The sequence below is a fragment of the Streptomyces sp. NPDC057287 genome (assembly GCF_042667905.1).
GTDB lineage: Bacteria > Actinomycetota > Actinomycetes > Streptomycetales > Streptomycetaceae > Streptomyces.
Window position 1 is genome coordinate 71,711 of the sequence record NZ_JBHUYV010000017.1, and the last position, 53,171, is coordinate 124,881.

Annotated in this window: 49 protein-coding genes and 1 pseudogene; 31 read left to right on the forward strand and 19 right to left on the reverse strand. The window is 71.4% G+C overall.

Annotated features, from left to right (window positions below; translation table 11 throughout):
- Positions 1-188: 188 nt before the first annotated feature.
- The 3 genes from ACFUNE_RS28500 to ACFUNE_RS28510 form a co-directional block, all read right to left on the reverse strand.
- A complete protein-coding gene (locus ACFUNE_RS28500) occupies positions 189-1,166 on the reverse strand; it encodes an acyl-ACP desaturase (RefSeq protein ID WP_383573944.1) in 978 nt (325 codons plus the stop codon).
- Between the two features lie 155 nt (positions 1,167-1,321).
- The gene (locus tag ACFUNE_RS28505) at positions 1,322-2,968 is read right to left on the reverse strand and encodes an ABC-F family ATP-binding cassette domain-containing protein (protein ID WP_383573946.1); all 1,647 of its coding nucleotides are present in this window, start codon (positions 2,966-2,968) and stop codon (positions 1,322-1,324) included.
- 218 nt (positions 2,969-3,186) lie between these two features.
- Entirely contained in the window at positions 3,187-3,603 is a 417-nt protein-coding gene (locus ACFUNE_RS28510) for an SsgA family sporulation/cell division regulator (RefSeq protein ID WP_383573948.1), read from the reverse strand.
- Between the two features lie 212 nt (positions 3,604-3,815).
- Here ACFUNE_RS28510 and ACFUNE_RS28515 point away from each other — a divergent pair, with 212 nt between their 5' ends.
- From ACFUNE_RS28515 to ACFUNE_RS28525, 3 genes are all read left to right on the forward strand, one after another.
- Positions 3,816-4,907 (forward strand): WD40/YVTN/BNR-like repeat-containing protein, encoded by a 1,092-nt coding sequence (locus ACFUNE_RS28515; protein WP_383573950.1) that lies wholly within the window; start codon positions 3,816-3,818, stop codon positions 4,905-4,907.
- A 62-nt stretch (positions 4,908-4,969) separates the two neighbouring features.
- The gene (locus ACFUNE_RS28520) at positions 4,970-5,590 is read left to right on the forward strand and encodes a sugar O-acetyltransferase (RefSeq protein WP_383573952.1); all 621 of its coding nucleotides are present in this window, start codon (positions 4,970-4,972) and stop codon (positions 5,588-5,590) included.
- Between the two features lie 53 nt (positions 5,591-5,643).
- Positions 5,644-5,931, forward strand: a complete 288-nt coding sequence (locus ACFUNE_RS28525; RefSeq protein WP_383573953.1) for a hypothetical protein — start codon at positions 5,644-5,646, stop codon at positions 5,929-5,931.
- A gap of 17 nt (positions 5,932-5,948) precedes the next feature.
- Here the strand turns inward: ACFUNE_RS28525 and ACFUNE_RS28530 are convergent, their stop codons facing one another.
- Positions 5,949-6,248 carry a YciI family protein gene (locus tag ACFUNE_RS28530; protein ID WP_383573955.1) on the reverse strand — a complete coding sequence of 100 codons (300 nt, stop codon included), beginning with the start codon at positions 6,246-6,248 and terminating at the stop codon, positions 5,949-5,951.
- Positions 6,249-6,284: 36 nt separating this feature from the next.
- Here ACFUNE_RS28530 and ACFUNE_RS28535 point away from each other — a divergent pair, with 36 nt between their 5' ends.
- Both ACFUNE_RS28535 and mmpA read left to right on the forward strand, forming a co-directional pair.
- Positions 6,285-6,962: an endonuclease V gene (locus ACFUNE_RS28535; protein ID WP_383573957.1), complete on the forward strand. Its 678-nt coding sequence runs from the start codon at positions 6,285-6,287 to the stop codon at positions 6,960-6,962.
- Between the two features lie 83 nt (positions 6,963-7,045).
- Complete coding sequence (gene mmpA / locus ACFUNE_RS28540) at positions 7,046-7,192, forward strand: morphogenic membrane protein MmpA (protein WP_383573959.1); 147 nt, start codon at positions 7,046-7,048, stop codon at positions 7,190-7,192.
- A 57-nt stretch (positions 7,193-7,249) separates the two neighbouring features.
- Here mmpA and ACFUNE_RS28545 read toward each other — a convergent pair whose 3' ends face one another.
- The gene (locus ACFUNE_RS28545; RefSeq protein ID WP_383573961.1) at positions 7,250-8,440 is read right to left on the reverse strand and encodes a saccharopine dehydrogenase family protein; all 1,191 of its coding nucleotides are present in this window, start codon (positions 8,438-8,440) and stop codon (positions 7,250-7,252) included.
- Positions 8,441-8,645: 205 nt separating this feature from the next.
- Here ACFUNE_RS28545 and ACFUNE_RS28550 point away from each other — a divergent pair, with 205 nt between their 5' ends.
- The 5 genes from ACFUNE_RS28550 to ACFUNE_RS28570 are packed head-to-tail and all read left to right on the forward strand — an operon-like array spanning position 8,646 to position 15,437.
- Complete coding sequence (locus tag ACFUNE_RS28550) at positions 8,646-9,797, forward strand: CaiB/BaiF CoA transferase family protein (RefSeq protein WP_383573963.1); 1,152 nt, start codon at positions 8,646-8,648, stop codon at positions 9,795-9,797.
- Positions 9,797-10,831 carry an LLM class F420-dependent oxidoreductase gene (locus ACFUNE_RS28555; RefSeq protein ID WP_383573965.1) on the forward strand — a complete coding sequence of 345 codons (1,035 nt, stop codon included), beginning with the start codon at positions 9,797-9,799 and terminating at the stop codon, positions 10,829-10,831. The genes ACFUNE_RS28550 and ACFUNE_RS28555 overlap by 1 nt, the downstream gene beginning before the upstream one ends.
- A 1-nt stretch (position 10,832) precedes the next feature.
- A complete protein-coding gene (locus ACFUNE_RS28560; protein ID WP_383573967.1) occupies positions 10,833-11,975 on the forward strand; it encodes an acyl-CoA dehydrogenase family protein in 1,143 nt (380 codons plus the stop codon).
- A 37-nt stretch (positions 11,976-12,012) separates the two neighbouring features.
- Positions 12,013-13,227 carry an acetyl-CoA C-acetyltransferase gene (locus tag ACFUNE_RS28565; RefSeq protein WP_383573968.1) on the forward strand — a complete coding sequence of 405 codons (1,215 nt, stop codon included), beginning with the start codon at positions 12,013-12,015 and terminating at the stop codon, positions 13,225-13,227.
- A 38-nt stretch (positions 13,228-13,265) separates the two neighbouring features.
- On the forward strand, positions 13,266-15,437 hold the full coding sequence (locus ACFUNE_RS28570) for a 3-hydroxyacyl-CoA dehydrogenase NAD-binding domain-containing protein (protein WP_383573970.1): 2,172 nt from the start codon (positions 13,266-13,268) through the stop codon (positions 15,435-15,437).
- Between the two features lie 21 nt (positions 15,438-15,458).
- Here ACFUNE_RS28570 and ACFUNE_RS28575 read toward each other — a convergent pair whose 3' ends face one another.
- Both ACFUNE_RS28575 and ACFUNE_RS28580 read right to left on the reverse strand, forming a co-directional pair.
- A complete protein-coding gene (locus tag ACFUNE_RS28575; protein WP_383573972.1) occupies positions 15,459-16,199 on the reverse strand; it encodes a MerR family transcriptional regulator in 741 nt (246 codons plus the stop codon).
- A 243-nt stretch (positions 16,200-16,442) separates the two neighbouring features.
- Positions 16,443-17,204 carry a hypothetical protein gene (locus tag ACFUNE_RS28580; RefSeq protein WP_383573974.1) on the reverse strand — a complete coding sequence of 254 codons (762 nt, stop codon included), beginning with the start codon at positions 17,202-17,204 and terminating at the stop codon, positions 16,443-16,445.
- Positions 17,205-17,302: 98 nt separating this feature from the next.
- On the opposite strand from ACFUNE_RS28580, the gene ACFUNE_RS28585 reads away from it, so the two are divergent.
- Together ACFUNE_RS28585 and ACFUNE_RS28590 are read left to right on the forward strand one after the other, a co-directional pair.
- Positions 17,303-17,779, forward strand: coding sequence for a macro domain-containing protein (locus tag ACFUNE_RS28585; protein ID WP_383573976.1), 477 nt, complete (start codon positions 17,303-17,305; stop codon positions 17,777-17,779).
- A gap of 132 nt (positions 17,780-17,911) precedes the next feature.
- On the forward strand, positions 17,912-18,544 hold the full coding sequence (locus tag ACFUNE_RS28590) for a TetR/AcrR family transcriptional regulator (protein ID WP_383573978.1): 633 nt from the start codon (positions 17,912-17,914) through the stop codon (positions 18,542-18,544).
- 79 nt (positions 18,545-18,623) lie between these two features.
- On the opposite strand, the gene ACFUNE_RS28595 is transcribed toward ACFUNE_RS28590, so the two are convergent.
- Positions 18,624-19,502 (reverse strand): oxygenase MpaB family protein, encoded by an 879-nt coding sequence (locus ACFUNE_RS28595; RefSeq protein ID WP_383573980.1) that lies wholly within the window; start codon positions 19,500-19,502, stop codon positions 18,624-18,626.
- Positions 19,503-19,872: 370 nt separating this feature from the next.
- Between ACFUNE_RS28595 and ACFUNE_RS28600 the strand changes: the two genes are divergently transcribed.
- Both ACFUNE_RS28600 and ACFUNE_RS28605 read left to right on the forward strand, forming a co-directional pair.
- Positions 19,873-20,277 (forward strand): hypothetical protein, encoded by a 405-nt coding sequence (locus ACFUNE_RS28600; protein WP_383573982.1) that lies wholly within the window; start codon positions 19,873-19,875, stop codon positions 20,275-20,277.
- 124 nt (positions 20,278-20,401) lie between these two features.
- On the forward strand, positions 20,402-21,289 hold the full coding sequence (locus ACFUNE_RS28605) for an oxygenase MpaB family protein (RefSeq protein ID WP_383573984.1): 888 nt from the start codon (positions 20,402-20,404) through the stop codon (positions 21,287-21,289).
- Positions 21,290-21,349: 60 nt separating this feature from the next.
- On the opposite strand, the gene ACFUNE_RS28610 is transcribed toward ACFUNE_RS28605, so the two are convergent.
- A complete protein-coding gene (locus ACFUNE_RS28610; protein ID WP_383573986.1) occupies positions 21,350-22,402 on the reverse strand; it encodes a LacI family DNA-binding transcriptional regulator in 1,053 nt (350 codons plus the stop codon).
- Between the two features lie 261 nt (positions 22,403-22,663).
- On the opposite strand from ACFUNE_RS28610, the gene ACFUNE_RS28615 reads away from it, so the two are divergent.
- Positions 22,664-24,403, forward strand: coding sequence for a BCCT family transporter (locus tag ACFUNE_RS28615; protein WP_383573988.1), 1,740 nt, complete (start codon positions 22,664-22,666; stop codon positions 24,401-24,403).
- Positions 24,404-24,452: 49 nt separating this feature from the next.
- On the opposite strand, the gene ACFUNE_RS28620 is transcribed toward ACFUNE_RS28615, so the two are convergent.
- A complete protein-coding gene (locus tag ACFUNE_RS28620) occupies positions 24,453-25,385 on the reverse strand; it encodes an FAD-dependent oxidoreductase (RefSeq protein WP_383574140.1) in 933 nt (310 codons plus the stop codon).
- 109 nt (positions 25,386-25,494) lie between these two features.
- On the opposite strand from ACFUNE_RS28620, the gene ACFUNE_RS28625 reads away from it, so the two are divergent.
- Positions 25,495-27,135 (forward strand): ABC-F family ATP-binding cassette domain-containing protein, encoded by a 1,641-nt coding sequence (locus tag ACFUNE_RS28625; protein WP_383573990.1) that lies wholly within the window; start codon positions 25,495-25,497, stop codon positions 27,133-27,135.
- A gap of 58 nt (positions 27,136-27,193) precedes the next feature.
- Here ACFUNE_RS28625 and ACFUNE_RS28630 read toward each other — a convergent pair whose 3' ends face one another.
- From ACFUNE_RS28630 to ACFUNE_RS28650, 5 genes and pseudogenes are all read right to left on the reverse strand, one after another.
- Complete coding sequence (locus tag ACFUNE_RS28630; protein ID WP_383574142.1) at positions 27,194-27,991, reverse strand: pectate lyase; 798 nt, start codon at positions 27,989-27,991, stop codon at positions 27,194-27,196.
- Positions 27,965-28,507 (reverse strand): annotated as a pseudogene (locus ACFUNE_RS28635) (RICIN domain-containing protein); the annotation flags it as partial. The pseudogene ACFUNE_RS28635 and the gene ACFUNE_RS28630, both read right to left, overlap by 27 nt.
- Before the next feature lie 212 nt (positions 28,508-28,719).
- The gene (locus tag ACFUNE_RS28640) at positions 28,720-29,712 is read right to left on the reverse strand and encodes a LacI family DNA-binding transcriptional regulator (protein WP_383573992.1); all 993 of its coding nucleotides are present in this window, start codon (positions 29,710-29,712) and stop codon (positions 28,720-28,722) included.
- A 534-nt stretch (positions 29,713-30,246) separates the two neighbouring features.
- Positions 30,247-32,700 carry a Tex family protein gene (locus tag ACFUNE_RS28645; protein WP_383573994.1) on the reverse strand — a complete coding sequence of 818 codons (2,454 nt, stop codon included), beginning with the start codon at positions 32,698-32,700 and terminating at the stop codon, positions 30,247-30,249.
- Between the two features lie 225 nt (positions 32,701-32,925).
- The gene (locus ACFUNE_RS28650; protein ID WP_383573996.1) at positions 32,926-33,789 is read right to left on the reverse strand and encodes a hypothetical protein; all 864 of its coding nucleotides are present in this window, start codon (positions 33,787-33,789) and stop codon (positions 32,926-32,928) included.
- A 135-nt stretch (positions 33,790-33,924) separates the two neighbouring features.
- Between ACFUNE_RS28650 and ACFUNE_RS28655 the strand changes: the two genes are divergently transcribed.
- Together ACFUNE_RS28655 and ACFUNE_RS28660 are read left to right on the forward strand one after the other, a co-directional pair.
- Complete coding sequence (locus ACFUNE_RS28655) at positions 33,925-34,887, forward strand: GlxA family transcriptional regulator (RefSeq protein WP_383573998.1); 963 nt, start codon at positions 33,925-33,927, stop codon at positions 34,885-34,887.
- 26 nt (positions 34,888-34,913) lie between these two features.
- On the forward strand, positions 34,914-35,549 hold the full coding sequence (locus ACFUNE_RS28660) for a DJ-1/PfpI family protein (RefSeq protein ID WP_383574000.1): 636 nt from the start codon (positions 34,914-34,916) through the stop codon (positions 35,547-35,549).
- Here ACFUNE_RS28660 and ACFUNE_RS28665 read toward each other — a convergent pair.
- The gene (locus ACFUNE_RS28665; RefSeq protein ID WP_383574002.1) at positions 35,536-36,336 is read right to left on the reverse strand and encodes an enoyl-CoA hydratase/isomerase family protein; all 801 of its coding nucleotides are present in this window, start codon (positions 36,334-36,336) and stop codon (positions 35,536-35,538) included. The two genes, ACFUNE_RS28660 and ACFUNE_RS28665, sit on opposite strands and share 14 nt — an antisense overlap.
- Positions 36,337-36,416: 80 nt before the next feature.
- Here ACFUNE_RS28665 and ACFUNE_RS28670 point away from each other — a divergent pair, with 80 nt between their 5' ends.
- Complete coding sequence (locus tag ACFUNE_RS28670; RefSeq protein WP_383574004.1) at positions 36,417-37,079, forward strand: HdeD family acid-resistance protein; 663 nt, start codon at positions 36,417-36,419, stop codon at positions 37,077-37,079.
- A gap of 148 nt (positions 37,080-37,227) precedes the next feature.
- On the forward strand, positions 37,228-37,683 hold the full coding sequence (locus ACFUNE_RS28675; RefSeq protein WP_383574006.1) for an ATP-binding protein: 456 nt from the start codon (positions 37,228-37,230) through the stop codon (positions 37,681-37,683).
- Between the two features lie 21 nt (positions 37,684-37,704).
- On the opposite strand, the gene idi is transcribed toward ACFUNE_RS28675, so the two are convergent.
- The 3 genes from idi to galE all read right to left on the reverse strand — a co-directional run bounded on the left by idi (position 37,705) and on the right by galE (position 40,838).
- Positions 37,705-38,298, reverse strand: coding sequence for an isopentenyl-diphosphate Delta-isomerase (idi, locus tag ACFUNE_RS28680; RefSeq protein WP_383574008.1), 594 nt, complete (start codon positions 38,296-38,298; stop codon positions 37,705-37,707).
- Between the two features lie 401 nt (positions 38,299-38,699).
- Positions 38,700-39,644 (reverse strand): cation diffusion facilitator family transporter, encoded by a 945-nt coding sequence (locus ACFUNE_RS28685; RefSeq protein ID WP_383574010.1) that lies wholly within the window; start codon positions 39,642-39,644, stop codon positions 38,700-38,702.
- Between the two features lie 198 nt (positions 39,645-39,842).
- Positions 39,843-40,838 carry a UDP-glucose 4-epimerase GalE gene (galE, locus tag ACFUNE_RS28690; protein WP_383574012.1) on the reverse strand — a complete coding sequence of 332 codons (996 nt, stop codon included), beginning with the start codon at positions 40,836-40,838 and terminating at the stop codon, positions 39,843-39,845.
- 285 nt (positions 40,839-41,123) lie between these two features.
- Here galE and ACFUNE_RS28695 point away from each other — a divergent pair, with 285 nt between their 5' ends.
- The 11 genes from ACFUNE_RS28695 to ACFUNE_RS28745 all read left to right on the forward strand — a co-directional run bounded on the left by ACFUNE_RS28695 (position 41,124) and on the right by ACFUNE_RS28745 (position 53,026).
- Positions 41,124-42,899: a DUF5941 domain-containing protein gene (locus ACFUNE_RS28695; protein WP_383574144.1), complete on the forward strand. Its 1,776-nt coding sequence runs from the start codon at positions 41,124-41,126 to the stop codon at positions 42,897-42,899.
- Positions 42,896-43,633, forward strand: a complete 738-nt coding sequence (locus tag ACFUNE_RS28700) for a sugar phosphate nucleotidyltransferase (RefSeq protein WP_383574014.1) — start codon at positions 42,896-42,898, stop codon at positions 43,631-43,633. Before ACFUNE_RS28695 ends, ACFUNE_RS28700 begins: the two co-directional genes overlap by 4 nt.
- The gene (locus ACFUNE_RS28705; protein ID WP_383574016.1) at positions 43,621-44,682 is read left to right on the forward strand and encodes an iron-containing alcohol dehydrogenase family protein; all 1,062 of its coding nucleotides are present in this window, start codon (positions 43,621-43,623) and stop codon (positions 44,680-44,682) included. Before ACFUNE_RS28700 ends, ACFUNE_RS28705 begins: the two co-directional genes overlap by 13 nt.
- The gene (locus ACFUNE_RS28710) at positions 44,660-45,439 is read left to right on the forward strand and encodes a CDP-alcohol phosphatidyltransferase family protein (protein WP_383574017.1); all 780 of its coding nucleotides are present in this window, start codon (positions 44,660-44,662) and stop codon (positions 45,437-45,439) included. The genes ACFUNE_RS28705 and ACFUNE_RS28710 overlap by 23 nt, the downstream gene beginning before the upstream one ends.
- Before the next feature lie 8 nt (positions 45,440-45,447).
- On the forward strand, positions 45,448-46,320 hold the full coding sequence (locus ACFUNE_RS28715; RefSeq protein WP_383574019.1) for a glycosyltransferase family 2 protein: 873 nt from the start codon (positions 45,448-45,450) through the stop codon (positions 46,318-46,320).
- A gap of 108 nt (positions 46,321-46,428) precedes the next feature.
- On the forward strand, positions 46,429-47,358 hold the full coding sequence (locus tag ACFUNE_RS28720; protein WP_383574020.1) for an ABC transporter permease: 930 nt from the start codon (positions 46,429-46,431) through the stop codon (positions 47,356-47,358).
- Entirely contained in the window at positions 47,351-48,136 is a 786-nt protein-coding gene (locus ACFUNE_RS28725; protein ID WP_376374976.1) for an ABC transporter ATP-binding protein, read from the forward strand. Before ACFUNE_RS28720 ends, ACFUNE_RS28725 begins: the two co-directional genes overlap by 8 nt.
- Before the next feature lie 418 nt (positions 48,137-48,554).
- A complete protein-coding gene (hpnC, locus tag ACFUNE_RS28730; protein ID WP_383574023.1) occupies positions 48,555-49,472 on the forward strand; it encodes a squalene synthase HpnC in 918 nt (305 codons plus the stop codon).
- Between the two features lie 29 nt (positions 49,473-49,501).
- Positions 49,502-50,422 (forward strand): presqualene diphosphate synthase HpnD, encoded by a 921-nt coding sequence (hpnD, locus tag ACFUNE_RS28735; RefSeq protein WP_383574025.1) that lies wholly within the window; start codon positions 49,502-49,504, stop codon positions 50,420-50,422.
- 115 nt (positions 50,423-50,537) lie between these two features.
- Positions 50,538-51,926 carry a hydroxysqualene dehydroxylase HpnE gene (hpnE, locus tag ACFUNE_RS28740; protein WP_383574027.1) on the forward strand — a complete coding sequence of 463 codons (1,389 nt, stop codon included), beginning with the start codon at positions 50,538-50,540 and terminating at the stop codon, positions 51,924-51,926.
- Positions 51,923-53,026, forward strand: coding sequence for a polyprenyl synthetase family protein (locus tag ACFUNE_RS28745; protein ID WP_329235898.1), 1,104 nt, complete (start codon positions 51,923-51,925; stop codon positions 53,024-53,026). The genes hpnE and ACFUNE_RS28745 overlap by 4 nt, the downstream gene beginning before the upstream one ends.
- The last annotated feature ends 145 nt before the right edge of the window (positions 53,027-53,171 follow it).

The window sequence follows — 53,171 nt, forward strand, 5'->3', positions numbered from 1 at the left end:
CCCGCCAAACCTCTTGCCATTTTGGGGGGGGGGGTTGTTTTTTTTTAAAACCCCCCCGCCGGGGCGGCCGGCGTGGGGGGGGGGGCGGCCATGGCGGGGGGGGCCCCCCCCGCGCCCGGGGCCCCCCGCCACTGTCCGGTGGGCCAGGGGAGCGGATCCCGAGCCCGGCCGGACGTGTGCCGATTTGATCAGGCCTGGGCGGCCCGGGCCGCCAGGCGGGCCTTGCGCGCCGCCAGCTTCTCGTCGAATTTGGACGCCTCGCTGTCCAGGCCGCTCATGTACAGTCCGAGCTCCTCCTGCGCCTTGAGGCCCTCCGGGCCGAGCCCGTCGATGTCGAGGACCTTCAGGAAGCGCAGGACGGGCTGGATCACGTCGTCGTGGTGGATCCGCATGTTGTAGATCTCGCCGATCGCCATCTGCGCGGCGGCCCGCTCGAAGCCGGGCATGCCGTGTCCGGGCATCCGGAAGTTGACGACGACGTCCCGCACGGACTGCATCGTGAGGTCCGGGGCGAGGTCGAAGGCCGCGCCCAGCAGATTGCGGTAGAAGACCATGTGCAGGTTCTCGTCGGTCGCGATGCGGGCCAGCATCCGGTCGCAGACGGGGTCGCCCGACTGGTGGCCGGTGTTGCGGTGCGAGACGCGGGTCGCGAGCTCCTGGAACGCCACATACGCCACGGAGTGGAGCATGGAGTGGCGGTTGTCGGACTCGAAGCCCTCCGCCATGTGCGCCATGCGGAACTGCTCCAGCTTGTCCGGGTCCACGGCGCGTGAGGTGAGCAGGTAGTCACGCATCACGATGCCGTGCCTGCCCTCCTCCGCGGTCCAGCGGTGCACCCAGGTCCCCCAGGCGCCGTCGCGGCCGAAGAGGGAGGCGATCTCGTGGTGGTAGCTGGGGAGGTTGTCCTCGGTCAGAAGGTTCACGACGAGGGCGATGCGTCCGATGTCGGTGACCTTGGACTGGCTGGTCTCCCACGCCTCCCCGTCCTCGAAGATTCCGGGGAAGTTGCGGCCGTCGGAGAACGGTACGTACTCGTGGGGCATCCAGTCCTTGGCGACCTTGAGATGGCGGTTGAGTTCCTTCTCCACCACCTCTTCCAGCGCGTACAGCAGCTGGGCGTCTGTCCACGCCTTCGAACTGCCCAGGTGGGGAGAGGTGATCGTCACGGGGGGCTCCTGGGGACGGGAGAATTACCTACGGCTTCGTAGGTTACGTGACCGTAGGTTAAGGCGGCGGTAAGGCCACAGCCAAGCCCAGCCCTCGCAGTGTATGCTCACACTGTGTCATATGTGCAGGTCAACAGTGTGCACGGCCGGACAGGTCAGACGTCTTCGACCTCGGTTCCCGGCAGCTGACCAGGGCCGATGTCCCGGAGCCCGTCCGCGTCCAGCAGGAGCCACCGGGTGATTCCCAGCGACCTCAGAAAGGCCAGGTCGTGGCTCGCCACGATCAGCGCGCCCTCGTACGCCTCCAGCGCCGACGTCAGGCGGCGCACGCCGGACAGGTCGAGGCTGTTCGTCGGCTCGTCCAGCATCAGCAGCCGGGGAGCGGGCTCGGCGAGCAGCAGCGCCGCCAGCGTCGCCCGGAGGCGCTCACCGCCCGAGAGGGTGCCGGCCGGGCGGTCCGCGCGCGCACCCTTGAAGAGGAAGTGCGCGAGCCTCGCACGGATGCCGTTGGACGTCATGTCCGGCGCGACACGTGCCACGTTGTCCACCAGGGACAGTGCGTCGTCGAGGACGTCGAGACGCTGCGGCAGGAAGCCCACCGGGACCTGCGCGGACACCTCGCCCGCCACCGGGTCCAGATCGCCCGCGATCGTGCGCAGCAGCGTCGTCTTGCCCGCGCCGTTGCGGCCGATCAGCGCGATCCGTTCCGGGCCGCGCAGGTCCCATTCGCCCCGCACCCGCACCCCGTGTGCGAGTTCGAGATCACGCAGCACCAGCACCCCGCGGCCGGGATGCACCTGGGTGCGCGGCAGCTCGATCCGGATCGCCTCGTCGTCCCGTACGGCCCCGACGGCCTCGTCGAGGCGTTCCTCCGCGTCGGCCAGGCGCTCGGTGTGCATGATGCGGTGCTTGCCGGCCGACTCCTGCGCGGTCTGCTTGCGCTGGCCCATCACGGCCTTCGGTTCGCGCTTGGTGTCCCACATCTTCTGCCCGTACCGCTTGCGCCGGGACAGCTTGACGTGCGCGTCGGCGAGTTCGCGTTTCTGCCGCCGGACGTCGGCCTCCGCGACCCGCACCATCCGCTCGGCCGCTTCCTGTTCCACGGCCAGGGCCTCCTCGTAGGCCGACAGGTTCCCGCCGTACCAGGTCACCGTGCCGTCACGGAGGTCGGCGATCCGGTCCACCCGCTCCAGGAGTTCGCGGTCGTGGCTGACGACGACCAGCACTCCCGTCCAGGCGTCGACGGCGTCGCGGAGCCGTGCGCGCGCGTACAGATCGAGGTTGTTGGTCGGCTCGTCCAGAAGCAGGACGGGAGGGCGGGCCAGCAGCAGTGCGGCCAGACGCAGCAGTACGCACTCGCCGCCGGACAGTTCGCCGATGGTGCGGTCGAGACCGGCGCCGCCGAGGCCCAGCTGGTCGAGCACGGCGAGGGCGCGCTCCTCGACGTCCCAGTCGTCGCCGACCGCGGCGAAGTGCTCCTCGCGGGCATCCCCCGCCTCGATGGCGTGGAGCGCCGCCCGCGCCCCGGCGACACCCAGTACGTCGTCCACCCGCAGAGCGGTGTCCAGGACCAGGTCCTGAGGGAGGTAGCCGATGTCGCCAGTCGTGGTGATGTGCCCGGAGGTCGGGGTGAGTTCACCGGCGATCAGTCGCAACAGGGTGGACTTCCCGCAGCCGTTGAGGCCGATCAGGCCCGTACGGCCCGGACCCACGGCCAGTTGGAAGCCGTCGAACACGTCACTCCCGTCCGGCCAGGCGAACGAGAGTGAGGAACAGAGGATATGCGTGGCGGATGCAGGCACAAGGTCTCCCGGCTGCGTCGAGGAATCGCGGAGAACGGCTCGGACACTGGGGTCGCACAGGGGCGCGCGCCCGTGAGGGCAGGCGGCACGGTGTGCGGACACCTCAGATGTGGAGCAACGTCCTTCTCCGATCCGGCGACGACAGGGACACCGGTGACGTTAGGGGCGCGGCCGGTCGGCCCGCAACCGAATTGCGGTGCGCGGCGCCCGGGAGCCGCTCAGGCGGGCCCGCCCAGCAGGTCGGTCAGGTCGCCGTCCAGATCCATGAAGCGGCGCTCGTGGCCCTCCGGGACCAGCTCCTGCGCCCGCTTCAGGAAGCGGCGCAGCTCGGAGGTCCGGACATGCACCATGGCGATGCCCTCGACGGCGTGGAACTCCAGCACCGTACGGTCGTATCCGAACGGCCGGACCCGGACGTCGCCGACCCCGGCCGGCGCGTCCATGCCCGTGGCGAGCAGCTCGCGGGAGAACTCCCAGGACACCTCGGTGCCTTCGAGTGTCGCGGGCCCGGGAAACGCCATGCGGACGGCGAACGGGTCCTCGCGGTCGTAGTGCAGAGTGGCGGGCAAGGTCTCCATACGCGGTGCGGACGCGACCATACGGGCCTGCACGGACTGCTCGATAACGCTGGACAAGACCTGCTCCCTCTCGCCTCGGACGACGGTTCCCGGCATTGGAGTAGACGACGGAACGCCTCCATCCGTGCACTGGCGGGCGGAGTGAGCTGCGTCACCGCCCCGCCTCCCCCTGATCAACTGCCCCGTTTCGCGGGGCGCACCCTGGACGGCGGTCCGCCGGTCGGTTAGCTTCCAGCGCCATGAGGGCCTTGTGGAAGACGAGACGGCTGATGGCACTGGGACTCTGCGGTGCGGCGGTGACCGCCGCGCTGGCCACACCGTCGGCGCAGGCGGGCCCGGCAGGCACGGCGGGCGAAGCGGGACAGACGGGCCGAACGGGGCACCGGGGCGGGGAACCCGCGTGGGCGCTCATCGCGACCGGGACGGAAGCGCGCTTCCGCGGCCTTGCCGCCGTCGGCCGCGACGCCGCCTGGGTCGCGGGTTCCGGAGGGACGGTGCTGCGCACCACGGACGGGGGACGGCACTGGCGCGACGTCTCGCCGGCCGATGGTTCGGGACTGGAGTTCCGTGACGTCGAGGCCTTCGACCGGAAGCGGGCGGTCGCCCTGGCCATCGGCGAGGGCGAGGCGTCCCGGGTCTTCCGCACCGCCGACGGCGGCGTGACCTGGACCGAGTCCTTCCGCAACGCCGACGCCCGGGCCTTCTACGACTGTCTGACCTTCTTCGACAGCCGGCACGGGCTGGCGATGAGCGACCCGGTGGACGGGAGGTTCCGCATCCTGTCCACGTCCGACGGCGGCCGGAGCTGGCGGGTGCTGCCCGACGCCGGGATGCCCGCGGCGCAGCCCGGCGAGGCCGGCTTCGCGGCGAGCGGCCAGTGCCTCGTCAGCGCGGGCGGAAGGGACGTCTGGCTCGCCACCGGCGGCGCGGCGAGCGCACGGGTGCTGCACTCCGGTGACCGCGGCCTGACCTGGACGCAGGCAGCCTCCCCGATCCCGGCCGGGGACCCGGCACGCGGTGTGTTCGGCCTCGCGTTCCGCGACCGTACGCACGGCATCGCCGTGGGCGGCGACTACCGGGCGGACCAGGCCTCGCCGGATGCCGCCTCCGTCACGGGCGACGGCGGCCGCAGCTGGCGGGGTTCGGCCGCCCCGCCGCCCTCCTACCGGTCCGGTGTCGCCTGGCTGCCGCACAGCAGGACGACCGCGCTCGCCGTGGGCCCCACCGGTACTGATGTCACCCGGGACGGCGGACGCACCTGGCGGACCGTGGACACCGGCTCGTACGACACGGTCGACTGCGCACCGGACGGCGGCTGCTGGGCCTCGGGCGAGAAGGGACGGGTGGCGCGGCTGGGGTAGTGGCCGAAGCGCTCACACACGTACGCACATCACGCCCGTATGAATGAAGGGACCTCTCCGCTGTGACGGATGCCGACCAGGAGGACGTTCTGGGCAGGATCGCCAAGGGGCTCGTCTACACCGAGTCGGAGGCGGCGTTCCTGGCCCCTCGGCGCCGCGCGGACCAGATCTTCGAGTACAACCGGACACCGCCGAGCCGGCCGGAGCGGCGGCGGTCGCTGCTCGTCGAGATCTTCGGCTCGGCCGGCGAACGTACGGTGCTGCTGCCGCCGTTCCACGCGGCGTTCGGCAGCAACGTCCACATCGGTGACGACTTCTTCGGCAACGTCAACCTGACGTTCGTCGACGACGTGGACATCCGTATCGGCAACGACGTCATGATCGCTCCGAGCGTGACGCTGACCACGACGGGCCACCCGGTGCATCCCTCGCGACGTGCCGACTTCGGGCGGTTCTCCGAACCGATCGACATCGAGGACAAGGTGTGGATCGGCAGCAATGCGGTGATCCTGCCCGGCGTCCGCATCGGATACGGGTCGGTCATCGGTGCGGGCAGCGTCGTCAGCCGCAGCGTTCCCCCGATGACCGTCGCGCTCGGAACGCCGTGCCGCGTGGTCCGCGCCATCACGGACGAGGACCTCGCCGTGCGTACCGCAGAAGACCGGGGAACGTGCCGGCCGTGACCGACTCCCGCTCCTCGGCCGCCCGCGGTGATTCCGCGGGAGAGCATCCGCCCGTGAGCAGCGACCTGGAAGTGAGTGCCCTGGCGATCAACGTCACGATCCCGGAGGCCCTCCGCTGGACGGACACGCGACGCGGTGAAGCCTTCAGGCTGACCACGCTCAACGTCCGGCTTCTCCCGGACGGCCGCCTCGCCGCGAAGGCCTACGGCCGACCGGTCGGTGGCGGCCGGGGCGCGTACGTCTCGTTCCCCGTCCCCGACGAACCCGCGCTGGCGGCCCTGGTGGACGGCGCCGCCGTCCGTGCGGGGGCGCTGTGGGCCGCTCACCGCGGTCTCGGGTGAGCCCGGCCGACGCGGTACTAGCCGGGAAGCTGCTGCCGGTACGGCGCGAGCGCGTCCGAGGTCTTCGTCGCGATGAACTCCGTGATCCGGTAGGCGCACACCCCGTGCGCCGCGAAGGGGTCGGAGGCCGCGACCCTCTCGATCTCGCCGCGGTCCTCCCCGACCGCCAGGATCACACCGCCGTCGCGGGGGTTCTTGCGTCCGGAGGCGATGAACACCCCGGCCGCGTACTGGGTGTCCAGCCAGGTGACGTGCTCCGCCATGAGGGCGTCGACGCGCTCGACCGGTGCGGTGTAGGTCAACTCGAGAACGAACATGATCGCCAGGCTACCGGCTGCCTAGACTGACCCGTCATGACGACTTTCCGGATGCCCGCCGACGAGGCCGAAGCCCGTGCCGTCCAGGACGCGTTGCGCGGGCGGGTGGTGCTGGACGAGCCGGGGCCGCCGCCCGGCACCGGCCGGGTGACCGGGGTCGACGTCGCCTACGACGACGAGCGGGACCTGGTCGTCGCGGCGGCTGTCGTACTGGACGCGGCGACCCTGGAGGTGATCGCCGAGTCCACCTCCGAGGGCCGGGTGACGTTTCCGTACATCCCCGGTCTCCTCGCCTTCCGGGAGATCCCGGCCGTCGTGGACGCGCTGGAGGGGCTTCCGGTGGATCCCGGGCTCGTCGTCTGCGACGGCTACGGGCTGGCCCACCCACGCAGGTTCGGGCTCGCCAGCCACCTCGGCGTCCTCACCGGCCTGCCGGTCATCGGCGTCGCGAAGAACCCGTTCACCTTCCGTTACGAGGAACCCGGGCTCCGGCGCGGTGACTTCACGCCGCTGATGGACGGGGACGAGGAAGTGGGCCGGGCCCTGCGCACGCAGGACTCCACGAAGCCCGTCTTCGTCTCCGTCGGCCACCGCACCGGCCTGGACAACGCCTGCGCCCAGACGCTCGCGCTGGCCCGTGACTTCCGTCAGCCGGAGACCACGCGCAGAGCGGACGCCCTGTGCCGGTCGGCTCTCCGACAAGCGATCGGCTGATCCCGGACCCGCGCGACGATCTGTTGCGAACTGAGTACATGTACGGATGTTGTTCGTCGAACATCAGGGGCAGGCTGGTACACATGATCGACCACCACGCACCTCAGATGAGCACCGGAACCGTACGCCTCTCCCAGCGAGGCGTTGCCGTGGGCATGACCCTGGGCGTCCTCGCCGGAGGCGCCTGGACCGTGTCCATGGTCGTCACGCTGGCGTCCTGGATGTTCTGACCGGACGTGCGTGCGCCCTGAGGGCTCAGCGCACGGCCGCGAAGCGCCCCTGGGGGCTCAGCGCACCGCCGCGACCCGGAAGCGGAGCCCGGCCGCGGTCAGCCGCTCCAGCAGCGCGTCGCCCATCGCGACGGCCGTCGTGACCTGACCCGATGTCGTCGGTAGGTCGTCGAGGGCGAGTGAGAGAGCCGCTTCGGCCAGCATCTTCGCCGTCTCGTCGTAGCCGGGGTCGCCGCCCGACACCTCGGTGAAGACCTGTCGGCCGCCGCCCTCGCCGATGAAGCGGACCGTGAACCAGCTGCGCCTCCTGCGCTGCTCGCCAGGGCCCGTCCCCGGCTCGACCCGGGCCGACAGCCAGGCGCGCGCGGCCGGGATCTGGGCGGCACCCACCAGCAGACCGACAGCTCCCACCCCGCCGAGCGCCATCGGCAGGCGCTTCACCGAGGCGAAGTGCCGGTAGCGGAAATCGGGGCCGTAGCGCTCCAGCGCCCGGGCGGACCGCTCCACGACGCGCGGGTCCAGGGTCGGCAGCGGCAGTGCCCAGGTGCCGGTCTCCGGGCTGAAGTGGGGTGTCCCCTGCGGTGCGCGGGCGCGTCGCCCGACCAGGCGCGGCTCGTGCAGCCTGCGCTCCTTCGCCGCGCGCACCATCTGCGGGCCGCGCCCCATCGCGGTGAGCGCCGAGGCGAAGGTGCCGCCGGAGAAGACGGCGTTGGTCCGGACGTAGCCGTCGACGGTCAGCGGGACGCCTTCGGGGAGCTGGCGGACGGTGAAGTAGGCGCCGAGGTCGTGCGGTACCGAGTCGAAGCCGCAGGCGTGCACGAGACGGGCCCCCGTCTCGCGTGCCCGGCCGTCGTGTTCGAGGTACATCCGGTCGACGAACTCCGCCTCGCCGGTCAGGTCGGTGTAGTCGGTCCCGGCCTCCGCGCAGGCGGCCACCAGCTTCTCGCCGTACCAGACGTACGGTCCGACCGTCGATGCCACCACGTGCGCGGACTCGGCGAGTTCGCGCAGGGAGCCCGCGTCGTCCGCGTCGGCCGTCAGGAGGGGCAGAGCCGCGCAGTGCGGGTGCCTCGCGGCGAGGCTCGCGCGCAGCTCTTCCAGCTTGGCCGGGCTCCGCCCGGCCACGGCCCACCGGCAGCCTTCCGGCGCGTGTGCGGCCAGATATTCGGCGGTGAGCGCCCCCACGAAGCCGGTGGCTCCGAAAAGGACGACGTCATAGGGGCGTTCTGCCCGGTTCTGCCTGTTCATGAGTGCCTCCGTGGACGCCGGCGCCGATCTGGGAGGCAGAGGCTAGCGGAGGTGCTCGTGGCGCCGTGCGGCCGGGCGGGCTCCGGTGCGAGAGGATCCGGGAGAAAGAACTAAGCGCTTGCTCGGCCAAAAGGGTTGTGCGCCGCGCGGTCCGTTCTTAGCATCATCGATGTTACATCAGTTGTGTCACACCGCTGGGGGCTTGATGGCAACGACAGGGCACGCGTCGCAGGGCCCGCTGACCGGGGTGCGCGTCGTCGAGCTGGCGGGTATCGGTCCCGGGCCGTTCGCCGCGATGCTCCTCGCCGACCTCGGTGCCGACGTGGTGCGCGTCGACCGGCCGGGGGGTTCGGTGATCGGTATCGAACCGGCCTTCGACCTCACCAACCGCAACAAGCGTTCGGTCCTCGTCGACCTCAAGGCCGAGGGCGGAGCCGGACAGGTCCTCGACCTCGTCGAGCGCGCCGACGTCCTGATCGAGGGCTACCGGCCGGGCGTCGCCGAACGCCTCGGTGTGGGCCCCGACGCCTGCCTGGAGCGCAATCCGCGGCTCGTCTACGGGCGGATGACCGGCTGGGGCCAGGACGGCCCGCTGGCGGACCGGGCAGGACACGACATCGGTTACATCGCCCTCACCGGCACCCTGTCCATGATCGGCAGATCCGGCGAGCCGCCCACGGTGCCCGCCAACCTGGTCGGCGACTACGCGGGCGGCTCGCTCTACCTGGTCGTGGGCGTCCTCGCCGCCCTCCAGCACGCCCGTACACCGGGCGGCACCGGGCAGGTGGTCGACGCGGCCATCGTCGACGGCGCAGCCCATCTCGCCACCATGATCCACGGCATGCTGGCGGCCGGCAGCTGGCAGGACCGGCGCGGCGCCAACCTCCTCGACGGGGGCTGCCCCTTCTACGGCTCCTACGAGACCTCCGACGGTCTGTACATGGCGGTCGGGGCCCTGGAGCCCCGCTTCTACGAGGAGTTCACCGAGCTCCTCGGCCTCGGGGGCGAGGCCCCCGACCGCAACGACTTCGGACGCTGGGAGGAGCTGCGCGCCCTCGTCGCCGACCGTTTCAGCACCCGCACGCGCGCCGAATGGACCGAGGTCTTCGAGGGGACGGACGCCTGCGTGGCACCCGTCCTCTCCCTCCGCGAGGCACCCCACCACCCCCACCTCGCCGCCCGCTCCACCTATGTGGAGCACAGCGGCCTCACCCAGCCCGCACCCGCGCCCCGTTTCTCCGCGACCCCCGTCTCCGTGCGCACCGCACCCGCGCTGCCCGGAGCGGACAACGGGGCCGTCGCGGCGGACTGGGACGTGCCGGGCCTTCTGACCACCGGGAAGGAAACGACCGGCTGATGGAACTCTCCCTGCCGCTGAACTACGCGGGTGACCCGCGCGCCGCCTGCGACGAGGTCGCCGCTCTCGAGTCCGCCGGACTCGACGCCGTCTGGGTCGCCGAGGCGTACGGCTTCGACTCACCCACCCTCATGGGATACCTCGCCGCACGCACCGAGCGCATGAGGATCGGGGCGGCGATCCTCAACGTCTACTCCCGCACCCCCGCGCTCATCGCCCAGACCGGCGCCGGGCTCGATGCCGTGTCGGGCGGCCGGGCCCTGCTGGGACTCGGCGCGTCCGGCCCGCAGGTCGTGGAGGGCTGGCACGGCAGGCCCTACGACAAGCCGCTCGGCCGGACCCGGGAGACCGTCGAGCTCTGCCGCCGCATCTGGCGCCGCGAGGTCATCGACCACCACGGCATCACGGACATGCCGCTGCCGAAGGAGAAGGGCGGCAAGCTCGGCAAGCCGCTGAAGATCCTCACCCGGCCGGTGCGCGAGACCATCCCCCTCTACGTCGCCTCCCTCGGCCCCGCCAACGTCCGGCTCACCGCCGAGATCGCCGACGGGTGGCTGCCCACCCTCTACATCCCGGAGAAGGCCCAGCAGGTCTGGGGCACCGCCCTGGCCGAGGGTGCGGCGAAGCGCGACCCGGCACTCGGCCCCCTGCAGACCGTCGCGGGCGGTCTGCTGGCCATCGGCGACGACGCGGCCGCCGTCAGGGACCTCGCCCGCCCGCAGATCGCGCTCTACGTCGGCGGCATGGGCGCGCCCGGCAAGAACTTCTACAACGACCTCGCCGTCGCCTACGGCTACGAGCAGGAGGCCGCCACCATCCAGGAGCTCTACCTCTCCGGGAGGAAGAGGGAGGCCGAGGCCGCCGTACCCGACGAATTCTGCGAGCTCATGACGCTCTGCGGCCCCGAGGGGTACGTACGCGACCGCCTCGACGCATTCCGTGAGGCCGGAGTCACCATGCTCAACGTCACGCCCGTCGGCCCCGAGCCGGCGCGGCTGATCTCCACCGTCAAGAACTGGCTCCAGGGGGCTTGAAGTGCAGCGGCAGATCTTCACCGAAGAGCACGACGCGTTCCGCGGGTCCGTTCGCACCTTCCTGGCCAAGGAGGTCCTCCCGCACTACGAGCAGTGGGAGAAGGACGGCATCGTCGCACGCGAGGCCTGGCTCGCGGCAGGCCGGCAGGGGCTTCTCGGCCTCGCCGTCCCCGAGGAGTACGGCGGCGGGGGCAACGCCGACTTCCGCTACAGCGCCGTGCTCGCCGAGGAGTTCACCCGGGCCGGTGTCTCCGGCCTTGCGCTCGGCCTGCACAACGACATCATCGGCCCCTACCTCACCGGCCTGGCCACCGAGGAGCAGAAGCGGCGCTGGCTGCCCGGATTCTGCAGCGGCGAGACGATCACCGCCATCGCCATGACGGAACCCGGAGCGGGCTCCGACCTCCAGGGCATCCGGACCGCCGCCGAGGACAAGGGCGACCACTGGATCCTCAACGGCTCGAAGACCTTCATCTCCAACGGGATCCTGGCCGACCTGGTGATCGTCGTCGCCAGGACCTCGCCGGAGGGCGGAGCGAAGGGCCTTTCGCTGCTCGTCGTCGAGCGCGGCACCGAGGGCTTCGAACGGGGCCGCAACCTCGACAAGATCGGCCAGAAGTCCCAGGACACCGCCGAGCTGTTCTTCGACGACGTACGCGTCCCGAAGGAGAACCTCCTTGGTGAGCTCGACGGCGCCTTCATCCACCTCATGACCAACCTGGCCCAGGAGCGGATGGGTATAGCGGTCGCCGGGATCGCCGCCGCCGAGCACCTCCTGGAGATCACCACCCAGTACGTCAAGGAACGCGAGGCCTTCGGGCGACCGCTCTCCAAGCTGCAGCACATCCGCTTCGAGATCGCCGAGATGGCCACCGAGTGCGCCGTCACCCGGGCGTTCCTCGACCGCTGCATCGTCGACCACTCCGAGGGGACGCTCGACGCCGTCCACGCCTCCATGGCGAAGTGGTGGGCCACCGAACTGCAGAAGCGGGTCGCCGACCGCTGCCTCCAACTCCACGGCGGATACGGCTACATGACGGAGTACCGGGTTGCCAAGGCCTTCACGGACGGCCGCATCCAGACCATCTACGGCGGGACGACCGAGATCATGAAGGAGATCATCGGCCGTTCGCTGCTCGCCTGACCTCCCCGCCCAGCAACGACCCCGAAAGGCAGCTGCCTTGAGTACCGAAGCATTCGTCTACGACGCGATCCGCACCCCGCGCGGCCGCGGCAAGGCCAACGGCGCCCTGCACGGCACCAAGCCGATCGACCTCGTCGTCGGCCTCATCCATGAGATCCGCAGCCGCTTCCCCGGCCTCGACCCGGCGGCCATCGACGACATCGTCCTCGGTGTGGTCAGCCCGCTCGGCGACCAGGGCTCCGACATCGCCCGGATCGCCGCGATCGCCGCCGGACTCCCGGACTCGGTCGCAGGCGTGCAGGAGAACCGCTTCTGCGCCTCCGGTCTGGAAGCGGTCAATCTGGCTGCCGCGAAGGTCCGTTCGGGCTGGGAGGACCTCGTACTCGCGGGCGGCGTCGAGTCGATGTCCCGCGTGCCGATGGGCTCCGACGGCGGCGCCTGGGCCATGGACCCGATGACCAGCTTCGAGACCGGCTTCGCCCCGCAGGGGATCGGGGCCGACCTCATCGCCACCATCGAGGGCTTCTCCCGCCGGGACGTCGACGAGTACGCCGCGCTGTCCCAGGAGCGCGCCGCCGTCGCCTGGAAGGAGGAGCGCTTCGCCCGCTCCGTCGTTCCCGTCAGGGACCGCAACGGGCTGCTCGTCCTCGACCACGACGAGCACATGCGCCCCGGCACCACCGCCGACTCCCTCGCCTCCCTGAAGCCGTCCTTCGCGACGATCGGCGAGATGGGCGGCTTCGACGCCGTGGCCCTCCAGAAGTACCACTGGGTCGAGAAGATCGACCACGTCCACCACGCGGGCAACTCCTCCGGGATCGTCGACGGGGCCGCCCTCGTCGCCATCGGGTCCAAGGAGACCGGTGAGCGCTACGGGCTCACCCCGCGCGCCCGGATCGTCTCGGCCGCCGTCTCCGGGTCCGAGCCGACCATCATGCTCACCGGGCCCGCCCCCGCCACCCGCAAGGCGCTGGCCAAGGCCGGTCTCACCATCGACGACATCGACCTGGTCGAGATCAACGAGGCCTTCGCCGGAGTCGTCCTGCGCTTCGTCAGGGACATGGGCCTGAGCCTCGACAAGGTCAACGTCAACGGCGGCGCCATCGCGCTCGGACACCCGCTCGGCGCGACCGGAGCGATGATCCTCGGCACCCTCATCGACGAACTGGAGCGCCAGGACAAGCGCTACGGCCTCGCCACCCTCTGCGTCGGCGGCGGCATGGGCGTCGCCACCGTCATCGAGCGTCTCTGACCGTCCCGTCCCCAGACCTCTCACGGAGAAGACAAGCAATGACCGAGCGCACGACCATTCGCTGGGAACAGGACGAGACCGGCGTCGTCACCCTCGTACTCGACGACCCCGACCAGTCCGCCAACACGATGAACCAGGCCTTCCGCGACTCCATCGCGGCCGTCGCCGACCGCGCGGAGGCCGAGAAGGACTCCATCCGCGGCATCATCTACGCCTCCGCCAAGAAGACCTTCTTCGCCGGGGGAGACCTCAAGGACATGATCCGGATCGGCCCGGACAACGCCCAGGACGCCTTCGACGCCGGCACCTCGATCAAGAGCTCGCTGCGCCGTATCGAGACCCTCGGCAAGCCGGTCGTCGCCGCCATCAACGGCGCGGCGCTCGGCGGCGGTTACGAGATCGCGCTCGCCTCCCACCACCGCGTCGCCCTGGACGCCCCCGGCTCGCGGATCGGTCTGCCGGAGGTCACGCTCGGCCTGCTGCCCGCGGGCGGCGGAGTCACCCGCACCGTACGGCTGATGGGCATCGCCGACGCCCTGCTGAAGGTCCTCCTCCAGGGCACCCAGTACACCCCGCGGAGGGCGCTGGAGAACGGCCTCGTCCACGAGGTCGCCGCGACCCGGGAGGAGATGCTCGACAAGGCCCGCGCCTTCATCGACGCCAACCCCGAGTCGCAGCAGCCCTGGGACGTCAAGGGCTACCGCATCCCCGGCGGCACCCCGTCGAACCCGAAGTTCGCGGCCAACCTGCCTGCCTTCCCCGCCAACCTGAAGAAGCAGCTCGCGGGCGCGCCCATGCCGGCGCCCCGCAACATCATGGCCGCGGCGGTCGAGGGCGCGCAGGTCGACTTCGAGAGCGCGCAGACCATCGAGGCGCGCTACTTCACCGAGCTGGTCACCGGCCAGGTCGCGAAGAACATGATCCAGGCGTTCTTCTTCGACCTCCAGGCCGTCAACTCGGGCGCCAGCCGCCCGGACGGCGTCGAGGAGCGCCAGGTCCGCAAGGTGGCGGTCCTCGGCGCCGGGATGATGGGCGCGGGCATCGCCTACTCCTGCGCCCGCGCCGGCATCGACGTCGTCCTGAAGGACGTCTCCACCGAGGCCGCCGCCAAGGGCAAGGCGTACAGCGAGAAGCTCCTCGCCAAGGCGCTCTCCCGGGGCCGTACGACCGAGGCGAAGCGGGACGAGCTGCTGGCCCGCATCACTCCGACCGGTGACCCGGCCGACCTCGCTGGCTGCGACGCCGTGATCGAGGCGGTGTTCGAGGACACCACCCTCAAGCAGAAGGTGTTCCAGGAGATCCAGGGCGTCATCGAGCCCGACGCGCTGCTCTGCTCCAACACCTCGACGCTGCCCATCACCGTGCTCGCCGAGGGCGTCGAGCGTCCGGTGGACTTCATCGGCCTGCACTTCTTCTCGCCCGTCGACAAGATGCCGCTCGTCGAGATCATCAAGGGGGAGAAGACCGGGGACGAGGCACTCGCCCGCGCCTTCGACCTGGTGCGCCGGATCAGGAAGACCCCGATCGTCGTCAACGACTCGCGCGGCTTCTTCACCTCACGCGTCATCGGCCACTTCATCAACGAGGGCGTCGCGATGGTCGGCGAGGGCGTCGAGCCCGCGTCGGTCGAGCAGGCGGCGGCGCAGGCCGGCTACCCGGCCAAGGTGCTCTCCCTCATGGACGAGCTGACGCTCACCCTGCCCCGCAAGATCCGCAACGAGACCCGGCGCGCCGTCGAGGAAGCGGGCGGATCCTGGGCCACGCACCCCGCGGACGCGGTCATCGACCGGATGGTCGACGAGTTCGGGCGTCCCGGGCGCAGCGGCGGAGCGGGCTTCTACGAGTACGGCGAGGACGGCAGGCGGGGCCTGCTGTGGCCGGGGCTCCGCGAACACTTCACCGAGCCGGGCACCGAGATCCCGTTCGAGGACATGAAGGAGCGGATGCTCTTCTCCGAGGCACTGGACAGCGTCCGCTGCCTGGAGGAGAACGTCCTCATGACCGTCGCCGACGCCAACATCGGCTCGATCATGGGCATCGGCTTCCCCGCGTGGACCGGCGGTGTGCTCCAGTACATCAACGGCTACGAGGGCGGCCTGCCCGGCTTCGTGGCACGCGCCCGACAGCTGGCGGAGCGCTACGGCGACCGTTTCCTGCCCTCCGCGCTCCTGCTGGAGAAGGCGGAGAAGGGCGAGACCTTCCGCGACTGACAGCGCCCCCGCGGGCCGCGTTCACCCCTGCTCGTCGGCGGTGAACGCGGCCCGCAGCTCCTCCTTCAGCGATCGCTGGAAAGCCGTCAGCAGCGCCTGGAGCACCATCGGCTGCATGTGCGCCGAGAGCGACTTCATCGCCTTCACGTGTTCCGGGTCGGACTCCCGCTCCCGGTAGGGGTTCCACACCTCGTCCCGGAACAGCCGGGTCAGCTCGTGGGCGGCGGAGCGGGTGTGCTCCAGCAGGACCGTGCGCGCTGCCAGGATCGTCTCGTGCGCGATGGGCACGTCCAGGAGCTCCACCCCGAGCCGCAGAAGTCCCGGGTCCACCAGGAACGGCTCCCCGGGCGTCCCGGGGCGCTCCAGGACCCCCATGGCCGCGAGCCGGTCCACGTCCTGCTCGCTGAGGGGCCGGCCCGCGCGCCGCTCCAGCTCGGCGCGCTCCATGTCCTCGGCCGAGTCCGGGGCCCAGGACGCCACCAGGGCACGGTGGATCGCCAGGTCCTGCGCGCTCAGGTCGGGCGGCAGCTGCTGGAGGTAGCGCTCGATGGCGGCCAGTGTCATGCCCTGGTGCTGGAGCTCCTCGATGAGCGCCAGCCGGGAGAGATGGTCGTGCCCGTAGTGCCCGACGCGCCGTGGTCCGATCACCGGGGGCGGCAGCAGGCCCCTGGTGCTGTAGAAGCGCACCGTACGCACGGTGACTCCCGCGCGCGCCGCCAGTTCGTCGACGGTCAGCGTCGGTTCGTCCGTCCCGGTCGCCATGTCCACTCCTCGTCGCCGGGGCACTGCCGTACCGGTGCCTCGCCCGTGTCCGTGCCTGTGCACCGATCAGGTGCAACAGTATTGCTGTCTCACCACTGTTGTGAAAGTGTCCGGCAGCACCGAAGCGCGGTCCCACCACCGGTACGGGCGATCTTCCCGCCCTCTCCCGGCAGGACACGGCCGCCGGCGCCCGAATGAACCGCACCGAACAAAGCCACCGGCCGCCGCCGGGCGGGCGGTCGGTCAGGTGACCAGCCCGGCAGGTTCACAGGCCTGCCCCGGACCCACGAACCGGGTACACAGAGAGCACCAGTCGTCCGCGGCTGTGGCCAGGTCCGGGACCGCGGCCCGCACGGCGGAGGCCGTTCGGCCGAGAGTGCCGCCGTCCCGGACGAAGCAGCGCACGGTCCAGACGTCGCGCCGGGGCGTCGTCCACCACGAGTGAAGCCGCAGGTTGACGGCCGACCCGTCGTCGAACCACCACATGTCGGCGGGTCCGGTCGCCCGGTGTGCGCGAGGCGGCAGGTGTTCCTCGGCCACCGGGGGATCCGCTCCGGGGCGCGTGGTGGTTCGCAGGACGAGGTGAGGCCACCGGTGCACACCGGCCAACAGCGCGTCTGCCTCCAGCCGCTGATCGATGCTTCTGTCGATCACCCTGTGCGGCATTCGCGGTATCGGCATCGCGGTACGGCCGTCCGCGAGCACATCCACACGGCGGGTCCAGGAGCCGTCAAGAATGCCGGGAAAGGCCAGGCCGTGGGATGTCCGGTGAGCGGTCGGATGCCCGAACAGGCCGTATTCGTGGTCGTTGCCGTCTCGCGGTGAGTAGCACAGGCCGCCGTACCGCTCCTCGAACCGGATCATCGCGTCCACGATGCCGACGTCCGCGGGACGCTCGGAGCCGGCGTCGTCGACAAGCGTCGCGTACCGCCTGATCCGATCGGCAGGTGTAGGGGCGTATCGCCGCGCTCGTGGCTCCAGGAAGTCGCGGAGTCGGCGTGACACGGTGAGGTCATCGAGAATGTGTATACCTCACAGGGTACGCATGCGGGGCCAGGGCCGAGCGGCGGTTCGTTGTCAGTGGCGGTCCGTACGGTGAGGACATGCCGGGGATCACGTACATACGGGGGGACGCCACCGCTCCGCAGGGCAGGGGCGTCAAGCTGGTCGTGCACGTCTGCAACGACCTCGGCGGCTGGGGCAAGGGCTTCGTCCTGGCCCTGTCCCGCCGTTGGCCCGAGCCGGAAGCCGCCTACCGCCGGTGGCACCGTGGGCGGTCGGGCAACGACTTCGGGCCGGGAGCCGTGCAGCTCGTCCGGGCCGCCCCGTACATCTGGGTGGCCAACGTCGTGGGCCAGCGGGGGATGCGCACCGGCAGCAAGGGGGTGCCGGTGCGCTACGAGGCCATCGACGAGGGCCTGGCGAAGGTGGCCGTGCGGGCCGCCGAGCTGGGCGCGTCGGTCCACATGCCGAGGATCGGCTGCGGGCTGGCGGGCGGCACATGGTCCCGGATCGAACCCCTCGTCACCGAGCGGCTGGTGAAGAAGGGGATCGAGGTGACGGTGTACGACTACGGGTGAGAGCGGCCCCGGTGGTCGACGCGACGTACCTCCGGGAAGGGGTGCGCGGAGAAGGCGTTACAAGGATCCGAATGAGGTAACACTGTCGCACTGCCGGTGTGGTTGAGTGGTCGCACCGAGCGGGGAGGCCTCATGGCGGCACCGGGTACCAACGAGACACTGCTGGCCGGAGCGCTCGTGGAGACGCCGCCGACCGACGCGCTGAGCGAACAGATCCTGGACGCGGCGCGTGAGCAGTTCATGACCTTCGGGCTGCGCCGTTCGACCGTCGACGACGTCGCCAAGCGCGCCAAGGTCTCGCGGGTCACCGTGTACCGGCGGATCGGCAACAAGGACAGCCTGGTCTCCGCCTGCCTGCTGCGGGAGTACCGCCGGTTCGTCGTCGACGTGGACGAGGCGGTCGCCGCCCTGCCCACCGTGGAGGACCGGCTCGTCGCCGGCTTCGTCGCCGTCCTCCGGCACATCCGTGAACACCCGCTGGTGGGCGGACTGCTGCGGCTGGAACCGGAGATCATGCTCCCCTTCCTCACCCTGGAGAGCGGCCCCGCCCTCCTCGCCATGCGCGGATACCTGTCGGACCGGCTCCGCCACGCCCAGCGCGCCGAAGGGCGGCCGGAGACGGATCCGGCACCGGTCGCCGAACTCATGGTGCGCATCACCGTCTCCTTCCTCCTCAATCCGGTGAGCTGCTTCGAGCTGGACGACGACGAGCAGGTGGGCACCTTCGCCCGCCGCTACCTGGTGCCGTTGCTCAGCGCCGGGTGACCGCCTCCGGGACCGGACGCGGTCCTCGGTGCCGTGCTCCGCACGACAGGTCCGGGACGTCAGGACTTCCTCCGGGACGTCAGGACTTCTCCAGGGGCAGCGGCTCCAGCGGTCGGCTCCGCGCCCAGTGCGGACCGAGGTCGTCGAGCCGGTATCCGAAGGGGTAGCTGCGCGGCCGGGGCCGGGAGGGCAGCCACCGGGGCCGGGCCGGCAGCAGGCGTACGCCGTGCGACCGGGCGCGCACGGCGCGGACGGCGGCCTCGCGCACCCACCGGGGCTGGGCCGGGAATCCCAGCGCCCGCAGTAAGGGCTCGTCCAGCAGTGCGAGGGAGAGCCTGGCGACCAGGGGGCGCAGCGGGGCCGGGTACCACGCGGCCATGACACGGAAGGTGGCGTTGGCGACACGGCGGTTGGCCGGGTCGTACGCGAACATCCGTGCCTCGTAGGAGTCGAGCAGCCTCTCGAACTCCTCGTAGGTGCCGGGAGCGCCCTCGATGCCCATCATGGCGGCCATCCGCCGCCCCACCTCCGCCAGCGCCGCCGTCTCCTGGGCGCAGAGGGGCCGCCACCCGAAGCGGTCGATCCAGCGTTTGGGGCCGACGACCGTGGTGGCCAGCACGTAGAGGTAGTCCTCGTTCGGGATGCGGTACCGGCCGTGGATCCGGTTGAGGTGGCGGGCCGCAGTCCGGGCCCGCTCCGAGTCGAAGCCCTCGGCGGCCATCTCGTATCCGAACAGGACGGTGTCGTCGTACCGCTTCTGACCGTTGCGCTCGAACTCCTGGGTGCGGTCGAGCAGTACGGAGATCCTCGGGACACCGTAGTCGCGCAGGAAGGCGACGCTGATGCCCTGCCGGTAGTCCCACGGGAACTCGTACTGGGACATCAGCCGGAGTATCTCGGCGCAGTCGCGGGCGGGATCCATCCGGCGGATCTCGCGCAGTCGGCTGTAGCGGCCCATGGTGTGCGACCTCCTCTGTGGTGGGGACGGGCTTTCTCCGTGCGGGGCTCGCGGTGAGCCCGAGGCGGTGGACACGGCCGGTATCGACGAGGACCCGGCCCGGCCCCCGCGCTCAACTGCCGTGGCACGTCGGGCATGTGAAGGCCTCTCTCCCCGTGAGAGTCAAAGTTACAAATACTATTGACTTGTTTCACGAGGTGCGTCAACCGTGCTGACACTGATTCGAGGAAGGGACGCACAAGTGCCGGCGGACGCGGCGGCGGAGCGTCCTCGGAGGCGACCGGCATGTCGATGAGCGCCTCGGGCAGGAGGTGTCGGGTGGAGGCCCTCGCCCGCGGGCCGACCACCACCTTCTGCCATCCTTCCTGTCATGTCCGCACGCAATCGAATGCTGCCCCGGCACCGCGCCTGGCCTCTGACCGGCACCGACATCAGCGAGTGCCTCGGTCCGTACGCCGAGCGCGTCACGGACCTGCGCTTCCTCACCGGGCAGGACAGCGGGACCATCCGCCTGGGAGTCGCGTGGACCGCTCCGCACCCCCGCAACTACGGCCGCGGCGTCCACCCGGACGCGGTCGGCTTCCAGGTGGACGTCCACCCGGTCGACGCCACCGAACGCGCCGCCACCCGCGCGGTTCTGCGCGCGCAGGCACTCCCGCAGCTCCACGAGTGGATCACGCGGGCGATCGCCGCCGACGAGACCTGGCGACTGGCCGATCACCAGCACTACTGGCGGGTCACCGACGGTCACCTCACCCACGGCGACGAGGCGTGAACCCGCCCCGCCGGCCCGCACCCCGCCGCGCCCGCGAGGTGAGGGTGCCATCAGGGTGATCGCATACTGGAACACACAGGCCCGGCACCGGTCCGAGCACCCGCCGACCCCTGGGAGCACCCGCATGACCAGCGCAGGAGTGCCCTCACCGCCCCCGCCCGGTGGCGTGCTGTGGAGCCTCGCCGGCGACATCCGCGGACTGCTGATGCTGCCCGCCGCCCTCACCCTCCAGGTCGCCCGCCCGGCCGTCGGCGCCGGCGTCGACGACCACTCGGTCTTCCGTACGGACCCCTGGGGGCGCGGTGAGCGCTCACTGAGCTCGCTCCAGCTCTGGGTGTACGGGGGCGAGGCGGCAGCGGAGGAGGGGTGCAGGCTCAGAGAGCTGCACCGCACCATCCAGGGCACCGACGCCAGGGGGCGCCGCTACCACGCGCTCACACCCGCGAACTACGCGTGGGTGCACGCCACCGGCTTCCCCGTCTACCAGCACGCGGCGCGCTACCTCGTCCGCCCCCTGACCGACGCCCAGGAGCGTGCCCTGTACCGGGAGTGGCTCCAGGTCGGAAGGATCCTGGGCATCCACGACCGGGACATGCCGCAGACCGTCGAGGAGTTCTGGCCCTACTACCGCACGATGCTCGCCGACGAGGTGGAGGCGACCGTCGTCGTGCGGGAGCTGGTGGCCGTGGACGCTCCCGTACCGCCGCCCGACCGGGGGCCCCTCCTCCTGCGTCTGCTCCTGAAGGCGCTGTGGCCGGTGCTGCTCCCGCCGCTGGCCCGGTTCCGCAGCTTCATCACCGTCGGGCTGATGCCGCCCGACGCCCGCGAGGCCATCGGACTCGACTGGACCCCGGAGCAGGAGCGGCGCCTGCGGCGCTTCGGTGCCGCGGTGCGGCGGATCGTGCCGCTCCTCCCGGAGCGGCTGCGCTATCTGCCGCTCGCCAGGTCGGCGCGGGCCGAGTGGCGCGTGGCCCGGGGGCGGCGACGCGGGAGGCCCGGCGAACGGGAATGACCCGCACGGGCCGGTGGCCCATCCGCTCCTGCCGCGAGCCCGCCCCCGGAAGCGGGGGCCTCAGGCCGAGGCCCGGCGGATCAGTTCGGTCGGGGTGATCACGGACTCGGGCCAGGCCCCCGTGCCGCTGTTCAGCCGTTCCATCAGCAGCCGCACCATCAACCGCCCCATGCCCTCCACGTCCTGGCGAACCGTCGTCAGGGGCGGTTCGGTGGCCTCCGCCACCGACGTCATGTCGTCGAATCCGACCACGGCCACGTCCTCCGGTACCCGGACGCCCTTCTCGCGCAGCACGCGCAGAGCGCCCGAGGCCATCATGTCGTTGGACACGAAGACGGCGTCGAGATCGGCATGGGTCTCCAGCAGACCGGCCATGGCCCGGGCTCCGCCCTCGACGGTGAAGTCCCCCTCGACGACGAGGTCCGGCCCCGCGTCCGGGAGCACGTCGTGGTACCCGTCGATCCGGTCGAGCGCCGACGTCTGGTCGCGGGGCCCGGCGATGTGCGCGATGCGCCGCCGCCCGAGCGAGACGAGGTGGCGTACGGCTTCGCGGGCGCCGCCCCGGTTGTCGCAGTCGACGTACGGCACCTGTGGCGCTTCCCCGGCCTCCGTCGCCGGGTGCTCGGGCCGGCCCCCGTAGACCGTCGGGACGCGGAACCTCCGGATGATCGCGGGGAGTTCGTCGTCCGTGTGCAGCGAGAAGGCCAGTACACCGTCCACATGCCCACCCGCCAGGTAGCGGGTGACCCGGTCGAAGTCGCCGCTGCCCTCCACCAGGAGCAGGACCAGCTGCGCGTCGTGGGCGTTGAGCTCGCGGCTGATCCCGCGGATCTGGCGGGAAAAGAACGGGTCGGAGAAGATCCGGAACTCGGGCTCGTCGATGATCACGGCGACCGCGCCGTTGCGCCGCGTGACCAGCGTCCGTGCCGCGTGGTTCGGGATGTAGCCGAGCTCGTCGACCGCTTCGCGCACCTTGTCGACCAGGGGCTGCCGCACTCCCGCACCGCCGTTGACGACACGGGAGGCGGTCGCCCTGGACACACCGGCCCGGGCCGCCACGGCCTCCAGGGTGGGCCGGGCGTCACGCTGGGGATCGGTGTTCGGGTCGGGCAAGGGTTGCTCCTCGTACACGCGCGCCCCGTCGGGGAACGGCTGGAACCGGCGGGTTCGGCGCGAACGGACGGGGGTTCGGCGCGAACGCCGTCAGCCTAGCCGCCCGGTCGCGGCGGTCGGACGGATGATCGACCGGACGATTGCGGCATATCGCTTCATATGCGGTCACAACGGAACTGCTTGTTGGTCCCGTCAGATGCACGTTGCGTGTGGTACTGCCTACGGAGAGCGAAATTTCGCACTGCGTGAAAGGTGCCATCTGTGTCACACGACGAGCAGGGAACCGGCGGGCGGGGGGACTATCTCCCCGTCACCGCCGATCTACCCAGCGACCCGCACCACGGCCGGCGCGCCTCGACCGACCGGGTGGTCTTCGGCGTCACCGCGGTGCTCACCGTCGCTTTCGTGGTCTGGGGTTCCACCGCCACCGATTCGCTGGAGAGCGTCTCCAGCAGTCTGCTGAACGGCCTCATCCACAACGGCGGCTGGGCCTTCATGCTGGCGGCCTCCGGTTTCGTGGTCTTCGCCCTCTGGCTCGCGATCAGCCGGTACGGGACGATCTCACTCGGGCAGGAGGGTGAGGAACCCGAATTCCGCACGGTGTCCTGGGTCGCGATGATGTTCAGCGCCGGCATGGGGATCGGCCTGATGTTCTACGGCGTGAGCGAGCCGCTGGCCCACTTCGTCGATCCGCCGCCGGGCACCCGTCCCGAGGACGCCGCCGAGGCGATGCAGACGGCGATGGCCACCACCCTCTTCCACTGGACCCTGCACCCCTGGGCGATCTACGCGGTCGTCGGGCTCGCCATCGCGTACAGCGCCTACCGCCGGCACCGGAGGCAGACGATCAGCTCGGTCTTCGTCCCTCTCATCGGTGAGAAGCGTGCCCACGGAACCGTGGGCCGGATCATCGACATCCTCGCCATCTTCGCCACGCTCTTCGGTTCCGCCGCGTCGCTCGGGCTCGGCGCCCTCCAGATCGGCAGCGGTTTCCAGGAGCTCAACTGGATGGAGAAGACCGGCACGGGCCTCCTGGTCGCGATCATCGCCGTGCTGACGGTCGCCTTCGTCGCCTCCGCCGTGTCCGGGGTCGAGAAGGGCATCCAGTGGCTGTCCAACATCAACATGGTGCTCGCCCTGATCCTGGTGGTCTTCGTCTTCATCGCGGGGCCGACCATCATCGTGCTCGACCTGCTGCCCACCTCCATCGCCGCGTACTTCGGTGACCTCGCCCAGCTCGCGGGCCGCACGGAGGCCACCGGGGAGGGAGCGGTCGCCGACTGGCTGGCCAGCTGGACGGTCTTCTACTGGGCGTGGTGGATCTCGTGGACGCCCTTCGTCGGCATGTTCATCGCGAGGATCAGCCGAGGCCGGACGATCCGCCAGTTCGTCGGCGGCGTGATCCTCGTGCCCAGCACGGTCAGCCTGGTCTGGTTCGCCGTCTTCGGCGGCTCGGCCATCCGGCTTGAGGAGGCGGGGCAGCTCAAGGGCGTCGGTGACACCCCGGAGGCGCAGCTCTTCGGCGTCCTGCAGCAGTTCCCGGTCGCCACCCTCATGAGCATCCTCGTGATGGTCCTGGTGGGAATCTTCTTCGTCTCGGGCGCCGACGCCGCGTCGATCGTCATGGGCACGCTCTCCCAGAAGGGTGTCCTCGAACCCGCCAAGTGGGTCGTGATCTTCTGGGGTGTCGTCACCGGAGCCGTGGCGGCCGTCATGCTGCTCATCGGTGACGGTCAGGGGGACGCGCTGGCAGGCCTGCAGAACCTGACCATCCTGGTGGCCGCGCCGTTCACCATCGTCATGATCGGCATGTGTGTGTCCCTGATGAGGGACCTGCGCCAGGACCCGATGATCGTCCGCAGGGAGTTCGGCGTGGAGGCCGTCGAGTCTGCGGTCATCCAGGGGCACGCGAAGTACGACGGAGACTTCGAGATCCGGATCGGGCCCGGGCCCGCGGAGGTCACGTCGGACGAACGCCACAAGCACGAGCCCCCGGCCTGACCGGGGCTGCGGCTCGGCCCCGAGCCTCCGGCCCGACCGGGGCTGCGGCTCAGCCCACGAGCTGGGCCGCAGCCCGCGCGCAGCCTCTGGCCACCGTCACCCCGGCGCCGCCGTGGCCGTAGTTGTGCACCAGCAGACCGCCTTCCGGCAGCTCCTCCGCCTCGATGCGCACCCCGGCGTCCCGCGCCGGCCGCAGCCCCACCCGGTGGCCGATGACACGGGCCCCCGCGATCTCGGGCCGCACCCGCGCGCAACGCGCCACGATCTCCTCGGCCGTACGCGGATCGGGCTCCGTACGCGGATCGTCGGTCTCCGCCGTGCCGCCCAGCACCAGCCCGCCCGGCTGAGGGAAGAGATACGTCGTGGCGCTCGACGCGGGGTCCGCCGAGGTGAACCACTCGTCGATGCCCGGGTTCTCCACCACCACGAGCTGACCCCGGACCGGCCGCACCCCGGGATCCGGGGCCAGCTCGCGGGCGCCGAGCCCCGTGCAGTTGACCACCACCGGCGCCTCGGCCGCCGCCTCGGCGAGGTCGCGCACCGTACGCCGCTCGACCACACCTCCGGCCCGGGCCAGCCGGTCCTCCAGCCACCGCAGATGGACCGGCATGTCGATCAGCGGAAGAGTCACCCGCAGACCCTCGGCCACCTGGGACGCGCCCTTCAGCCGGCGGGCCCACGGGCCCAGCGCGGCGAGGTGCTCGCCCTCGTGCACTCCGGCGACCATGCGCACACCGGTCGGCGCGGGGTCCGCAGCCAGTTCCTCGTACACGCCGAGGGTCTCGAGCGACCAGGCGCCGACCAGCGCCTCGGGCTCGATCCGGTACGGCCACCACAGCGCACCGGCCACGGCCGAGGTCGTCGCGGACGCCGGGTCCCTGGACCAGACCCGCACCCGCAGGCCGCGCTCCGCCAGAAGCAGCGCCGTGGTCAGTCCGCTGACCCCGCCCCCCACCACGATCACGTCCGCCACCGCGCTCACCCCTGTCATCCACGTCGCCCCCGTGCGTGCCGAGGGCCGGACAGGCCATGGTCGCACCCAGGGCCGGCGGGGAGAATGGGCGCCGCGGTTCGTTAGGATCGTCAACCTGATGACTGCCACTCTCGTCGCCAAGGAACTCGCCGCCGGGCACGGCGACCGCACACTCTTCGCGGGACTCGACCTCGTGGTCGCGCCCGGCGACGTGATCGGTCTCGTCGGAGCCAACGGCGCGGGCAAATCCTCTCTGCTCCGCCTGCTCGCCGGGCTCGACCGGCCTGAGGAGGGCGAGCTGCGCCTCTCCCCGCCCACCGCCACCGTCGGGCACCTCCCGCAGGAGCCCGAGCGCCGCGCGGGCGAGTCCGTACGGGAATTCCTCGCCCGCCGCACCGGGGTCGCCGACGCCCAGGCCGCGATGGACGCCGCGACCCAGGCGCTGGTCGACGGAGCGCCCGGCGCGGACGACGCGTACTCCGAGACACTGGAGCGCTGGCTCTCCCTCGGCGGCGCGGACCTGGACGAACGTGCCGAGGAGGTCGCCGCCGACCTCGGGCTGACCATCGGTCTCGACCTCCCGATGACGGCCCTCTCCGGCGGCCAGGCGGCCCGCGCCGGGCTCGCCTCGCTGCTGCTCTCGCGCTACGACGTCTTCCTGCTCGACGAGCCCACCAACGACCTGGACCTGGACGGCCTGGAGCGCCTGGAACGCTTCGTGTCGGGACTGCGCGCCGGCACCGTCGTCGTCAGCCACGACCGTGAGTTCCTGATGCGCACGGTCACCAAGGTCCTGGAGCTCGATCTCGCCCAGCAGCAGATCAACCTCTACGGCGGTGGCTACGCCTCCTACCTGGAGGAGCGCGAACGCGCGCGTACGCACGCCCGCGAGGAGTTCGAGGAGTACGCCGACAAGCGCTCCGCGCTCGAGGGCCGGGCCCAGATGCAGCGCGGGTGGATGGACAAGGGCGTCAAGAACGCCCGCCGCAAGGCCACCGACAGCGACAAGCTCGGCCGCAAGTTCCGCAGCGAGGCCAGTGAGAAGCAGGCCGCCAAGGCCAAGCAGACGCAGCGCATGATCGAGCGCCTCGACGTCGTCGAGGAGCCCCGCAAGGAGTGGGAGCTGCGGATGGAGATCGCCTCCGCGCCGCGCTCCGGTTCCGTCGTGGCCACGCTGCGGGACGCCGCCGTGGTCCGCGGCACCTTCTCCTTCGGCCCGGCCACCCTGCAGATCGACTGGGCGGACCGGGTCGCCATCACCGGCGCCAACGGGGCGGGCAAGTCGACGCTGCTCGCCGCCCTGCTCGGCAGGCTGCCGCTCGACGAGGGCCACGCCTCGCTCGGTTCGGGCGTCGTGGTGGGCGAGGTGGACCAGGCGCGCAAGCTGTTCCACGGCACGGAGAGCCTGCTGGACGCCTTCTGCGCCGCGGTCCCCGACACCGAGCCCGCCGAGGTGCGCACCCTGCTCGCCAAGTTCGGCCTCCGCGCCGCCCATGTGATGCGTCCCGCGGACACGCTCTCGCCCGGCGAACGCACCCGGGCGGGCCTCGCGCTCCTCCAGGGCAGGGGCGTCAACCTGCTCGTCCTGGACGAGCCGACGAACCACCTGGACCTTCCGGCGATCGAACAGCTGGAGTCGGCACTGGAGGCGTACACCGGGACGCTGCTGCTGGTCACGCACGACCGGCGGATGCTGGAGGCCGTCCGTACGACCCGCATGGTCGAGGTCGCCGACGGCAAGGTCACCGAGTCCGGCTGACGCAGAACCTGCCCGCCCCGGAGACGGGACGGGCAGGTGCCGTGGCGCGTGGGGTGCCTCAGTCGACGTAGGAGATGTCGGACGAGGAGTAGATGCAGTTCGTGCCGTCGGCGCCCGTACCGATCTTGCTGGGTTCGCCGCTCGTCGTGCCCTTGTACTTGACGCAGACGTCCAGGTCGCGACCGCCGTCGTCATAGATCGTGATGTCCGAGAACCGCGCCGTGTCACCGTAGTTGGTGTTGATGCCGACCAGCGAGTCACCGGGGGTGGTAGCCCAGATGTTCTGGAGCTGGATGTGCCGGGCGTACTGCGTGGAGCAGTTGCCGCACGAACGGACCAGCTTCCCGAAGTCGTCCACCTGGAAGTTCTTGACGATCAGGGTGCCGGCTCCGTTGTGCTGGAGCACCTTGTCCTCCGCGAGCCTGGCGCCGCCGCCGTCGACCGTGCGGACCGTCGAGGAGGAACTGCCGCGGAAGGTCGCGGCGTCCTCGCCCACGTCCTCCCACCACACGTTCTTGATGGTGCAGGCGCCCGAGCAGTGCACGCCGTCGGCCGCCGGGGCGCCCAGGATGACGTTCTGAAGAGTGGCGCCGTCGGCCAGTTCGATCAGCGCGGGCTGGTCCTCGTCCTGACCGCCACTGCCGAGGTCGCCGCTGCCGTACAGCCGCTTCATGCCGCCGTCGTACGTCCCCGACACCTTGATGGTCGAGGAGACCGCCTGGCTGCCGTTGGCAGACGGCCACGACGGCCGGTCCGTGGGCGGGTCGGTGGGGTCGGTCGGGGGGTCCGTCGGGTCGGTCGGCGGATCCGTGGGGACGGTGCCCGATGCGGTGAAGGTCCAGCTCTTGCTGCCCACCGAGTCACAGGAGTTCTGCTGGACCAGGGCACCCGACGCCGTCGAACTGTCCTTCACGTTCAGGCACTTGCCGCCGTTGCTGTTGACGACGCGGTAGGTGCTGCCGCTGACCGACGCCAGGGTCCACACCTGGGTGGCGGCACCGCTGCAGCTCTGCTGCTCCACGGCCTTGCCCGCGCTGGTGGAGGCGTCACGCACACCGGCGCACTTGGCGCTGTTCGCGGCGGTCAGGGTGTAGCCGCTGCCTGACGCGGTGAGCTTCCAGGTCTGGCCGGCGGCTCCGTTGCAGGCGCTCTGGGCGAGCTGCGTCCCCGCGGCGGTGCTCGATCCCGGCACGCCCAGACACAGACCGCTGGCGGCGTTCGCCAGGCTGTACGACCCCGCGGCAGGGGCTGCCGAGGCCGACCCGGTGGCGAAGAGCGCGGTGAGGCCCGCCGCGAGGAGTGAAACGACGGCGACGAGAGTTGCGGCCGCACGGCCGCTCCGTCTCCTGACGTGCTGATTCTCGGTACGCACTGGCTATTCCTTTCACCGCCTGCGGCGTCCTCCGCAGGCACCTGTCAGTGGTTGGTGCGGTGGTGAAGGCTGTTCCCGGCCCCGGAGCAAGATTCCGTATGATGAACCGAGTTCGTGTATGCGAACAGCGGTGACGGTACGTCACCCGCATCGAGCGGTCAACAAGGTGGAGCGGACGATCAGTCGGCAGGCCCGGCCGGTGCTGCGGACGATCAGTCGGCAGGCCCGGCCGGTGCTGCGGTGGAGTCCCTGACGACCAGTGAGGTGGCCAGCGTGGTCTGCGCCGTGGCGGGCCCGGTGCCCACCGTCTCGACGGTCTGGATCAGCAGGTCGACCGCCGTCCGCCCGGCCGGAGCGGTGGGCATGGCGACCGTGGTCAGCCTCGGCCGGTTCAGGCGGCCGGCCACGATGTCGTCCACGCCGACCACGCTGATGTCGCGCGGCACCCGCACGTCCCGGTCGTCCAGACCTTCGATGAGGCCGATGGCGACCAGGTCGTTGTAGGCGATCACGCCGGTGGCGCCCGTCCTCAGCACGGCGGCCGTCGCCGTGATCCCGCCCTGCTCCGTCGGGGCGTTGGGGCCCAGGGCGTCGAGCCGGATCCCCCTGGCCGCGGCCGCTCCGCCCGCGGCCCGGCGCATCTCGGCGCTGGTCCACGACCCGCGAGGGCCGCCGACCAGGGCCAGATGGCGGTGGCCGAGGCCCGCGAGGTGTTCCACCGCGAGCGCCGCGCCGTGCGCCGCGTCCATCAGGACGGCGGACAGCCCGGCCACCCGGCGGTTGACCAGGACGAAGGGGAGGTCCCCGCCGAGCCTGGCGATGGCGTCGTTGGACAGCCGGGGGCTGACCAGGACCACGCCGTCGACCTGCCGGGCCAGGGTCCGGATCAGTTCCTCCTCCGCCCGCACGTCCTCGTCGGTGTCCGCCACGAAGACCTGGTAGCCGCGGACGCGGGCGTACGCCTGGGCCGCCTTGATGAGCGGCGGATAGAAGGGATTGGCGATGTCCGAGACGATCAGCCCGAGATTCCGGGTGCGGCCCGTGGTCAGCGCCCGCGCGGTCTCGTTGGGCTGATAGCCGAGCTCCTCGGCGACGGCCAGGACCCGGTCCCGGGTCTCCCGCTTCACCAGGTGCGAGGCCGAGAAGGCCCGCGAGACGGTGGAGACGTGGACTCCCGCTGCCTGTGCGACATCACGGATGGTCATCGCCACGGTTGATTTCCCCTTGCCCGCCCTGCGGCGCCGGCCGCCTGTCCCCGAACGTACCCCTGCGGGCCCACGGTGCACACGGGTCCGACCGGTCATGGTCCGCCCCGGTCCGGTGTTCTGCAACCGGTTGCACAACAGGGCACGCGTCAAGGGGAAGGTGGTGGCCAGGCGCCGGTGGGCGCGAGCCGGGCTGTCGTCAGGCCGGGGGCGGCGCGGGCGGGTCTCTGTCTCGTACCGGACATCGGCAGTCCTCTCCACCAGGGAGTCGGAGGGGGTGTGCGAGGTGGGGGGACCTCGCTCCTCCGGCGTACGGCCCTTGCTGTCGGGATGCAACCAGTGCGATGCAACCGGTTGCATCCCGGGCTGGCACTCAGCGTGAGGGTGAGTCCTGGACATGTCAATGCTTCGCGCAGCACTCGTTCCGTGCGGCGGTGTCGGACCCTGCCGGTACGAGGCATACGCCCAGAGGGCGTCGCGTGGAGAAGCGCCGATGGGCGGACGGGGGATGCCCCGCCCGCCCGCGCGCCTGCCTCAGCGCTTGGCGCCGCCCTTGCCGGAACCGCCCGTCAGACCCGCGCGCCGCAGTGCGTCAGCCATCGCGCTGTTGGCCGGAGCCGCAGCGGGCCGCTGTGCTCCGCCGCCGCCCCCGCTGCCTGCGCCTCCGCGCCTGTCGTCCCGGCGCTGGCCACCCTGGCGACTGTCCCGGCCGCCCTGGCCCTGGCCCTGGCCCTGACGCTGCCGGGGCGGACGCTCGCCGCCGCCCTGTGCGCTCCGGTCGCGCTTCTGGCTCCCGCCGGCCTGTCCGGCCGAGGCGTCGTCGTCGAGCCGCAGGGTCAGCGAGACCCGCTTGCGCGGGATGTCGACGTCCATGACCTTCACCCTCACGATGTCGCCCGGCTTCACGACATCCCTCGGGTCCTTGACGAAGGTCCGCGACATCGCCGACACATGGACGAGGCCGTCCTGGTGGACGCCGACGTCCACGAACGCGCCGAACGCCGCCACGTTCGTCACGACACCCTCCAGCACCATCCCGGGGGCCAGGTCACCGAGCTTCTCGACGCCCTCCTTGAACGTGGCCGTCCGGAAGGCCGGCCGGGGGTCGCGACCGGGCTTCTCCAGTTCCTTCAGGATGTCCGTGACCGTCGGAAGGCCGAACTTCTCGTCCACGAAATCGTCCGGCCGCAAGGACCGGAGCGTGTCCGTGTTGCCGATCAGTGAAGCGACGTCGCCGCCGGTCCGCTTCACCATCGTCCGCACCACGGGATACGCCTCCGGGTGCACGCTCGACCCGTCCAGGGGGTCGTCGCCACCCCGGATCCGGAGGAAGCCGGCGCACTGCTCGTACGCCTTCGGGCCCAGCCGCGCCACGTCCTTGAGCGCCCTGCGCGAGCGGAACGGGCCGTTGGCGTCCCGGTGGGACACGATGTTCTCGGCCAGCCCGGACCCGATGCCCGACACTCGCGAAAGCAGTGGGGCCGAGGCGGTGTTGACGTCGACCCCGACGCCGTTCACGCAGTCCTCGACCACGGCGTCCAGGGAGCGCGACAGCTTCACCTCGGACAGGTCGTGCTGGTACTGGCCGACACCGATCGACTTCGGGTCGATCTTCACCAGCTCGGCCAGCGGGTCCTGCAGCCGGCGCGCGATCGAGACCGCGCCGCGCAACGACACGTCCATGTCCGGGAGTTCCTGCGAGGCGAACGCCGACGCCGAGTACACCGAGGCGCCGGCCTCCGACACCATCACCTTGGTGAGCTTCAGCTCCGGGTGCCTGTCGCACAGTTCACCCGCGAGTTTGTCGGTCTCGCGGGACGCCGTGCCGTTCCCGATCGCGATCAGGTCGACCTGGTGCTCCTTGGCGAGGCGCTCCAGCGTGGCGAGGGACTGGTCCCACTTGTTCGCCGGCACGTGCGGGTGGATGACCTCGGTCGCGACGACCTTGCCGGTCGCGTCCACCACGGCGACCTTCACGCCCGTCCGGAAGCCGGGGTCGAGTCCCAGGGTCGCCCGGGTGCCGGCCGGCGCGGCGAGCAGCAGGTCACGCAGGTTGGACGCGAAGACCCGTACGGCCTCGTCCTCCGCCTCCGTGCGCAGCCGCAGCCGCATGTCGATCCCGAGGTGCACGAGGATCCGGGTGCGCCAGGCCCAGCGCACTGCGTCACCGAGCCACTTGTCGCCCGGCCGGCCGCGGTCCGCGACGCCGAACCGGCGCGCGATCATGTTCTCGTACGACGAGGGCCCGGGCTGCTCCGACGGCTCCTCCGGTTCGAGAACGAGGTCGAGCACGTCCTCCTTCTCGCCCCGGAGCATCGCGAGGATCCTGTGCGAGGGCAACGCGGTGAACGGTTCGGAGAAGTCGAAGTAGTCGGCGAACTTCGCGCCGGCCTCCTCCTTGCCGTCCCGCACCTTCGCGACCACCCTGCCCCGTGACCACATGCGTTCACGCAGCTCACCGGTGAGGTCGGCTTCCTCGGAGAAGCGCTCGGCCAGGATCGCGCGAGCGCCCTCCAGCGCCGCCGCGGGGTCGGCCACGCCCTTGTCCGTGTCGACGTACGCGGCCGCCGCGGCGAGCGGGTCCACGGAGGGGTCGGCGAGCAGTCCGGCCGCCAGGGGCTCCAGCCCCGCCTCGCGCGCGATCTGCGCCTTGGTCCTGCGCTTCGGCTTGAACGGCAGGTAGATGTCCTCGAGCCGCGCCTTGGTGTCGGCCGCCCGGATCCGGGCCTCGAGCGCCTCGTCGAGCTTGCCCTGCTCACGCACGGACTCGAGGACCGACGCACGGCGGTCCTCGAGCTCCCGCAGGTACCGCAACCGTTCCTCGAGCGTGCGCAGCTGCGCATCGTCGAGCATCTCGGTCGCTTCCTTGCGGTAGCGCGCGATGAACGGCACGGTCGACCCGCTGTCGAGCAGGTCGACGGCCGCCTGCACCTGACGCTCACGTACGCCGAGTTCCTCGGCGATCCTGCCTTCGATGGACGTCGTCACGGTTTTACCGACTCGCCTTCTCGTACTGGCTGTGCTGGCTGTGCCTCCGGGGCGCTCCACACCCGGGTGGGCACCTTCGCCTGCATTGTGCCGGGTCGTCGGGTGCCGTGTCGCGTGACCTGGTCGATCACGGCCCGGGCGTCAAGGTCGACGGGCCGGTCGTGCGCGGCGGCCCCTGCCGCCGAGCGACGCGCCACGGGAGGGGCCTGCCGTACGTCCGCGGGGTCAGCCCTTGCCGACCAGGTCGTCGGGGAAGGCCCCGGCGGAGGCCGCCGTGAACAGGAACCCGCGCCCGAGCTCGGTGAGCCGGGCCACGCCGTCGGCGCCCAGGTGCTCGTACGGTGCGGCGTCCATCCGGTCCGTCGCCTCCTCCAGATCGGCCCTGAGAGCGGTGCCCGCGTCGGTCAGCTCGCCCTCTGCGTCCAGCAGACCCCGGCCGCGCAGCCGCTCCACCGCGGCGTCCCAGTCCGTACGCCGCCAGCCGCGGGTGGCCAGTATCCAGCGCGGCGCCATGCCCTTGCCGGTGGCGGTGTGGCTGACCAGGGCTTCGAGCGGGTCGAGACCTGCCGAGAGCAGCGCGGCCAGGTGCCCGTCCCCGCGATGTTCGCGCAGCAGTGTCGCCGCGTGCCAGTACGCCAGATGCGGCTGGTCCGGCACCGCCAGGTCCGCGTGCGCCGCGTACAGCGGGCGGGCGTGACGGGTGCATGCCTCGGTGGCGCGCAGGGCGAGCGCGGCCGCCTCCGCCATCTCCGGGGAGGCGAGCACGTCCTCGCCGAGCACCCGGCGCAGCGTCGAGTCGGCCGCCCGGAGGCGCGCGTCGAGCGCTGCCGCGGGGGTGATGTCCGACCAGACGGCGGGCAGGTGACGGGCCACGAGCTCGTGGTTGAAGTTGTAGAACGTCGCGGTGACCGCACCCGCTCCGACCGCGCCCAGGGCAGCGCCGCGGGCGGCGAAGTAGACGCGGCTCTCGTGGTCGACTCCCAGCTCCGCGAACTCCTTGCCGAGGTCGGGGGAGAAGTAGACGCAGGAGTGCAGCGGGTTGAGTGCGTTGTGACAGCGGCGCCCGGCGCGCGGCGGAAGAGTGCTCATGCCCGCACGTTACCGACTGGTTGGTACGTGGGGTAGCCCCGGGGTGGGCGCCGGCGCACTGCGGTGCGGGCATGGCAGGAAAGGTGGGGAACTCGTCATTGCGGCCATCCGGGCCGGCAGCCCAGGATGGCGGACATGAAGCAGCGATCCGTGCTCGTCGTCCTCTTCGAGGGCGTGCAGAGCCTCGACGTCACCGGCCCCGTGGAGGTCTTCGCGGGCGCCTCCCGCTTCCCGGGGATCTCCTACGAGCTGCGCACCGCCTCGCTGGACGGCGCACCGGTCCGCTGCTCCAGCGGCCTCACCCTCGTCCCCGACGGCGCTCTCGCCGACGCCGGGACGCCCGATCTGCTCCTCGTTCCGGGCGGTGCGGGCACGAGGGCCCCGGACCCGGAGCTGATCAGCTGGCTCCGGGCCCACGCCCCGCAGGCACGGCAGCTGGTCTCCGTGTGCACCGGCGCCCTGCTCCTGGCCGCGGCGGGCCAGCTCGACGGCCACCGGGTGACCACCCACTGGTCGGTCTGCGCCCAGCTCGCCCGCAGCCATCCGGCCGTCGAGGTGGACCCGGACCCCATCTTCGTACGCGACGGACGGCTGGCCACCTCCGCGGGCGTCACCGCCGGTATCGACCTCGCGCTCGCCCTGGTCGAGGAGGAGCACGGACGGGAGGTGGCGCTCGGCATCGCCCGCCATCTCGTCGTCTTCCTGCGGCGTCCGGGCAACCAGGCGCAGTTCAGTGCCCAGCTCACCGCGCAGACGGCCGTCCGCGAGCCGCTCCGCGACGTGCAGCACTGGGTCACCGAGCATCCGGACGCGGACCTCTCGGTGGAGGCGCTCGCGTCCCGGGCCGGGCTCTCGCCCCGCCACTTCGCCCGCGCCTTCCAGGCGGAGACGGGCCTGACCCCCGGCAGGTACGTCGAGCGCGTACGCCTGGAGCAGGCGCGCCGGCTGCTGGAGGACACCACCGAGGGCGTCGCCGGGATCGCCCGTGCCAGCGGTTACGGCACCCCGGAGGCGATGCGCCGCGCCTTCCTCAAAGCCCTCGGCACCGCGCCCGCCGAATACCGCAAGCGCTTCCGCCCGCAGTCCGTCCGAGCGTGACGACACCACCTGGGAGAGGACCCTCCATGCAGATCGCCATCGTGCTCTTCGACCGCTTCACCGCGCTCGACGCCGTCGGCCCCTACGAGATGCTCAGCCGGGCTCCGGGAGCCGAGGCCGTGCTCGTCGCCGAACGGACGGGACCCGTGCGCAACGACAGCGGGAGCCTTTCGCTCGTCGCCGACCGCACGCTCGCCGAGGTGCCCGCCCCCGACCTGGTCATCGTGCCGGGAGGCCCCGGACAGAGCGACCAGATGGAGAACGAGGCGCTGCTCGGATGGCTGCGCACGGCAGACACCACCAGCACCTGGACGACCTCCGTGTGCTCCGGTTCGCTCCTGCTCGCCGCCGCCGGACTGCTCACCGGCCGACGCGCCACCTCGCACTGGCTCGCCCTCGACGGCCTGAAGGCCTACGGCGCCGAGCCCACGGGCGAGCGGGTCGTCATGGACGGCAAGTACGTCACCGCCGCCGGGGTCTCCGCGGGGATCGACATGGGCCTCACCCTGCTCGGCAGGATCGCGGGGGACACGTACGCCCAGTCCGTCCAGCTCCTGACCGAGTACGACCCGCAGCCGCCCTACGACACCGGATCCCCGGAGAAGGCCCCGGCGGCCATGGTCGAGGAATGGCGGGCGAGGAGCCGGTTCATCCTGACGTAGGCGAGGTCCCCGCGCCGCCCGTCGCCCAGGTGAACCGGGGAGCGCGGCGCTCAAGGAAGGCGGCGACCCCCTCCGCGGTGTCGCCGCTGCCGCGCGCCTGCTCCGACCAGTGGGCGTCGCGGTCCTCACGGCCGTCGGCGAACTCCTTGGCGGCGGCCTGCGTCAGCTGCGAGCGCGACGCCAGGACCTGCGCGAACGACCGCACCCGGTCCTCCAGTCCGCCGACCGGCAGGACCTCGTCCACGAGCCCCGTACGCAGGGCGCGGTCCGTGCCGATCAGCTCGCCGGAGAACAGCAGGTACTTCGCCGAGGCCGGGCCGACCAGGGAGACGAGCCGGCGCGTCGAGGACGAGGGGTAGACGATCCCGAGCTTGGCCGGGGTGACGCCGAAGGACGCGCCCTCCTCGGCGAACCGCAGATCACACGCGGCCGCGAGCTGGCTGCCGCCGCCGACGCAGTATCCGCGCACGGCGGCCAGCGTCGGCCCCGGGAACGCGGCCAGGGCCTCCTCCGCCTCGACGGCGAGTGCCTGGGGACGCCCGCCGGGGTCCTGGAGGGAACCGATGTCCGCACCGGCGCAGAAGGTGTCACCGGCGCCGGTGAGCACGAGGACCCGCACGCCCGGGTCGGAGGCCAGCGCCTCCAGCAGTGCGGGCAGCGCCTGCCACATGCCGGCGGTCATGGCGTTGCGCTTGGCGGGGTTGCTGATGACGACGGTGGCCACGCCGTCCACGACCGCGTGCTCCAGCCGCGGCTCCGCCCGTACCGTCTGCTCCCTGGGGTCCATGCGCCGGATGCTATCCGCACGGACCGAACCTATGATCAAGAAGGGGTCGCGAAGCAGGCACGCACCGTGAGGAGCTGTCGATGACCGGACCCACGAGCGAGGGCGGGAAGAGGACCGGACCCGGGGGCGGGAAGAGGGCCGGAGCCCCGGCCGGGAAGTCCGGGCCCGCCGCCGAGGGCAGGAAGCTCAGCCGCAGCTTCGGCGTGCTCGCCCTGCTGGGAGCCCTGCTCGCCGTGGCGGGGCTCGTCGGACTCGTCTACACCGGCGTGGCCACCCTGACCTCGATGATCCTCTTCGGCTGGCTGCTGCTGATCGGCGGCCTCGTCGGCCTCCTCCACGCGGTCCAGGCCCGCGGCACCCCGTACTTCTGGCTGGGCGTGGTGGTCGCCGCGCTGAACATCGCGGCCGGTGTCGTCGTCATCAGGAACCCGGTGGGCACGGCCGAGGCACTGACGATGTTCGCCGCGCTCCTCTTCCTCACCGGGGGAGTGTTCCGGCTGGTCGGCAGTGTCGTCGTACGCGGGCCCCAGTTCGGCTGGACGCTGCTGCAAGGAGCCTTCGGGCTGCTGCTGGGCGTGCTGGTGCTCGTCGACTGGCCGCACAGCAGTCTCTACGTGCTCGGGTGCTTCTTCTCCCTGGCCCTGCTGTTCGACGGACTCGGGCTGATCGCCATCGGAGTGGGAGGACGACGCGTCGTCGGTCTGGTGACGGACCAGATGACGCCTGAAGAAGGTGAGAAGTAGTCCAATCACCTGACGCCGTCATACTCATTCGGTCAAATTGCTTCAAGAGCAGACCACTTATGTTCAGAGCTGCGGTCCGGACCACGCTCTTCCCGACACTCATTACTCGATAGTCAGTGATATGCGAGTCGAGAGCGGGTATCGGTCTATGGAGAGCCGTGGGAGTGTTCCGGCCCATCCCGTGCCGTACGAGGGGGTGTGGCGCTTCACCGCCCCCGCTGTGGACGTCTCGGTGCCGCAGGCCCGGCACGCGGTGCGGGATCTGATCGACCGGCAGGGCGTGCCCGTCGAGGACGACATCCTGCAGGGTCTGCTGCTGATCGTGTCGGAACTGGTCACCAACGCCGTCCGGCACGCGGCGCTGCTCTCGCCCGAACTGGCGGTCGAGGTGGCCATCGGCGCGGAATGGATCAGGGTCTCCGTCGAGGACAACCACCCCTACCGCCCGACCGCACTCGTCACCGACTACGCGCAGACCGGCGGCCGCGGGCTGCTCCTGGTGCGGGAGATCACCGCCGAGGCGGGCGGCACCTGCGACGTGGAGCACACCGCGGGCGGCGGAAAGATCATCTGGGCGGCGCTGCCCCTGAAGACGCAGCTCTGACCGCCCCTGCGGCGCGCCGCCTCACCAGCCCGCGGACGGCCCCGTCAGTTCCCGGATCGCGGGCCGTGCGGCGTCCAGCACGGTCATGAACCAGGCCGAGAACGGCGCGGCCGCATGACGCTCCGCCAGCTCGCCGGCGGTCACGAAGGCCGTCTCGCCGACCTCCTCCTCGTCCGGCCGCAGGTGTTCCTGCACCATCCCCACGAACAGGTGGTTGAACTCCTGCTCCACCAGACCCGACACGGGGTCGGGGTGGTTGTAGCGGACCGTGCCCGCCGCGGCGAGCAGCGAGGGCGAGACCCCCAGCTCCTCGTACGTACGACGGGCGGAGGCCGCGAACGGCGCCTCTCCCGGGTAGGGGTGACCGCAGCAGGTGTTCGACCACACGCCGGGGGAGTGGTACTTGCCGAGCGCGCGACGCTGGAGCAGCAGCCGTCCCTGCTCGTCGAAGAGGAAGACGGAGAACGCCCGGTGCAGCTGGCCCGGCGCCTGGTGAGCGGCGAGCTTCTCCGCGGTGCCGATGGTGGTGCCGCTCTCGTCGACCAGTTCGAGCATGATCGCGTCTGCTGTGCCGTTCGACGAGCTGTTCGCCGCGGTGGCTGGTGTGGTCGGCATACCCATCCTTCGCTTTGGTTCCCGGCCTCGTGCGCCGGACCCCTCGAGTGCGGTCAAGTCTGCCGTACAAAAGCCGCTTGTCCGCACTTCGGGTGCTGGCATGTCCGTCCCGCCGCACCCCGGAGGGCGCGGCGGGACGGACACCGCGTCAGACCCCGAGGACGTCCGGGTAATGGATCGTGCCCTTCGGTACGGGCGCGGAATCGTCGGGGGCCGGCTCCGTCATCACCTCGTCGGGCACCTCGGAGGACGGCCTGTCCCGAACCGCGAGTCCGGGTGGTGCTCCGAGTCGCCGAGCACCAGGACGAGTGACTCGCCCCGCAGCCGTGCGGCGTCCGGCCCCGCCCGCACCACCGCGCGCCCGAGGCCGCCGGCACCGGCGCCGGCGGCCTCCCGGCGGCTCAGTGACAGAGCCGCGCCTCGTGCTCCGCGTGCCCGCTGGGCTCCAGCTGGAAGGTGCAGTGCTCGACGTCGAAGTGATGGCCCAGGCAGCCCTGCAGATCGTGCAGGAGCTTCTCGTGACCGATCGAGTCGAGCATCTCCTGGTGCACGACCACGTGTGCGGAGAGGACCGGCATGCCGGAGGTGATCGTCCAGGCGTGCAGGTCATGGACGTCCAGCACACCCGGCAGGGCCGTGATGTGCGCGCGTACCTCTGCCATGTCGACGCCCTTGGGCGCCGACTCCAGCAGCACGTCGAGCGTCTCCCGCAGGAGTTTCACCGTACGGGGGACGATCATGAGGCCGATCAGCAGCGAGGCGATGGGGTCGGCGGCCTGCCAGCCGGTGGCCATGATGATGCCGGCGGAGACCAGCACGGTCACCGAGCCGAGCGTGTCCGCGACGACCTCGAGATAGGCACCCCGCACATTGAGGCTGTCCCGCTGCCCGCGCACCAGCAGGGAGAGCGAGACCACGTTGGCGACGAGCCCGACGGCGGCGAACGCGATGGCCAGACCGCCCCGGGTCTCGGCCGGAGTGATGAAGCGGTCGACGGCTTCGAAGACCAGGTAGCCGCCGACACCGAGGAGCAGCAGGCAGTTGGCCAGCGCGGCGAGGATCTCGGCACGGGCGAAACCGAAGGTGCGGTTGGGGCCGGCCGGCTTGTTGGCGAAGTGGATGGCCAGCAGGGCCATGCCCAGGCCCAGCGCGTCGGTCGCCATGTGGGCGGCGTCCGCGATCAGGGCGAGCGAATCGGCGAGCAGCCCGCCGACGATCTCCATGACCATGACGCCGAGGGTGATGCCCAGGGCGACCCGGAGCCGGCCGCGGTACGCGGCGGCGGCCGTCGTCCCCGTCGGGGGCGGCCCTCCGTGCGTGTGCCCGTGATCGTGGCCAGCCCCCATGAGAACGCCTCCGGAAACGCGTCGTGCCCCTCGGACAGCTCGCATGCGAACGACTCGGAGAGCTCGGACGCAGGTCGCCCGATGTGGCCAGTGAACTACGGGGGCGGGGTGGCGGGCAACACGGCACTGAACACCGTTGTCATGTGCTCTGACCTGCGGAAACGATCGCAGGTCAGAGCGTCGCGGGGGAGCGGTCCCTCACCGTTGCGAGCGGGCCTCGGGGTGCAGCCGGCACCAGCCCTCCCACGCGGACAGCACCATCTCGCGCATGCCGCGGCGTGCCGTCCAGCCCAGTTCCCCGGTCATCCGGGCGGACGACGCGACCGCCCGGGCCGCGTCCCCCGGCCTGCGCGGCTCGACCACGGGCTCCGCGGGGATACCTGTCACCTCGGCCACCAGCTCGGCGAGCCGCCGCACCGAGACGCCCTCGCCCCGTCCGATGTTCACGGTGAGGTCCGAGCCGGCCGTCTCCTCGGCGTCCCGGTCCAGCTTCCTGGCGACGGCGAGATGCGCCTCGGCGAGGTCGGCGACATGGATGTAGTCGCGTACACAGGTGCCGTCCGGCGTCGGGTAGTCGTCACCGAAGATCCGCGGTGCGTCGCCCCGCGTCAGCCGGTCGAAGAACATCGGGACGACGTTGAAGACACCCGTGTCGGCCAGTGCGGGCTCGGCGGACCCCGCCACGTTGAAGTACCGCAGACAGGCCGTCGAGATGCCGTGCGCGTGGCCCGTCGCACGCACCAGCCACTCGCCGGCGAGCTTCGTCTCGCCGTACGGGTTGATCGGCGCGCACGGCGTCTCCTCCGTGATGAGCTCCACGTCCGGGACGCCGTACACCGCCGCCGACGAGGAGAGGAGGAAGCGCCGCACACCGGCCGCGACCACGGCCTCCAGCAGCACGGCCAGCCCGGTCACGTTCTCCCGGTAGTAGAGCAGCGGCTTCTCGACGGACTCTCCCACCTGCTTCTTCGCCGCGAGGTGCACCACACCGGTGACGGCGTGCTCCGCCAGGACCCGGTCCAGGACGCCCCGGTCGTAGGCGCTGCCGCGCACCAGGGTGACCCCCGCGGGCAGTCGCTCCTCGAAGCCCGTGGAGAGATCGTCGAGGACGACGACCCGTTCCCCGGCCTCCGTCATGGCCTTCGCCACATGTGCCCCGATGTAACCGGCCCCGCCGGTGATCAACCACGTCATACGCGTCAGCTTATGCGCTGTCCGGACGCGGTTTGTGGGCCGAGGCGTTGATCGACGATGATGATCGCGAACGGCGCCGCATCATGGCTGATTCGCCCGAACGGAGCACAAACGGGCGGTGAACTCGGTCTTCCGTTCATCCGATAGCCTCAGCCGACGTGCCGCCGGCCCACCTCCGGGCCGCAAGTCGCGCGCCGTTCCCGTGAGCAGCCCAAGGAGTGAGTTCGTCTGTCGACCGCCATCCTCACCGGTGCGCCGGTACCCGGATCGTCGCTCGAGGACGATCTGCGGTCGCTCGGCTTCGAAGTCACTGCCGCAGCTGACGCCTCCGAGGCCGCCGAGCTGCTCGCAGCGGTCCCCGCGAGCAGGCGCGTCGCGCTCGTGGACCCCCGCTTCGTCGGCCATGTCCACGCGCTCAGGCTCGGACTCACCGACCCCCGCTTCGCCGCTGCGGCGATCCCCGGTGCGCTCACCGCGCAGCCCGAGGCCCGCCCCGCGCTGCTCCGCGCCCTGCGGCGGGCCGTCACCGCCGTTGGTGCCGGGAGTCCCGTCGCACCCCCCGGCGCCGGAACCGTCACCGAGGAACGCACCGTGCCCGGCCGGCTGGCCGTGGCGCTGGACGCGGAAGGCACCGACGTGCGGCGCCCCGAGCTCGGTTCGCTCACGGCAACCGTGCCGACCGGACCCGAGGAGCGCATCGCCGCACGGGAAGCCGTGGCCGCCGTCGACGACGAGGCCGTACGGCTGCGCAGCGCGGTGAAGGCCCACGACGGCTTCTTCACCACCTACTTCATCAGCCCCTACTCCCGCTACATCGCACGCTGGTGCGCCCGGCGGGGGTTCACCCCGAACCAGGTCACCACCGCCTCGCTGATCACCGCGCTGATCGCGGCCGGCAGCGCGGCGACCGGCACCCGCGGCGGCTACGTCGCGGCCGGGCTGCTCCTGCTCTTCTCCTTCGTCCTGGACTGCACCGACGGGCAGCTCGCCCGGTACTCGCTCCAGTACTCGACGATGGGCGCCTGGCTGGACGCCACCTTCGACCGGGCCAAGGAGTACGCGTACTACGCGGGCCTCGCCCTCGGCGCCGCCCGGGGCGGCGACGACGTGTGGGTCCTCGCCCTCGGTGCCATGGTGCTCCAGGCCTGCCGCCATGTCGTCGACTTCTCGTTCAACGAGGCGAACCACGACGCGGTGTCCAACACGAGCCCCACCGCCGCGCTCTCCGACAAGCTCGACAGCGTGGGCTGGACGGTCTGGCTGCGCCGGATGATAGTCCTGCCCATCGGCGAGCGCTGGGCCATGATCGCCGTGCTCACCGCGGTGACCACCCCCCGGATCGTCTTCTACGCCCTGCTCGTCGGCTGCTCCTTGGCCGCCTGCTACACCACGGCCGGCCGGCTGCTGCGCTCGCTGACCCGCAAGGCGAAGCGCACCGACCGCGCCGCCCGGGCCCTTGCCGACCTCGCCGACTCGGGTCCCCTCGCGCAGGGTGTCGCCGCCGTGCTGCGGCGTCCCGGCGGAGGCTTCACCGCCCCGTTCCTGGCACTCGCCGGAGCGCTCGTCATGGTCGCCGCCGCGCTGTTCGCCCCTTACGGCGGCCTGCTGACGGTGGGAGCCGCGGTGGTCTACGCGGTCCTCTCCGGCCTCGCCGTCTCGCGGCCGCTCAAGGGCGCGCTCGACTGGCTCGTCCCGCCGGTCTTCCGGGCCGCCGAGTACTGCACGATCCTGGTGCTGGCCGCCCGCAGTGACGTACCGCACGCGGTTCCCGCGGCATTCGGTCTGGTTTCGGCCGTCGCCTACCATCACTACGACACGGTCTACCGCATCCGGGGCGGCACCGGGGCGCCGCCCCGATGGCTGGTGCGCATCATCGGCGGACACGAGGGCCGGACCCTGGTCGTCGCCGTTCTCGCCGCCGTACTGACCCATGGTTCCGGTTTCACCACGGCTCTCACCGCGCTCGCGGCCGCCGTGGCTCTGGTGGTGCTCGTGGAGTCCATCCGCTTCTGGGTGTCCTCCTCGGCCCCCGCCGTACACGACGAAGGAGAACTCGCATGATCGGCCTCGTACTGGCTGCCGGTGCCGGACGCCGTCTGCGTCCGTACACGGACACGCTGCCCAAGGCCCTGGTGCCGGTGGACGGCGAGAAGACGGTCCTGGACCTGACGCTGGCCAACTTCGCCGAGGTCGGACTCACCGAGGTCGCGGTCGTCGTCGGCTACCGCAAGGAGGCGGTCTACGCCCGCAAGGCCGAGTTCGAGGCCACGTACGGCGTGACGCTGACGCTGATCGACAACGACAAGGCCGAGGAGTGGAACAACGCCTACTCCCTCTGGTGCGCGCGTGAGGTCCTGAAGAAGGGCGTCATCCTCGCCAACGGCGACACCGTGCACCCGGTCTCCGTGGAGAAGACCCTCCTGGACGCGCGCGGCAAGGGGCAGAAGATCATCCTCGCCCTCGACACGGTGAAGACCCTCGCCGACGAGGAGATGAAGGTCATCACCGAGGACGGCAAGGGCGTCCGCCGGATCACCAAGCTGATGGACCCGGCCACCGCCACCGGCGAGTACATCGGCGTCACGCTGATCGAGCCCGAGGCGGCCGAGGAGCTCGCCGACGCCCTGAGGACCACCTTCGAGCGCGACCCCGACCTCTACTACGAGGACGGTTACCAGGAGCTCGTGAACCGCGGCTTCACGGTCGACGTCGCGCCCATCGGAGAGGTGACCTGGGTCGAGATCGACAACCACGACGACCTCGCCAGGGGCAGGGAGATCGCGTGCCTGTACTGACCCGCCTCATTCCGTCCCCCGTCGTCGTCGACATCCGGCGCGGCGCGATGGACGATCTGGCCGGTCTCCTCGCCGACCAGCGGATCTCCGCGTCGGGCAAGCTGGCCATCGCGATCAGCGGGGGGTCGGGGCGCGCCCTGCGCGAGAGGCTCGCTCCGGTGCTGCCGGGTGCCGACTGGTACCCGGTCACCGACGGCACGATCGACTCCGCGGTCCGGCTCGCCGACGGCATCAAGGGCAACCGCTACGACGCCGTCGTCGGCCTCGGCGGCGGCAAGATCATCGACGTGGCGAAGTACGCCGCGGCGCGCGTGGGCATGCCCATGGTCGCCGTCGCGACGAACCTGTCCCACGACGGACTCTGCTCCCCGGTCGCGACCCTGGACAACGACAACGGACGGGGCTCCTACGGGGTCCCCACCCCGATCGCCGTCGTCATCGACCTCGACGTCATCCGTGAGGCGCCCGCACGCTACGTGCGCTCCGGCATCGGCGACGCGATCTCCAACATCTCCTGCGTCGCCGACTGGGAGCTCGCCCACGCGGAGCGCGGCGAGGACATCGACGGCCTCGCGGCCGCCATGGCCCGGCAGGCGGGTGAGGCGGTCCTGCGCCACCCCGGCGGGATCGGCGACGACGCCTTCCTCAAGGTGCTGGCCGAAGGCCTCGTCCTGACCGGCATCTCGATGTCGATCGCGGGGGACTCGCGTCCGGCCTCGGGCGGATGCCACGAGATCAACCACGCCTTCGACCTGCTGTACCCGAAGCGCGCGGCCAGCCACGGCGAGCAGGTCGGCCTCGGCGCCTGCTTCGCCATGCACCTGCGGGGCGCGCCGGAGGAGTCGCTGCTCATGGCGTCCGTACTGCGGCGCCACGGGCTGCCGGTGCTGCCCGACGAGATCGGCTTCACCGGCGAAGAATTCGTGCGGGCCGTCGAGTACGCCCCGCAGACGCGCCCGGGACGCTTCACGATCCTGGAGCACCTCAACCTGTCCACCGACCAGATCAGGGACGCGTACGCCGACTATGCAAAAGCCATCCATAGCTGAACTCCGCCCGGTCGTCCACCCTCCGGGTGTGAAGGACCGGCGCAGCGGCGAGCACTGGGCGGGTCGGCTCTACATGCGCGAGATCTCGCTGCGCATCACCCGGCGCCTGGTGACCACCAAGGTCACGCCCAACCAGCTGACCTACGTGATGACCGTCGCGGGCGTCCTCGCGGCTCCCGCCCTGCTGGTCCCGGGCATCCCGGGTGCCCTGCTCGGCGTGCTCGCGGTCCAGCTCTACCTGCTGTTCGACTGCGTCGACGGCGAGGTGGCCCGCTGGAAGAAGCAGTACTCGCTGGGCGGGGTCTACCTGGACCGGGTGGCCGCCTACCTGTGCGACGCGGCGGTGCTGGTCGGCTTCGGCCTGCGCGCCGCGGACCTGTGGGGCCCGGGGCGCGTCGACTGGCTGTGGGCCTTCCTGGGCACGCTCGCCGCGCTCGGCGCGATCATGATCAAGGCCGAGACCGACCTCGTCGGTGTCGCACGCCACCAGGGCGGGCTGCCGCCCGTCAAGGAGGCGGCGTCCGAGCCGCGCTCCTCCGGGATGGCGTTCGCCCGCCGTGCGGCCGGTGCGCTCAAGTTCCACCGGCTGATCCTCGGTATCGAGGCGTCCTTCGTGATCCTCGTGGTGGCCGTGCTCGACGTGGTCAGGGACGACCTCTTCTTCAGCCGTCTCGCGGTCGCGGTCATGGCCGGCATCGCCCTTCTCCAGACCGTCCTGCACCTGGTGTCGATCCTGGCGTCCAGCAGGCTGAAGTGAGCTCACCCATGAAACTCGGCGCGGTCATCATCACCATGGGCAACCGCCCCGACGAACTGCGCGCCCTCCTCGACTCGGTCGCCGGGCAGGACGGCGCCCGGATCGAGGTGGTCGTGGTCGGCAACGGCGCCCCGGTCCCCGACGTCCCCCCGGGGGTACGGACCGTCGAGCTGCCCGAGAACCTGGGTATTCCGGGCGGCCGCAACGTCGGCATCGAGGCGTTCGGCCCGTCCGGAGCCGACGTGGACGCGCTGCTCTTCCTCGACGACGACGGGTACCTGCCGAAGACCGACACCGCCGAGCTGTGCCGGCAGGCGTTCGACGCGGACCCGGAGCTCGGGATCATCACGTTCCGCATCGCGGACCCGGACACCGGCGTCACCCAGCGGCGGCACGTGCCGCGGCTGCGTGCCTCCGACCCGATGCGCTCCTCCCGTGTCACGACGTTCCTCGGCGGCGCTAACGCCGTGCGCAGCCAGGTGATCGCCGAGGCCGGCCCGCTGCCCGGCGAGTTCTTCTACGCCCACGAGGAGACCGACCTCGCGTGGCGTGCCCTGGACGCCGGCTGGATGATCGACTACCGCGCGGACATGGTGCTCAACCACCCCACCACCGCTCCCTCACGGCACGCGGTCTACCACCGCATGGTGGCCCGCAACCGGGTCTGGCTGGCCCGCCGGAACCTGCCCGCACCACTGGTTCCCCTCTACGTCGGGGTCTGGCTGCTCCTCACCCTGGTCCGCAGGCCTTCGGCGCCCGCGCTCAAGGCATGGTTCGGAGGCTTCCGGGAAGGCTGGACCACGCCCTGCGGACCGCGGCGCCCCATGAGGTGGCGTACGGTATGGCGGCTGACCAGACTGGGCCGGCCGCCGGTGATCTGAGAGGCTCACCTCTGAGAGCATGAGCCGTATTCATTCCGTACGGGGAACCTGTCCGCCCTGGCCGCGCCCGCGACCGGCTGCGCATTGTGAAGACGAGAGTTCTTAACTGTGAGTGACACGACCCACGACGGCGGGATTGCGCTGAGCAGCCCGCCGTCCGCCGACGAGGGACTGAACGCGTCCCAGCTGGCCGACAAGTACGGCTTGACGGTGAGCGGCGCCCGGCCCGGGCTGTTCGCCTACGTCCGGCAGCTCTGGGGCCGCCGGCATTTCATCCTGGCGTTCTCGAGGGCCAAGCTGACCGCTCAGTACAGCCAGGCCAAGCTCGGTCAGCTGTGGCAGGTGGCCACGCCGCTGCTGAACGCCCTGGTCTACTTCTTGATCTTCGGGCTGATCCTGGGCACCCGTAAGGGGATGAGCCAGGAGGTCTTCATCCCGTTCCTGGTGACCGGGGTATTCGTCTTCACCTTCACCCAGAGCTCGGTCATGGCCGGGGTGCGGTCCATCGCCGGAAACCTCGGCCTGGTCCGGGCGCTGCACTTCCCGCGGGCCTCGCTGCCGGTCTCGTTCTCGCTGCAGCAGCTCCAGCAGCTGCTGTACTCGATGATCGTGCTGGTGGCCGTGGCGGTGGGCTTCGGCAGCTATCCGTCGCTCTCCTGGCTGCTCGTGATCCCGGCGCTGGCCATGCAGTTCCTCTTCAACACCGGCCTGGCCCTCGTGATGGCCCGGCTGGGCAGCAAGACGCCCGACCTCGCCCAGCTGATGCCGTTCGTCATGCGCACGTGGATGTACGCCTCGGGCGTGATGTTCTCCATCCCCGTGATGCTGGCGGACAAGCCGCAGTGGATCGCCGACGTGCTGCAGTACAACCCGGCGGCCATCTACATGGACCTGGTCCGCTTCGCGCTCATCGACGGCTACGGCTCCGAGAACCTGCCGCAGCACGTCTGGGCGGTCGGGCTCGCCTGGGCGCTCGTGGTGGGCGTCGTGGGCTTCGTGTACTTCTGGAAGGCAGAGGAACGGTACGGCCGTGGCTGAGGAATCGTCCCAGGGACACATCCCCACCGTGATCGCGGACGACGTGCACATCGTGTACCGGGTCAACGGCACAGGTGGAGGCAAGGGCAGCGCCACCGCGGCGCTGAGCCGGATCATGCGCCGAGGCAAGGGCGAACCGCGTGGCGTGCGCAAGGTGCACGCGGTGCGGGGCGTCTCCTTCACCGCCTACCGGGGCCAGGCCATCGGTCTCATCGGCACCAACGGCTCCGGGAAGTCGACCCTGCTGCGGGCCATCGCCGGCCTGCTGCCGACCGAGCACGGCAAGGTGTACACCGACGGCCAGCCGTCGCTGCTCGGCGTCAACGCCGCGCTGATGAGCGACCTGACCGGCGAGCGCAACGTCGTGCTCGGCGGCCTCGCGATGGGCATGAGCCGCGAGGAGATCCGCGCGCGGTACAAGGACATCGTGGACTTCTCCGGGATCAACGAGAAGGGTGACTTCATCACCCTGCCCATGCGGACGTACTCGTCCGGCATGGCGGCTCGCCTGCGGTTCTCGATCGCGGCGGCCAAGAACCACGACGTCCTCATGATCGACGAGGCCCTGGCCACCGGAGACCGCAAGTTCCGGGTCCGCTCGGAGGAGCGGATCCGCGAGCTGCGCAAGGAGGCCGGCACCGTCTTCCTGGTCAGCCACAACAACAAGACCATCCGGGACACCTGTGACCGGGTTCTGTGGCTGGAAAAGGGCGAGCTCCTGATGGACGGACCCACCGAAGAGGTGCTGAAGGCCTACGAGCGGGAGACCGGCAAGTAGCCGTCGCGTGCGAGTGGCCCCCGCCGGAGCACAGCGGCGGGGGCCCTTGCGGTGTCACGGCCGGGCGAGGCCGGGGCCGCCGGGAGGCCCGGGGGGATCTCCTCCCGGCGGATGACGTCAACCATCCCCGATCCGGGGAAGGTTGACGGCGGCCGGAGTGTGGCAGGAGGGCGTGCTGCACCCGGGCGAGGCTCTGTGAGCTGTACAACGTAAGCTGTCACGGTACTGATTCGCGGCACTGTGGGGTGATACGCCCCGGCACATCGCCCGTTGTGCGCATGTCGCACTCGGCCGGACGAGCGGCGTGTCCGAAAAGGGATGTTTTGGGTCGGCAGTGTAGAACGGGAGATATGACGGCAATGATGGAAAATCTCCAGCTCCGACGTGGTTTCGCCGTCCCCGCGTCGGGTGGTACGCAGTGACCCCCGTCCAGCGGGCGCGCGTCGACGCCGTGACCGCCACGCTCGGCAAGGCCGCGGACGAGAACTTCCCCGTGGCACCCTTCTTCCTGCCCCGCGCCTGGCGCGACGACCTGATGGCCGTCTACGGATTCGCCCGCCTCGTCGACGACATCGGTGACGGCGACCTGGCCCCCGGCGGTGCCGACGCCCGCCACCTCGGCCTCGACCCCGCTCAGGGCGAGGACCGCCTCGCCGTGCTGGACGCCCTCGAAGCCGACCTGCACCGAGTGTTCTCGGCCACCGGCGACGGCCCCCGCCACCCCCTGATGCGTGCCCTGCGCCCCACCGTGCGGCGCTGCGCGCTCACCCCCGAACCCTTCCTCGGCCTGGTCGAAGCGAACCGGCAGGACCAGAAGGTCCGCCGCTACGGCACCTACGGGGAGCTGCTGGCCTACTGCGAGCTCTCCGCCAACCCCGTCGGACGCCTCGTCCTGCAGATCACCGGCACCGCGAGCCCCGAACGGATCCGCCGCTCCGACGCCGTCTGCACCGCCCTGCAGATCGCCGAGCACCTCCAGGACGTCGCAGAGGACCTCGGCCGCGACCGGATCTACCTGCCCGCCGAGGACATGGCACGCTTCCACGTCGGCGAATCCGACCTGGCCGTGCCGTCCGCAGGCGCGGCGGTACGCGCCCTGATCGCCTACGAGGCGGAGCGCGCCCGCGAGCTGCTGGACGAGGGCATCCCCCTGGTGGGCAGTGTCCACGGCCGGCTCAGGCTGCTGCTCGCCGGATTCGTCGGCGGCGGACGAGCCGCCCTCGTCGCCGTCGCGGCCGCCGGTTTCGACGTACTGCCCGGACCGCCCAAGCCCACCGCGCCCAGACTTCTGCGCGAGGTGGGAGACGTCCTGCGAAGAGCGCACAGAGAGGGGTGAGCCGGACCGTGGAGGGACAGACGACGTACATGTCGGCACCGGTACAGGCCGCATACAGCTACTGCGAGGCCGTCACCGGACAGCAGGCCCGCAATTTCGCGTACGGCATCCGTCTGCTGCCGTACGAGAAGCGGCAGGCCATGTCGGCGCTGTACGCCTTCTCCCGTCGGGTCGACGACATCGGCGACGGCGAGCTGGACGCGGAGACCAAGCACGTCCGGCTGGAGGACACCCGGCAGCTGCTCGGGCGCATCCGGGACGGCGCGGTCGACGAGGACGACACCGACCCGGTCGCGGTCGCCCTGGCCGACGCCGCCCACCGCTTCCCGCTGCCGCTCGGCGGCCTGGACGAGCTCATCGACGGCGTGCTGATGGACGTGCGCGGCGCGACCTACGAGACCTGGGACGACCTGAAGACGTACTGCCGGTGCGTCGCCGGTGCCATCGGGCGCCTCAGCCTGGGCGTCTTCGGGACGGAAGCGGGCGCCCCCGGCGCCGAACGCGCCGCGGAGTACGCCGACACCCTCGGCCTCGCGCTCCAGCTCACCAACATCCTGCGTGACGTCCGCGAGGACGCGGGCAACGGGCGCACCTACCTGCCCGCCGACGACCTCGCGAAGTTCGGCTGTTCCGCCGGCTTCCACCGGGCCACCCCGCCCCCCGGTTCCGACTTCGCCGGGCTGGTGCACTTCGAGGTCCGGCGCGCCCGGGCCCTCTTCGCCGAGGGCTACCGGCTGCTGCCGATGCTGGACCGTCGCAGCGGCGCCTGCGTGGCGGCCATGGCCGGCATCTACCGCCGGCTCCTCGACCGGATCGAACGCGATCCCGAGGCAGTCCTGCGCGGCCGGGTCTCACTGCCCGGCCACGAGAAGGCGTACGTTGCGGTGCGCGGCCTCTCGGGTCTCGACGCGCGCTACATCTCACGCCGGACTGCCAGGGGGAGGGTCTGATGGCGGGCCCGATCCGACGCGCGGGGCGGGCAACCCCCGAGCGCCCCGGTGCGTCCCTGTCTGCGACGGCGCGGCATGAGCCGATGACCGCGGCCACCCGGCGAAGGGAGCGGGCATGACCGGCCCGAGCCCTCGGTCCTCCCGCGCCGTGGTCGTCGGCGGCGGCCTCGCGGGCGTCACCACGGCGCTGCGGCTCGCCGACGCGGGGCTCGACGTGACCCTGCTGGAGGGCCGCCCCCGGCTCGGCGGCCTCGCCTTCTCCTTCCGGCGCGGCGACCTCTCCGTCGACAACGGCCAGCACGTCTACCTGCGCTGCTGCACGGGCTACCGCTGGTTCCTCGACCGGATCGAGGGCGCCCACCTCGCACCGCTCCAGGACCGGCTCGACGTGCCCGTGCTCGACGTGGGCCGGCCGGCCGGACCGAGGCTCGGACGGCTGCGCCGCACCGCGCTGCCCGTGCCGCTGCACCTCGCCGGCGGGCTCGCCGCCTACCCGCACCTCTCGCTCGTGGAGAAGGCCGGCGTCGCCCGCGCCGCGCTGGCCCTCGGCCGTCTCGACCCCGCCGACCCCGCGCTCGACGGCATCGACTTCGCCTCCTGGCTCCGTCGCCAGGGGCAGTCGGAGCGCGCCATCGAGGCCCTGTGGGACCTCGTCGGCGTCGCCACGCTCAACGCCACCGCTCCGAACGCCTCCATGGCACTGGCCGCGAAGGTCTTCAAGACGGGGCTACTCTCCGAACCGGGCGCCGCCGACATCGGCTGGGCCGCCGTGCCCCTCGGGGACCTCCACGACACCCTCGCCCGCAAGGCGCTCGAATCGGCGGGCGTGGCGATCCACCTGCGCACCCGGGTCGCCTCCCTCACCCGTGCCGAGAACGGCCGCTGGGCCGTCGGCACCGACGGGGAGACGATCGAGGCGGACACCGTCGTCCTCGCCGTGCCCCAGGGGGAGACCCACCGGCTGCTGCCCGAGGGGGCCCTCGACGACCCCGGCCGGCTGCTCGCCCTCACCGACGCACCGATCCTCAACGTGCACGTCGTCTACGACCGCACGGTGCTGCGCAGGCCGTTCTTCGCGGCGCTCGGGTCGCCCGTGCAATGGGTCTTCGACCGCACGGCGTCCTCCGGTCTCCAGGGCGGCGGCCAGTACCTCGCCGTATCCCAGTCGGCGGCGCAGGACGAGATCGACCTGCCCGTCGCCGAGCTGCGCAAGCGCTACGTGCCCGAGCTGGAACGGCTCCTCCCGGCCGCGCGGGGCGCGGGGATCCGCGACTTCTTCGTCACCCGGGAACGCACGGCGACCTTCGCGCCCGCGCCCGGCGCGGGACGCCTGAGGCCGGGCACGCACACCCGCGCCCCCGGGCTGCACCTGGCGGGAGCATGGACCGCCACCGGCTGGCCCGCCACGATGGAGGGGGCCGTCCGCAGTGGCTTCAGTGCCGCGGACGCCGCACTCCAGGCCCTCGGCCGGCCCCACGAACATCCGCTGCAGGAGGCGGCATGAGCAGTACCACCGGAACAAGAGGAGAGTCTGTGACCCCGGCGAATCCGGCTTACGACACCGTGGTGGACACCGCGGACGTCACCGCGCTTCTGGAGCGCGGGAGGGCCCTGTCAGCGCCGGTGCTGCGAGCTGCTGTGGACCGGCTGGCGCCGCCCATGGACACCGTCGCGGCCTACCACTTCGGCTGGATCGACGCCCAGGGCCGGCCCGCCGACGGCGACGGCGGCAAGGCCGTGCGCCCCGCTCTGGCCCTGCTGTCCGCGGAAGCGGCGGGAGCCCCGGCAGAGGCAGGGATCCCCGGCGCCGTAGCTGTCGAACTCGTGCACAACTTCTCGCTGCTGCACGACGACCTGATGGACGGCGACGAGCAGCGCCGCCACCGCGACACCGTGTGGAAGGTGCACGGCCCCGCCCAGGCGATCCTCGTCGGCGACGCGCTCTTCGCGCTGGCCAACGAGATCCTGCTGGAGCTCGGCACCGTCGAGGCCGGCCGGGCGGCCCGCAGGCTGACCACGGCCAGCCGCAAGCTGATCGACGGCCAGGCCCAGGACATCTCCTACGAGCACCGCGAGCGGGTCACCGTCGAGGAGTGCCTGGAGATGGAGGGCAACAAGACGGGCGCCCTGCTCGCCTGCGCCGTCTCCATCGGCGCCGTGCTCGGCGGAGCCGACGACCGCACCGCCGACGTCCTGGAGGCGTACGGCTACCACCTCGGCCTCGCCTTCCAGGCCGTCGACGACCTGCTCGGGATCTGGGGCGACCCGGAGTCCACGGGCAAGCAGACCTGGAGCGATCTGCGGCAGCGCAAGAAGTCGCTTCCCGTTGTAGCCGCGCTCGCCGCGGGCGGACCGGCCTCGGAGCGGCTGGGCGAGCTGCTCGCCGCCGACGCCAGGAGCACCGACTTCGACAGCTTCTCCGAAGAGGAGTTCGCCGCCCGCGCGGCACTCATCGAGGAGGCGGGCGGCCGCGAGTGGACCGCCCAGGAAGCCCGCCGTCAGCACGCGGTAGCCATCGAGGCGCTGCACGGCGTCGACATGCCGGAACGAGTGCGGGCGCAGCTCACCGAGCTCGCCGACTTCGTGGTCGTACGAAAGAGATGATCACCATCCAGATATGACTCGCAGTCGCCGGCGGGGGGCCCCACGGGGGCCCCCCCCCCGGGGACCCCCCCCCCCCGGCGGCCCAAAAGCACCGAGGGGGAGCCCAGGAAACCACCACCCCCCGAAACACCGCGGGCGCGCCCCC

Excerpts from the sequence above, each read along its gene's own strand:
- ACFUNE_RS28515 (WP_383573950.1), top strand. The coding sequence starts at position 3,816 with ATGGCACTGGGACTCTGCGGTGCGGCGGTGACCGCCGCGCTGGCCACA.
- ACFUNE_RS28530 (WP_383573955.1), bottom strand. The coding sequence starts at position 6,248 with ATGTTCGTTCTCGAGTTGACCTACACCGCACCGGTCGAGCGCGTCGAC.
- ACFUNE_RS28535 (WP_383573957.1), top strand. The coding sequence starts at position 6,285 with ATGACGACTTTCCGGATGCCCGCCGACGAGGCCGAAGCCCGTGCCGTC.
- mmpA (WP_383573959.1), top strand. The coding sequence starts at position 7,046 with ATGATCGACCACCACGCACCTCAGATGAGCACCGGAACCGTACGCCTC.
- ACFUNE_RS28545 (WP_383573961.1), bottom strand. The coding sequence starts at position 8,440 with ATGAACAGGCAGAACCGGGCAGAACGCCCCTATGACGTCGTCCTTTTC.
- ACFUNE_RS28550 (WP_383573963.1), top strand. The coding sequence starts at position 8,646 with ATGGCAACGACAGGGCACGCGTCGCAGGGCCCGCTGACCGGGGTGCGC.
- ACFUNE_RS28555 (WP_383573965.1), top strand. The coding sequence starts at position 9,797 with ATGGAACTCTCCCTGCCGCTGAACTACGCGGGTGACCCGCGCGCCGCC.
- ACFUNE_RS28570 (WP_383573970.1), top strand. The coding sequence starts at position 13,266 with ATGACCGAGCGCACGACCATTCGCTGGGAACAGGACGAGACCGGCGTC.
- ACFUNE_RS28575 (WP_383573972.1), bottom strand. The coding sequence starts at position 16,199 with ATGGCGACCGGGACGGACGAACCGACGCTGACCGTCGACGAACTGGCG.
- ACFUNE_RS28585 (WP_383573976.1), top strand. The coding sequence starts at position 17,303 with ATGCCGGGGATCACGTACATACGGGGGGACGCCACCGCTCCGCAGGGC.
- ACFUNE_RS28590 (WP_383573978.1), top strand. The coding sequence starts at position 17,912 with ATGGCGGCACCGGGTACCAACGAGACACTGCTGGCCGGAGCGCTCGTG.
- ACFUNE_RS28595 (WP_383573980.1), bottom strand. The coding sequence starts at position 19,502 with ATGGGCCGCTACAGCCGACTGCGCGAGATCCGCCGGATGGATCCCGCC.
- ACFUNE_RS28600 (WP_383573982.1), top strand. The coding sequence starts at position 19,873 with ATGTCCGCACGCAATCGAATGCTGCCCCGGCACCGCGCCTGGCCTCTG.
- ACFUNE_RS28605 (WP_383573984.1), top strand. The coding sequence starts at position 20,402 with ATGACCAGCGCAGGAGTGCCCTCACCGCCCCCGCCCGGTGGCGTGCTG.
- ACFUNE_RS28625 (WP_383573990.1), top strand. The coding sequence starts at position 25,495 with ATGACTGCCACTCTCGTCGCCAAGGAACTCGCCGCCGGGCACGGCGAC.
- ACFUNE_RS28640 (WP_383573992.1), bottom strand. The coding sequence starts at position 29,712 with ATGACCATCCGTGATGTCGCACAGGCAGCGGGAGTCCACGTCTCCACC.
- ACFUNE_RS28650 (WP_383573996.1), bottom strand. The coding sequence starts at position 33,789 with ATGAGCACTCTTCCGCCGCGCGCCGGGCGCCGCTGTCACAACGCACTC.
- ACFUNE_RS28655 (WP_383573998.1), top strand. The coding sequence starts at position 33,925 with ATGAAGCAGCGATCCGTGCTCGTCGTCCTCTTCGAGGGCGTGCAGAGC.
- ACFUNE_RS28660 (WP_383574000.1), top strand. The coding sequence starts at position 34,914 with ATGCAGATCGCCATCGTGCTCTTCGACCGCTTCACCGCGCTCGACGCC.
- ACFUNE_RS28665 (WP_383574002.1), bottom strand. The coding sequence starts at position 36,336 with ATGGACCCCAGGGAGCAGACGGTACGGGCGGAGCCGCGGCTGGAGCAC.
- ACFUNE_RS28670 (WP_383574004.1), top strand. The coding sequence starts at position 36,417 with ATGACCGGACCCACGAGCGAGGGCGGGAAGAGGACCGGACCCGGGGGC.
- ACFUNE_RS28675 (WP_383574006.1), top strand. The coding sequence starts at position 37,228 with ATGGAGAGCCGTGGGAGTGTTCCGGCCCATCCCGTGCCGTACGAGGGG.
- idi (WP_383574008.1), bottom strand. The coding sequence starts at position 38,298 with ATGCCGACCACACCAGCCACCGCGGCGAACAGCTCGTCGAACGGCACA.
- ACFUNE_RS28685 (WP_383574010.1), bottom strand. The coding sequence starts at position 39,644 with ATGGGGGCTGGCCACGATCACGGGCACACGCACGGAGGGCCGCCCCCG.
- galE (WP_383574012.1), bottom strand. The coding sequence starts at position 40,838 with ATGACGTGGTTGATCACCGGCGGGGCCGGTTACATCGGGGCACATGTG.
- ACFUNE_RS28700 (WP_383574014.1), top strand. The coding sequence starts at position 42,896 with ATGATCGGCCTCGTACTGGCTGCCGGTGCCGGACGCCGTCTGCGTCCG.
- ACFUNE_RS28710 (WP_383574017.1), top strand. The coding sequence starts at position 44,660 with ATGCAAAAGCCATCCATAGCTGAACTCCGCCCGGTCGTCCACCCTCCG.
- ACFUNE_RS28715 (WP_383574019.1), top strand. The coding sequence starts at position 45,448 with ATGAAACTCGGCGCGGTCATCATCACCATGGGCAACCGCCCCGACGAA.
- hpnD (WP_383574025.1), top strand. The coding sequence starts at position 49,502 with ATGTCGGCACCGGTACAGGCCGCATACAGCTACTGCGAGGCCGTCACC.
- hpnE (WP_383574027.1), top strand. The coding sequence starts at position 50,538 with ATGACCGGCCCGAGCCCTCGGTCCTCCCGCGCCGTGGTCGTCGGCGGC.
- ACFUNE_RS28745 (WP_329235898.1), top strand. The coding sequence starts at position 51,923 with ATGAGCAGTACCACCGGAACAAGAGGAGAGTCTGTGACCCCGGCGAAT.